Source organism: Cellulomonas gelida (genome assembly GCF_006538725.1).
Lineage (GTDB): Bacteria > Actinomycetota > Actinomycetes > Actinomycetales > Cellulomonadaceae > Cellulomonas > Cellulomonas gelida.
Genome location: NZ_BJLQ01000002.1, coordinates 115344 through 173014, shown reverse-complemented (window position 1 = coordinate 173014; position 57671 = coordinate 115344). Strand labels below are relative to the sequence as shown.

General features: G+C 72.8%; 45 protein-coding genes, 1 tRNA gene and 1 riboswitch (2 of these 47 cut by a window edge). Of the genes, 31 read left to right on the top strand and 15 right to left on the bottom strand.

The annotated features are described in order from the left end of the window. The 5 genes from CGE01nite_RS01075 to CGE01nite_RS01055 form a co-directional block, all read right to left on the bottom strand. Positions 1-1538, bottom strand: the 5' portion of a protein-coding gene (locus CGE01nite_RS01075) for a DUF1565 domain-containing protein (protein WP_048343976.1). It extends 493 nt beyond the left edge of the window; 1538 of the gene's 2031 nt are visible here — the first part of the coding sequence; the start codon lies at positions 1536-1538; the stop codon falls past the left edge of the window. 55 nt (positions 1539-1593) lie between these two features. Next, on the bottom strand, positions 1594-2154 hold the full coding sequence (locus CGE01nite_RS01070) for a DUF624 domain-containing protein (RefSeq protein WP_229747535.1): 561 nt from the start codon (positions 2152-2154) through the stop codon (positions 1594-1596). Positions 2155-2294: 140 nt separating this feature from the next. Beyond that, entirely contained in the window at positions 2295-3257 is a 963-nt protein-coding gene (locus CGE01nite_RS01065) for a carbohydrate ABC transporter permease (RefSeq protein WP_048343975.1), read from the bottom strand. Positions 3258-3266: 9 nt separating this feature from the next. Beyond that, complete coding sequence (locus tag CGE01nite_RS01060) at positions 3267-4304, bottom strand: ABC transporter permease (protein WP_231583904.1); 1038 nt, start codon at positions 4302-4304, stop codon at positions 3267-3269. A 108-nt stretch (positions 4305-4412) separates the two neighbouring features. After that, complete coding sequence (locus CGE01nite_RS01055; RefSeq protein WP_229747534.1) at positions 4413-6080, bottom strand: extracellular solute-binding protein; 1668 nt, start codon at positions 6078-6080, stop codon at positions 4413-4415. A gap of 483 nt (positions 6081-6563) precedes the next feature. On the opposite strand from CGE01nite_RS01055, the gene CGE01nite_RS01050 reads away from it, so the two are divergent. The 3 genes from CGE01nite_RS01050 (at position 6564) to CGE01nite_RS01040 (ending at position 12579) form a co-directional block, all read left to right on the top strand. After that, positions 6564-7559: a LacI family DNA-binding transcriptional regulator gene (locus CGE01nite_RS01050; protein WP_229747548.1), complete on the top strand. Its 996-nt coding sequence runs from the start codon at positions 6564-6566 to the stop codon at positions 7557-7559. Between the two features lie 65 nt (positions 7560-7624). Continuing rightward, a complete protein-coding gene (locus tag CGE01nite_RS01045) occupies positions 7625-9196 on the top strand; it encodes an alpha-N-arabinofuranosidase (RefSeq protein WP_048343973.1) in 1572 nt (523 codons plus the stop codon). After that, positions 9193-12579: a GH39 family glycosyl hydrolase gene (locus tag CGE01nite_RS01040; protein ID WP_141368444.1), complete on the top strand. Its 3387-nt coding sequence runs from the start codon at positions 9193-9195 to the stop codon at positions 12577-12579. The genes CGE01nite_RS01045 and CGE01nite_RS01040 overlap by 4 nt, the downstream gene beginning before the upstream one ends. A gap of 91 nt (positions 12580-12670) precedes the next feature. On the opposite strand, the gene CGE01nite_RS01035 is transcribed toward CGE01nite_RS01040, so the two are convergent. Continuing rightward, a tRNA-Leu gene (locus CGE01nite_RS01035) sits at positions 12671-12753 on the bottom strand. A gap of 169 nt (positions 12754-12922) precedes the next feature. Between CGE01nite_RS01035 and CGE01nite_RS01030 the strand changes: the two genes are divergently transcribed. Beyond that, positions 12923-14131 (top strand): AI-2E family transporter, encoded by a 1209-nt coding sequence (locus CGE01nite_RS01030; protein ID WP_048343972.1) that lies wholly within the window; start codon positions 12923-12925, stop codon positions 14129-14131. 15 nt (positions 14132-14146) lie between these two features. On the opposite strand, the gene CGE01nite_RS01025 is transcribed toward CGE01nite_RS01030, so the two are convergent. Then, complete coding sequence (locus tag CGE01nite_RS01025; protein ID WP_229747533.1) at positions 14147-14902, bottom strand: fructosamine kinase family protein; 756 nt, start codon at positions 14900-14902, stop codon at positions 14147-14149. Positions 14903-15021: 119 nt separating this feature from the next. On the opposite strand from CGE01nite_RS01025, the gene ald reads away from it, so the two are divergent. The 5 genes from ald (at position 15022) to CGE01nite_RS01000 (ending at position 21485) form a co-directional block, all read left to right on the top strand. Next, entirely contained in the window at positions 15022-16143 is a 1122-nt protein-coding gene (gene ald, locus CGE01nite_RS01020) for an alanine dehydrogenase (RefSeq protein WP_141368442.1), read from the top strand. Positions 16144-16205: 62 nt separating this feature from the next. Beyond that, positions 16206-17324 carry a lactate/malate family dehydrogenase gene (locus CGE01nite_RS01015; RefSeq protein WP_141368440.1) on the top strand — a complete coding sequence of 373 codons (1119 nt, stop codon included), beginning with the start codon at positions 16206-16208 and terminating at the stop codon, positions 17322-17324. Beyond that, positions 17321-17800, top strand: a complete 480-nt coding sequence (locus tag CGE01nite_RS01010) for an ACT domain-containing protein (protein WP_048343969.1) — start codon at positions 17321-17323, stop codon at positions 17798-17800. The genes CGE01nite_RS01015 and CGE01nite_RS01010 overlap by 4 nt, the downstream gene beginning before the upstream one ends. Positions 17801-17993: 193 nt before the next feature. Further along, entirely contained in the window at positions 17994-20078 is a 2085-nt protein-coding gene (locus CGE01nite_RS01005; RefSeq protein ID WP_048344002.1) for a M3 family metallopeptidase, read from the top strand. A gap of 72 nt (positions 20079-20150) precedes the next feature. Further along, positions 20151-21485, top strand: coding sequence for a M20/M25/M40 family metallo-hydrolase (locus CGE01nite_RS01000; RefSeq protein ID WP_141368438.1), 1335 nt, complete (start codon positions 20151-20153; stop codon positions 21483-21485). 46 nt (positions 21486-21531) lie between these two features. Here CGE01nite_RS01000 and CGE01nite_RS00995 read toward each other — a convergent pair whose 3' ends face one another. Further along, positions 21532-21765, bottom strand: coding sequence for a DUF5703 family protein (locus tag CGE01nite_RS00995; RefSeq protein WP_048343967.1), 234 nt, complete (start codon positions 21763-21765; stop codon positions 21532-21534). A 153-nt stretch (positions 21766-21918) separates the two neighbouring features. On the opposite strand from CGE01nite_RS00995, the gene CGE01nite_RS00990 reads away from it, so the two are divergent. The 4 genes from CGE01nite_RS00990 (at position 21919) to CGE01nite_RS00970 (ending at position 28755) form a co-directional block, all read left to right on the top strand. After that, complete coding sequence (locus tag CGE01nite_RS00990; RefSeq protein ID WP_048343966.1) at positions 21919-22236, top strand: hypothetical protein; 318 nt, start codon at positions 21919-21921, stop codon at positions 22234-22236. Positions 22237-22428: 192 nt separating this feature from the next. After that, a riboswitch (SAM riboswitch) is annotated at positions 22429-22544 on the top strand. A gap of 214 nt (positions 22545-22758) precedes the next feature. Continuing rightward, on the top strand, positions 22759-24222 hold the full coding sequence (locus CGE01nite_RS00980; RefSeq protein WP_082156486.1) for a dicarboxylate/amino acid:cation symporter: 1464 nt from the start codon (positions 22759-22761) through the stop codon (positions 24220-24222). 64 nt (positions 24223-24286) lie between these two features. Next, complete coding sequence (locus tag CGE01nite_RS00975; protein WP_141368434.1) at positions 24287-25933, top strand: fibronectin type III domain-containing protein; 1647 nt, start codon at positions 24287-24289, stop codon at positions 25931-25933. 56 nt (positions 25934-25989) lie between these two features. Continuing rightward, complete coding sequence (locus tag CGE01nite_RS00970; protein ID WP_141368432.1) at positions 25990-28755, top strand: Ig-like domain-containing protein; 2766 nt, start codon at positions 25990-25992, stop codon at positions 28753-28755. Between the two features lie 63 nt (positions 28756-28818). On the opposite strand, the gene CGE01nite_RS00965 is transcribed toward CGE01nite_RS00970, so the two are convergent. Next, the gene (locus CGE01nite_RS00965; protein ID WP_141368430.1) at positions 28819-29790 is read right to left on the bottom strand and encodes an aldo/keto reductase; all 972 of its coding nucleotides are present in this window, start codon (positions 29788-29790) and stop codon (positions 28819-28821) included. A 94-nt stretch (positions 29791-29884) separates the two neighbouring features. Here CGE01nite_RS00965 and CGE01nite_RS00960 point away from each other — a divergent pair, with 94 nt between their 5' ends. Further along, entirely contained in the window at positions 29885-30769 is an 885-nt protein-coding gene (locus CGE01nite_RS00960) for an undecaprenyl-diphosphate phosphatase (protein ID WP_170210851.1), read from the top strand. Positions 30770-30779: 10 nt separating this feature from the next. Here CGE01nite_RS00960 and CGE01nite_RS00955 read toward each other — a convergent pair whose 3' ends face one another. Then, positions 30780-31964 (bottom strand): magnesium and cobalt transport protein CorA, encoded by a 1185-nt coding sequence (locus tag CGE01nite_RS00955; protein WP_229747532.1) that lies wholly within the window; start codon positions 31962-31964, stop codon positions 30780-30782. 70 nt (positions 31965-32034) lie between these two features. Here CGE01nite_RS00955 and mshC point away from each other — a divergent pair, with 70 nt between their 5' ends. Beyond that, positions 32035-33294, top strand: coding sequence for a cysteine--1-D-myo-inosityl 2-amino-2-deoxy-alpha-D-glucopyranoside ligase (gene mshC, locus CGE01nite_RS00950; protein WP_141368426.1), 1260 nt, complete (start codon positions 32035-32037; stop codon positions 33292-33294). Positions 33295-33339: 45 nt separating this feature from the next. Here mshC and CGE01nite_RS00945 read toward each other — a convergent pair whose 3' ends face one another. Then, positions 33340-34197 carry a PAC2 family protein gene (locus CGE01nite_RS00945; protein WP_141368424.1) on the bottom strand — a complete coding sequence of 286 codons (858 nt, stop codon included), beginning with the start codon at positions 34195-34197 and terminating at the stop codon, positions 33340-33342. Positions 34198-34360: 163 nt separating this feature from the next. After that, positions 34361-34651: a hypothetical protein gene (locus CGE01nite_RS00940; protein ID WP_141368422.1), complete on the bottom strand. Its 291-nt coding sequence runs from the start codon at positions 34649-34651 to the stop codon at positions 34361-34363. A gap of 163 nt (positions 34652-34814) precedes the next feature. Here CGE01nite_RS00940 and CGE01nite_RS00935 point away from each other — a divergent pair, with 163 nt between their 5' ends. After that, a complete protein-coding gene (locus tag CGE01nite_RS00935) occupies positions 34815-35540 on the top strand; it encodes an HAD family hydrolase (protein WP_229747531.1) in 726 nt (241 codons plus the stop codon). Positions 35541-35556: 16 nt separating this feature from the next. On the opposite strand, the gene CGE01nite_RS00930 is transcribed toward CGE01nite_RS00935, so the two are convergent. Next, a complete protein-coding gene (locus CGE01nite_RS00930) occupies positions 35557-36378 on the bottom strand; it encodes a RecB family exonuclease (RefSeq protein ID WP_229747547.1) in 822 nt (273 codons plus the stop codon). Between the two features lie 201 nt (positions 36379-36579). On the opposite strand from CGE01nite_RS00930, the gene CGE01nite_RS00925 reads away from it, so the two are divergent. The 4 genes from CGE01nite_RS00925 to dop all read left to right on the top strand — a co-directional run bounded on the left by CGE01nite_RS00925 (position 36580) and on the right by dop (position 42259). After that, positions 36580-37716, top strand: a complete 1137-nt coding sequence (locus CGE01nite_RS00925) for a site-2 protease family protein (protein WP_048343958.1) — start codon at positions 36580-36582, stop codon at positions 37714-37716. A 46-nt stretch (positions 37717-37762) separates the two neighbouring features. After that, a complete protein-coding gene (locus CGE01nite_RS00920; protein ID WP_141368418.1) occupies positions 37763-38785 on the top strand; it encodes a tRNA (adenine-N1)-methyltransferase in 1023 nt (340 codons plus the stop codon). 136 nt (positions 38786-38921) lie between these two features. Continuing rightward, positions 38922-40556, top strand: coding sequence for a proteasome ATPase (gene arc / locus CGE01nite_RS00915; protein WP_048343956.1), 1635 nt, complete (start codon positions 38922-38924; stop codon positions 40554-40556). A gap of 95 nt (positions 40557-40651) precedes the next feature. Beyond that, on the top strand, positions 40652-42259 hold the full coding sequence (dop, locus tag CGE01nite_RS00910; protein ID WP_141368416.1) for a depupylase/deamidase Dop: 1608 nt from the start codon (positions 40652-40654) through the stop codon (positions 42257-42259). A gap of 6 nt (positions 42260-42265) precedes the next feature. On the opposite strand, the gene CGE01nite_RS00905 is transcribed toward dop, so the two are convergent. Then, a complete protein-coding gene (locus CGE01nite_RS00905; protein ID WP_141368414.1) occupies positions 42266-45976 on the bottom strand; it encodes a zinc ribbon domain-containing protein in 3711 nt (1236 codons plus the stop codon). Positions 45977-46103: 127 nt separating this feature from the next. Between CGE01nite_RS00905 and CGE01nite_RS00900 the strand changes: the two genes are divergently transcribed. The 6 genes from CGE01nite_RS00900 (at position 46104) to hisF (ending at position 50958) form a co-directional block, all read left to right on the top strand. Further along, positions 46104-46292: a ubiquitin-like protein Pup gene (locus CGE01nite_RS00900; RefSeq protein WP_141368412.1), complete on the top strand. Its 189-nt coding sequence runs from the start codon at positions 46104-46106 to the stop codon at positions 46290-46292. Positions 46293-46298: 6 nt separating this feature from the next. Next, positions 46299-47147: a proteasome subunit beta gene (gene prcB, locus CGE01nite_RS00895; protein ID WP_048343027.1), complete on the top strand. Its 849-nt coding sequence runs from the start codon at positions 46299-46301 to the stop codon at positions 47145-47147. Continuing rightward, complete coding sequence (prcA, locus tag CGE01nite_RS00890) at positions 47144-47842, top strand: proteasome subunit alpha (protein ID WP_048343028.1); 699 nt, start codon at positions 47144-47146, stop codon at positions 47840-47842. Before prcB ends, prcA begins: the two co-directional genes overlap by 4 nt. Then, entirely contained in the window at positions 47842-49203 is a 1362-nt protein-coding gene (gene pafA / locus CGE01nite_RS00885) for a Pup--protein ligase (protein WP_048343029.1), read from the top strand. Before prcA ends, pafA begins: the two co-directional genes overlap by 1 nt. A gap of 106 nt (positions 49204-49309) precedes the next feature. Next, a complete protein-coding gene (locus CGE01nite_RS00880; protein WP_229747530.1) occupies positions 49310-50191 on the top strand; it encodes an FKBP-type peptidyl-prolyl cis-trans isomerase in 882 nt (293 codons plus the stop codon). After that, positions 50188-50958: an imidazole glycerol phosphate synthase subunit HisF gene (gene hisF, locus CGE01nite_RS00875; protein WP_048343030.1), complete on the top strand. Its 771-nt coding sequence runs from the start codon at positions 50188-50190 to the stop codon at positions 50956-50958. Before CGE01nite_RS00880 ends, hisF begins: the two co-directional genes overlap by 4 nt. Before the next feature lie 31 nt (positions 50959-50989). On the opposite strand, the gene CGE01nite_RS00870 is transcribed toward hisF, so the two are convergent. Then, positions 50990-51646 carry a TIGR03085 family metal-binding protein gene (locus CGE01nite_RS00870; RefSeq protein ID WP_229747529.1) on the bottom strand — a complete coding sequence of 219 codons (657 nt, stop codon included), beginning with the start codon at positions 51644-51646 and terminating at the stop codon, positions 50990-50992. A gap of 181 nt (positions 51647-51827) precedes the next feature. Here CGE01nite_RS00870 and CGE01nite_RS00865 point away from each other — a divergent pair, with 181 nt between their 5' ends. From CGE01nite_RS00865 to CGE01nite_RS00845, 5 genes are all read left to right on the top strand, one after another. Then, positions 51828-53735, top strand: coding sequence for an ABC transporter ATP-binding protein (locus CGE01nite_RS00865; RefSeq protein ID WP_048343035.1), 1908 nt, complete (start codon positions 51828-51830; stop codon positions 53733-53735). Positions 53736-53845: 110 nt separating this feature from the next. Further along, positions 53846-55639, top strand: a complete 1794-nt coding sequence (locus CGE01nite_RS00860; RefSeq protein WP_048343036.1) for an ABC transporter ATP-binding protein — start codon at positions 53846-53848, stop codon at positions 55637-55639. Between the two features lie 79 nt (positions 55640-55718). Then, entirely contained in the window at positions 55719-56111 is a 393-nt protein-coding gene (gene hisI / locus CGE01nite_RS00855) for a phosphoribosyl-AMP cyclohydrolase (protein ID WP_141368410.1), read from the top strand. After that, on the top strand, positions 56108-57658 hold the full coding sequence (locus CGE01nite_RS00850; protein WP_141368408.1) for an anthranilate synthase component I: 1551 nt from the start codon (positions 56108-56110) through the stop codon (positions 57656-57658). The genes hisI and CGE01nite_RS00850 overlap by 4 nt, the downstream gene beginning before the upstream one ends. Next, positions 57655-57671: the start of a Trp biosynthesis-associated membrane protein gene (locus CGE01nite_RS00845; protein WP_141368406.1), read on the top strand. The gene runs 673 nt beyond the window's last position; the window shows 17 of its 690 coding nt (coding positions 1-17); it begins with the start codon at positions 57655-57657; its stop codon lies off the right edge, out of view. The genes CGE01nite_RS00850 and CGE01nite_RS00845 overlap by 4 nt, the downstream gene beginning before the upstream one ends.

Sequence of the window (57671 nt, the reverse complement as noted above, 5' to 3'; positions counted from 1 at the left end):
CAAAAGCTGGCGAGCGCCGGCTCGGGCTGTGCGTCCGACTCGCTGCGATCGTCGGCGGCGCGGTCGCCGACGAAGACGTTGTTGTAGAACCGGTTGTCGCCGCCGAGGATGTTCGAGACGCCGTAGACGGCCGTGGCGTGCGGGACGTGGTACGGGGTGTACCGCTGGTGCTCCGTGCAGTTCGCGATACGACCCGCGACGTAGTTGTGGACGTACGCGCCGCCGGTGGACATGTCCTTGACCGCCCACGGCGACAGGAAGAGGTTCGAGTCCACGAGGTACGGGCCGTGGCAGACCTCGACCATGAAGTCCTCGGCGGTCGAGGCGTAGAACACGTTGCGCCGCACCAGGGTGCCCTGGGCCTGCCAGTCCAGCCACAGCGCGCGGTGCGTGTGGTGGATCGTGTTCCCGCTGATCACGGTGTCGATGGCGGCGTGCAGCTTGATCCCGGCCACCTCTGCGCCGTGCCACTGTCGCTTCACGTGGATGCGCGAGATGTGGTTGTCGGCGATGGTCGAGAACGCCGCCCCCAGGTGCCCGACGACGCCGGCCTGCTCGCAGTCCCGGATCGTGTTGCGGCGCACGACGTGCGAGCCGACGTGGTCCCGGTGCCACGGGTGCGGCTCGCCGGCGCCCGGCCCGCCCAGCACGAGAGCACGCTGGATCACCTCACGCTCGCGCTGCGTGCCGCCCTTGGCGCCCTCCGGCCCCGCGGCCGCCTCGTTCTGCCCGGTGCTGACCTCCTTGCCGAGCGAGACGCCGACGTTCTTCGAGTCGGTGATCGTGTTGTCCTCGATCACCCAGCCCTTCGACCAGTGGGGGCCGATCAGGCCTTCCTGCAGTGCAGTGGGCGGGGCCCACTGCGTGGCGGCCTTCGTCAGGGTGAACCCACGCACCGTGATGTGGTCGATGCCGGTCGCCGAGGGCCAGAAGACGAAGGTGCGGGCATTGATCTCGACCTGGTGCGCGGCCGGGTCGGCGCCCCCGAAGTTCGCCCAGATCGTCGTGACGTCGTCGCCCACCTCGCAGTACCAGGTCAGCAGCGAGCCTTCCGGGTCGAACGAGTCCGGAGTGACCTCGGGGTGCTCGACGCCGCCGAGCGTCAGCGACTCGTACATCGACCTGCCGTCGAGGTACACCTCGCCCGTGTGCCAGGTGTTGACCCGGTCGAAGAACCAGTCCCCGCCGATGCGCTCGACGTACGGGTTGCGGGTGCCGAACAGGGCGTTCGGCACCTGGGCGACCCAGACGCGGCCGTCGGCGCCGGGGTGGGGGTGCCAGTCGGTGACCACCTCGGCACCGGAGATCGTCACGGGCTCGAAGTGCCCGTCCGGGCCTACTGCCGCCTGGTACGTGATCGGCGCGTCAGCCGTGCCGCCGCGCGGGGGGTTCACCCACTCCCGGTACACGCCTGCGTGCACCGCGACGGTGTCGCCCGGCACGGCGGCCTGCGCGGCCCGGTTGATGGTCCGGAACGGAGCCTCGGCCGAACCGTCAGCGCGGTCGGAGCCGGTGGTGGCGACGTGCAGGATGGTCACGACAACGCCTTTCGTCGATCACTGGGTCGTGCGGTGGTGAGCGCTCCGCGCCGCGTCAGACCTCCGCCTCCTCCGGCTCCGGTCGGACGTATCCCCGGTCCACGAAGAACCGCTCGAGCAGGTAGCACCACCACACGAGGATCAGGCCCGGCACCACGAACACCGCGGGCATGAAGTTCCAGATGGCGACGCCCCCGACCAGCGCGGCGATCCCGAGCAGGAACGTCAGGCTGGGCGTCGTCAGCCCCAAGGTGAGGCCGTTGCGCACCTGGCGCCAGGTGGGGTTGGTGAAACGGGCGACGAGGGGCAGGCACCAGAACACCAGGAGCAGGAGGAAGAGCCCGACGACCAGGAGCGGCACCAGCACCTCGGCCAGCCCGAGAGTCGGCAGGTAGGAGAGCGTGACGATGCCGACGGCCGCGACCAGGACGGCGAGCAGACCGACGACGGTCGCCTGCTTCCAGCTCTGCCGCCAGGCCTTGGTCGCGACAGCCCAGGGGCCCGCGTCCTTGCCCAGGACGTAGCGGCGACAGAGCTCGTACGCGACGACCGTGCCCGCTCCCGCCGTCACGACGAGGCCGACGCTCACCAGCCAGAACAGGCTGATCAGGATCACGGAGCCGAGCGAGTCGAGGATGCGCCACAGCAGCGACGCGGGGTTGAAGCGGAAGATGGTCGTGCCTCTCAGAGTGCGCGGACGTGGTGGGTCGCCAGGACGCGGTCGGCCTCCCGCGGTGCGCGGGAGGCCGACGCCCGTCAGCCCTTCACGGAGCCGATCATGAGACCGGACACGAAGTGCTTCTGCAGGAACGGGTAGACGAGCAGGATGGGGACGGCCGCCACCATCGTGATCGCCGACCGCAGCGCGATCGGTGTGGTGAGCTGCCCGCCGCTTCCCACCGAGGCCGCGTTGGCCGCGGTGTTCGCGGAGTTCGCGCCGGCGTTCATCGAGCTCGCCAGCAGCTTCTGCAGCTCGTACTGCAGGGTGGTCAGCGCCGGGTCGCCCGAGTTGTACAGCAGGGTGTCCAGCCAGGCGTTCCAGCTGCCGACGGCCACGAACAGACCCACCACGGCCAGCACGGGCTTGCACAGCGGCATGATGATCTGCCACCACGTGCGGAACTCGCCCGCGCCGTCGATCCGTGCCGACTCGGTGATCTCGTCGGGGATCGACTTCATGTACGTGCGCAGGATGATGAGGTTGAACGCACTGATGATCGTCGGCACCCAGTAGGCCTGGAAGCTGTTCAGCATCCCCAGGTCCTTGATGAGCAGGTAGTTGGGGATCAGCCCGGCGTCGAAGTACAGCGTCAGCACGAAGATCAGGGTGATCGGGCGGCGGAAGATGAACTCCTTGCGGCTGAGCGCGTAGGCGAGCATCGAGGTGAACAGCAAGTTCGTCGCCACGACCACGACCGTCTTCAGGACGCTCATGACGAACGCCTGATAGATCGAGTCCATGTTGAGCACGACCTCGTAGTTCTTCAGCGAGAAGACCCGTGGCCAGATGCCGATCCCGCCGCGGACGGCGTCCATGCCGTCGTTCAGGGAGATGGCGAGCGTGTTCAGCAGGGGGTAGATCATGAGTGTCGCGAGCAACACCAGGAAGGTCGTGTTGAGCGTGGTGAAGATGATGCGCTCGGTCGTCCACGCGCGACGCGGTGACCCGCTTCGTGACGCGCGCCGCGCCGGAGGCTTCACGACAGTGGTGCTTGACATGACGTCCTCCTAGACCAGGGTCTCTTGGTTGAGGCGCTTGGCCGCCATGTTCGCCGAGCCCACCAAGATGATGGCGACGACGGTCTTGAAGATGCCCGCGACGACGGCGAGGGAGTAGTTGCCGAGCTGGTAGCCGTAGCGCAGGACGAAGACGTCGATGGTCTCGGCCGTCTCGGAGATCAGGCCGTTGCCCAGGAAGTACGGCAGCTCGAAGTTGGTGGACAGGATCCAGCCGCTGTTGATGATGAGCAGCACGACGATCGTGGGCCTGATGCCCGGGAGCGTGATGTTCCACATCTTGCGGTAGCGGCCCGCTCCGTCGACCTCGGCGGCCTCGTACAGGCTCGGGTCGATCGCGGTGATCGCGGCCAGGTAGAGGATCGTGTTCCAGCCCAGCTCCTTCCACAGGCTGGTCCCGGCGACGATGCCCCAGAAGTGGTTCGGCTCGGTCAGGAACAGGATCGGCTCCTGGACGATGCCCAGGGTCATGAGGCCCTGGTTGATGAACCCGCCGGAGGAGGGCAGGGAGAGCGCCACCGACGCCAGGCTCGCCACGATGACCCAGCTGAGGAAGTGGGGCATGTACGTGATGTTCTGCATGATCCGCTTGAACGGGGCGTTCTTGACCTCGTTCAGCAGCAGCGCCAGGACGATGGCCCCCAGGGTCCCGACGACCAGGGTCAGGACGGACTGTCCCAGCGTGTTGACCACGACCCGGCGGAACCGTTCACCGTTGACACCGGTGAACAGGTCGACGAAGTTCTCGAAGCCCACCCACTCCTGGTTCCAGATGTTGCCGCGACCCGGCTTGTAGTCCTGGAAGGCGATCGCCCAGCCGTAGACGGGGACGTACTTGAACAGGATCTGGTACATCAGCAGCGGGACGGCCATGAGGAGCAGCACCCGCTGCGCCTTGATCCTGTCCCACGTGATCTTGCGCTTCGGCTCCTTGGGTGCCCGCGTCCGGGCCTTGCGGCGTTGAGCCCGTGAGCTGCTCGCAGGCTCCGCGGCCGGCTCGGGCCCGGGGGCGGTCATCAGGTTCCTCACCGGTGCGTCCGTCATCTGTCCAACCTCGTCGTCAGAAGCAGTGGGTGGTCCTCGAGAACGTGTCGTGGTGGGGGGCCCGTGCCCCCCACCACGACCGCTTGCGGACTGTCACCAGTTGGCGAGACGCTCCTGGATGCCGGCGTTGATCGCGTCCTCGTACACCTTGACGTCGATCTTCTTGATGGTGTCGACGTAGGCCTTCCAGCTCGCCTCGAAGTCGCCAGGGGCACCGGCGATGATCTTCGGCAGGTTCTGCACGTTGGCGTCGGTCAGCTGCTGGTTGACCTGGTTGGCGTCGTCGGAGAGCGTGATGTTCCACGCCGGGTAGTACTTCGGGTTCTCCGGCTGCGGGTTCATGAACTCGAGCCAGGTCTTCTTGCCGTACTTCTCCATGACGTTACGGTCGTAGTCGGTCAGCGTCGCGAAGAACTCGGCGGGCTGGTCGTCGGGGCTGTAGGCGTTGCCGTCGGAGAACTGGCCGTTGTGCTTGGGCAGGACGTCGAGCAGCGCCTCGAGACGGTTGGACGCCCGCCAGGTGAGGTCGCGGGCGTTGGCCCGCTGCTCCTCCGTGCGCGTGAACAGGCCGTCGTCGCCGATCTGGTAGTCCTCGCCCTCGATGCCCCAGGAGAGCGTCTTCTGCCAGGGCTCGCTGAGCATCAGGTCGAGGAACTTCAGCGCCTTCTCCGGCTGCTTGCTGGAGACGGAGATGCCGAAGCCCTGGTTGGTGTTCATGACGGGGCGGTCGGCGTACCAGGGCTCAGCACCGTCGTAGACGGGCATGAGGGGCACGTAGGTGTACTGGTCCTTGCCGGCGCTGCGCAGCGAGTCGGTCGCGGTCTGGAAGTCCCAGCCCTGGTCGTGCATGCCGAGGACGGCGCCGGTGGCCAGCTTCGCGACGTACTGGTCGAACGTCAGGGTGAAGGACTCGCGGTCCACGAGACCCGCGGCGTACTGCTCGTTGAGGACCTTGTAGAAGTCCTTCGCGATGTCCTTGTCGGCGTAGATCTCCGCGTTGTTGCTGTCGTCGACGATGACGCCACCGTTGTTCGGGGAGCCCGCCAGGAGCGCCGGCGGGTTCGTCATGCCCCACTCACGGCCGGTCGACGCCAGGACCTCGAAGCCCACGGTCGGGGCGCCCTCGGTCTGGGGGTTCTTCGCCTGGTAGTCCGCGATGAGCTGGAAGTAGCGGTCGAGCGTCATGTTGCTGAGGTCCGGCCACCCGGCGTCCTCGAGCACACGCTTCTGGATCCAGAACGCGGGGCCGTAGTAGGTGCCGCCCGTGACCTCGCCGTAGAAGCGGTTGTAGTTCGGGAAGATGTACAGCCCGGGGTCCACCTCCTCACCCGAGTAGCTCATCTTCTTGATGTCGTCCTCGACGTGCGTGGCGAGGTTCGGGTAGTCCCCGGTGGCCAGCATGTCGTCCAGTCGCAGGAGAGCGCCGCCCTCGAGGAGACGCATCTTCAGGTCCGTCGTCCCGACGAGGTCGGGGTACTGGCCGCCCGCGAGCATGACACCGATCTTCTGGTCCACGTTGTCGGGAGTCACGATCTCGTACTCCAGCGTGACACCGAGCTTCTCCTTGAGCAGCTTGGTGATCTTGTTGTCGGCGGCCGGGGCCTGGGAGGCCGTCGTGATCCAGGTCGTGAGGGTCGTCGGGTTGCTGGGGGTCAGCGTTCCCGACTTGTCCGCGAGATCCCCCTCGGGGATCACGGCGGCCGTCGTGGGGCCCTCTTCGGGGCCGTCGTCGGCGGTACATCCGACGAGTCCCACGGACACGCCCACCACCAGGGCAAGAGCTGACAACTTCGTTCGTGAGGTACGCACCGAGGTCTCTCCCTTGAGAACAGTTCCGGTCGACGTTGACTGGAACCCGTGCACATCGGACGCGTTGAGTCGTCGCGTCCTTATCCCGGCGGGATTTTAGCGTTAAAGTAGAGACGCCCCTCGCGAGCCGTCAAGCCCCCGCAAGTCTCGATATGATCACGGCCACTTTCGGGAGCCGCCTGGGGCGGCAGGCGGACCACCTGGGACGCGCTGCGACCTCGGCACTTGCGTCCCGGCGTGCCCGCGGCCAGGCGAGGCGCGTGTCTGTCGAGGGAGGTGCACCGAAAGTATCGCCTGCTGGTTCCGGTGAAGTGGGTCTTGCCGTCTGGCGTTGTATCGATATATTGAGCGCGCTCCGGCGGTGTGGCCGGGGCCCGCAGCCCGACGAGCGCCGGACCGGCACGACGTCGCGGGAAGGAGACCCCCGTGGTGAGGATGGCCGACGTGGCTCGCGCCGCCGGCGTCTCGGTGATGACGGTGTCGAACGTCCTGAACGAGCGCCTTCCCGTCGGCGAGCCGACGCGCGCCCGTGTCATGGCGGCCGTCGAGTCCCTCGGGTACGAGGTCAACCTGACGGCCCGGCACCTGCGGGCCGGACGGACCGACACCGTCGCCTTCGTCGTCCCGAGCTTCCATGACTACTTCGGCGAGCTCGCCGACCAGGTCGCCCCGCTGATCGAGGCGCAGGGACGTCACCTCGTCCTCGAACGGACGAGCGCCAACGCGCAGCAGGAGATGGAGGCGCTGACCGTCGCGCGGCTCCAGATCTACGACGGTGTCCTGCTGTCCATCGCCGGTCTCGACCTGGAGCAGTTGGGGCGGGTGCGCACCGCCAAGCCGATCGTGCTGCTGGGCGAGCGCGACGTCCCCGACCACCTCAACCACGTGCGCCTGGCGAACGAGTCGGGTGCCCGCCTCGCCACGGCGCACATGATCGAGCGTGGATCGCGCCGCATCCTGGCGCTCGGATGCTCGTTCGACGCCGCGCACATGATGACGACGGACCGCCGAGTCGGGTGGGAGCACGCGTGCAGCGAGGCCGGGCTCGCCCCCGACCCGGCCTACGTCGTGCCCGTGAGCGACTACACGGCTCTCGGTGGTCGCGACGCGATGCTCGAGGTCATCGCCTCGGGGCTGCCGTTCGACGGGGTCTTCGCCGTCACCGACATGGTCGCGCTCGGAGCCCTGTCCGCCCTGGCGGACGCCGGGCTCCGTGTGCCCGACGACGTCCAGCTCGCCGGGTTCGACAACCTCGACATGTCGCGCTTCGTCCCTCCGGGCATCACGTCGGTCGACGCCAACCACGAGGGCGTGGCCGAGGCGGCGGTCGGACTGCTGCACCGCCAGATGTCGGGCTGGACCGGCCCTGCCGAGCACGTCGTCGCACCCGTCCGCCTCGTCGTGCGTGGATCCACTCGCGGCGACGCCTAGCCACACCCGAGCGAGCTGCTCGTCGCGTCACCCACGTCGCTACCCGGTCAAAGGAGACCACCCTCGTGAGCACCCCTGTGCCTCCGCCTGCCTCCACGGCAGTCCGCGAGACGACGACCACCACGACAGCGATCATCGATCTCGACCTGCCCGGTGCGACGATCAGCCGGCACGTGTACGGGCACTTCGCGGAGCATCTGGGCCGGTGCATCTACGGCGGGTTCTGGGTCGGAGAGGACTCGCCCGTCCCGCACGTGCGGGGCATCCGGTCCGACGTCGTCGCGGCCCTGCGCGACCTGCGGATCCCGAACCTGCGCTGGCCGGGCGGCTGCTTCGCCGACGACTACCACTGGCGCGACGGGGTCGGCCCGCGCGACCAGCGGCCCAGGATGGTCAACTCGCACTGGGGCGACGTCGTCGAGGACAACGCGTTCGGCACCCACGAGTTCATGGACCTGTGCGAGCTGCTCGGGGCGGACCCGTACGTGTCGGGGAACGTCGGGTCCGGCAGCGTGGCCGAGATGTCGGACTGGGTCGAGTACCTGACCCGGGCGGACGACTCGCCGATGGCGGCGCTGCGCCGCGCGAACGGGCGCGACGAGCCGTGGCGCGTGCCGTTCTGGGGATTGGGGAACGAGGCGTGGGGGTGCGGCGGGAACCTGCGTGCGGAGCAGTTCGCGTCGTTGGCCCGGCACTACGCCACCTACTCGCGCAACCACGGGGGCAACGCCCTGTACCGGGTCGCGGCCGGCGCGAACGAGGCGGACCTGCACTGGACCGAGACCTTGATGCGTTCGTTCGACGACCTGGCGGCAGACCCGGCCGAGCCCGCCCGGCCGTTCCAGGCCGTGTCGCTGCACTACTACACGATGTCGGGCTCGTGGGCGGACAAGGGCGACGCCACCGGGTTCAGCACCGACGAGTGGTACACGACGATGGCCCGGGCCCGCCGCATGGATGAGCTGCTCACTCGCCACTCGACGGTGATGGACCGCTACGACCCCCACCGCAAGGTGGGCCTGGTCGTCGACGAGTGGGGCACCTGGTGGAACGTGGAGCAGGGCACCAACCCGGGCTTCCTGTACCAGCAGAACACGCTGCGCGACGCGCTGGTCGCGTCGGTGCACTTCGACGCGTTCCACCGGCACGCCGAGCGGGTCGTGATGGCGAACGTCGCGCAGACCGTCAACGTGCTGCAGGCCATGGTCCTGACGGATCCCGACACGGGCGCGCTGGTGCTCACCCCGACGTACCACGTGTTCGCGATGAACGTCGGGCACCATGACGCCGCCGCGCTCGCCGTGCACCTGCGGGGCGTGCCGACGCGGACCGCCGACGGGACCGAGCTCCCGCTGGTGTCGGCGTCCGCCTCGGTCAAGGGCGACACCGCGCTGGTCTCGTTGTCGAACCTCGACATCGACGCCGACCGCACGGTCGTGCTCGACCTGCGCGGCCGCGACGTCGTCGGGTACGAGGCGCGCGTGCTGACCGCACCCGTCCTGGACGCGCACAACACGCCGGAGCATCTCGACGCCGTCGCGCCCACCGCGCACCACGGTGTGCGGCCCCACGCGCGCGGGCTCGAGGTCGACCTCCCCGCCCACTCCTACGTCACCGTCAGTCTGGGCCTGCGTTGACGGGACGTGGCGACCGGGCGCTGACCATCGCGAACCCGGTCATCTTCGCGGACGTCCCCGACCCGGACGTCGTCCACGACGGTCGGCACTACTACATGGTCAGCACCACCATGTACTTCGCGCCGAGCGTGCCGATCCTGCGCTCGAGCGACCTGGTGCACTGGTCGATCGTCGGCTACACCGGCCCGATCCTCGACGACACGGACGCGCTTGCTCTGCGGAACGGGGAGAACGCCTACGGGCAGGGCACCTGGGCCGCGAGCATCCGGTACCACGAGGGCACGTTCTACGTCTCGGTCGGCAGCCTGACCACCCAGAAGACGTACGTCTACGCGACGCCGAGCATCGAGCACGGGCCGTGGACGAGGTCGGTCCTCGACGGCTACGCGCACGACCAGTCGCTCCTGTTCGACGACGAGGACGCCTACCTCGTCTACGGCAGCGGAGTGATCGACCTGCGCCGGCTCGGCCGGGACGACTCAGGAACCTTCGTCTGGGACGGCCCGGCGACACGGCTCGTCGAGGACGCCGACGTCGACCAGACCAGCGGGCTGAGCGCCGAGGGTGCGCACGCCTACAAGGTCGGCGACCACTACTACGTCTTCATGATCGAGTGGCCGACGGACGGGCTCCGCCAGCAGGTCGTGTGGCGGTCGACGTCCTTGACGCCACAGTCCCAGGGCGGCAGCTGGGAGGGCAGGGTGGTGCTCAGCCAGGCGGTGTCGGTCGAGGGACGCCAGGGCGACGGCGTCGCTCAGGGGGGCGTCGTGCAGGCGGCTGGCGGGCAGTGGTACGCCATGCTCTTCCAGGACGAGGGGCCGCTCGGGCGCTCACCGCAGCTCGCGCGCGTGACCTGGGACGAGGACGGGTGGCCGGTCTACGCGCTCGACGCCATGACGGTCTCCGCGGGGGCGCCGTCGGCGGGAGCGACCGACCTCCTCGTCTCGGACGACTTCGACAACCAGCCCACGCCGGCCGGCTACTGGAACACGTCCGACTCCGGTGATCTGACGGCGTCGGACGAGAACGCGTGGAACTTCTCGAGCCTCGGGCTGTCGTGGCAGTGGAACCACAACCCGGACAACCGGTTCTGGTCGCTCACCGAGCGGCCCGGCCACCTGCGGCTGACCACGGGCAGCATCGCGTCGGGCATCCTCGACGCCCGCAACACGCTCACCCAGCGCACGTGCGGCCCGACGAGCGCCGCGGCGATCTCGCTGGACGTCTCCGCGATGCGGGACGGCGACGTCGCCGGCCTGTCCGCGTACCAGCAGAAGTACGGGTACGTGGCGGTCGAGATGGCCGAGGGCGCCCGGCGGCTCGTGATGCGCCGTGCCGACCGGCAGGGGCGCGTCGCCTTCACCAGCGCTCCCGTGCCGCTGACGGCCGAGACGGTCCTGCTGCGCGTGGACGTGGACTTCCGGGACGCCGCCGACCGCGCCACGTTCGCCCACTCGCTCGACGGTGCCGCCTGGTCGCCGATCGGCGACGACCTGGCGATGGAGTACAGCCTCGACCACTTCACCGGGTACCGGTTCGCGATCTTCTGCTACGCCACGGCCGAGACCGGCGGGCACGTGGACGTCGACTGGTTCCGGGTCGGCGACGACATCGACGGCCGCGGGCCGTCAGCACACCATCGGGAGGTGCCTGGCGGGGACGGACCCCAGGAGGCACCGCGTGGACCAGAGGAGATCTCCATGCCGCAGGAAGTGCACGCTCTCGACGAGCTGCGAGTGGACGGCGCGACGCCGTCGGACGCACCGCTGAACCACGTGTGGAACCAGTGCGTGGGCGCGGGCCGCGCCAACGAGGCGCTGCGCGCCGACTGGCAGGCCCAGTTCCGTGAGGCCGTGGACGTGCTGGGGGTCCGCTTCGTGCGGTTCCACGGCCTGTTCCACGACGACATGTTCGTCTACCGCGCCACCTACGGCGGCGGCTTCGCCCCGCCGGAGGTGCTGCCCGAGGCGCAGATCACCTTCAGCTACGTGGACATGGTGTTCGACGCGATCCTCGACGCGGGTGCGCGCCCGTTCGTCGAGCTGGGGTTCATGCCCCGGGAGCTGGCCACGCAGACCGAGACGCTGTTCTGGTGGAAGGCGCACTGCAGCCCGCCCACCGACATGGGGGAGTGGGTCCGCCTTGTGAGCGAGACGGTGCGGCACTGGATCGAGCGGTACGGCCTCAACGAGGTGCGGCAGTGGCGGTTCGAGGTGTGGAACGAGCCCAACCTGGTGCCCCACTTCTGGACCGGCACCCGCACCGAGTACTTCGAGCTCTACGAGGCCACGGCGCGCGCGCTCAAGGCGATCGACCCGCAGCTCAAGGTGGGCGGCCCGTCGACGTCCGTGTTCGTGCCCGACGCCCGCTACGCCGGCGAGACCTACGACCGCGCGGCCGAGTTCGCCACCGGCCGGGCGCCCGACCCGGACGCGCTCGACTGGCAGCCGGTCTGGGTCCGCGAGCTCATCGACTACTGCGCTGAGCGGGACCTCCCGGTCGACTTCCTCTCGACCCACCTGTACCCGACGGACTACGCGGCCGACGGCACCGGCAGCGGCTTCACGGCCATCCATCGCCACGTGGACGCCACCGAGCAAGACCTGCGCCTGATGCAGGAGCTCATCGCGGCGAGCCCGTACCCCGACGCCGAGCTGCACATCACCGAGTGGTCCAGCTCGCCGTCGAGCCGGGACCGCACGCACGACACCCTCTTCGCCGCGACGTACATCACGCGCGCGTTCCTGAAGGGCGCCGCGCTCGCGGACTCGATCTCGTACTGGACGTTCACGGACATCTTCGAGGAGGGCGGCGCGGGGCTCGGCCCGTTCCACGGCGGCTTCGGGTTCGTCAACGAGCAGGGCATCCACAAGCCCACGTTCCATGCCGTCGCGATGCTGAACCGCCTGGGCGACCGTGTCGTGCACCAGGACGAGCAGGGCATCATCACCCGGTCGTCCGACGACGGCCGCGTGTCCGCGGTGTTCCTCAACTACCCCGCCGAGATGGGCACGCGCGGCGTCGAGCAGCACGACTCGTACGCCGCGGCGCGCCTGTACAAGCAGATCGGCACGGCCCGGCGGGTCCGCCACACGGTCGCGGGACTCGAGCCGGGGACCGTCTTCCAGGTCGAGCTGCTCGACTGGGAGCACGGCAACGCCGCGGAGGCATGGCACCAGATGGGGGAGCCGCTCAACCTCACGCGCGCCCAGACCGCCGAGCTGAAGGCGATCGCAGACGACCTGCGCCGGTGGACCGTGCCGGTCCCCGAGTCGGGCGTCCTCGAGATCGACATCGACCTGCCGGCCTGGGCCGTCGCCTCCGTCGCCCCGGTGCCCTCCACGGCCGTCGTCGGGGACAAGGCTGCAACGGTGCACGCATGACGCCCGACGCGCGGCACGTCGTGACTGCCGGCAGAGACACGAACGGCCCCGAGCCGAAGCCCGGAGCCGTCATGCTCGCTGTCTCAACGAGTGTCCGGAGGGGGACTTGAACCCCCACGCCCTTACGGGCACTAGCACCTCAAGCTAGCGCGTCTGCCATTCCGCCACCCGGACAGGTGGACCATCGAGGAGCCCGGAGGCGCCCCGTGGTGCGGCAGAAAAGATAGCACGGTGAGTCGGCCGCGCTTGCATCGGCCCGAAGGGGCAGACTCGGGCAGAGACGAGACGGCGGCGGCTCGCAGCAGTGCTCCGGCCGCCGACGAGGCAGCGGAAGGGGTCACGCATGGCGGAGCCCGGCGAGCGTGCCGGAGCGCAGCAGGGCACGCGACCGGCCCGTCGGGTCGCGGGTGTGCGGCGCAACGCACCTGCGGTGGAGTACGACGCGCCGCGCTGGCTCCGCTCGCTCGCGGGGGCGTCGTGGCGCGCGATCGTCGTCGTCATCGCCGTCGGGATGGTGTTCTACGCCACGGCGCAGGTCAAGCTGCTGTTCATCGCGGTGTTCCTCGCGCTGGTGTTCACCGCGGTGCTGCGCCCGCTCGTCGAGCTGCTCGCGCGCTTCCTGCCCAGGTTCGTGGCCACGGGCGTCGCGATCCTCACGGGTGTGCTGTTCTTCGTCGGGCTCCTGACGTACGTGGGCTACTCGGTCGCCAACGAGTGGGAGGACCTGTCCGACCGGTTCAGCGACGGGCTCGGTCAGATCGTCGAGTTCCTGGAGAGCGGCCAGCTGCCGTTCCGCATCACGAGCGAGCAGATCGCCGGGTGGATCAACGACGGGCAGAAGTGGCTGCAGGACCACGCTGGTGACCTTGCCGGTCAGGCCGCGCAGAGTGCCGGGTCGGTCGTCGAGGTGCTCACGTCGCTCGCGCTGGCGATCTTCTGCACCGTCTTCTTCCTGGCGCGCGGGCGCGAGATGTGGACGTGGTTCCTCAACCAGCTGCCCGAGCGCTTCCGGGAGGGCTGGATCCAGGCGGGTGGCGCGGGCTGGTACACGTTCTCCGGCTACACGCGCGGCACCGTGATCATCGCCGTGACCGACGGGATGCTCGCATTCGTCCTGCTGCTGATCCTCGGGGTGCCGCTCGCGGCGCCGCTCGCGGTGCTCGTGTTCATCGGTGCGTTCATCCCGCTCGTCGGCGCGCCCGCCGCCATGGTCATCGCGATGATCGTCGCGCTCGCGGCCAACGGGTTGTGGTCGGCGGTGTTCGTCGGTGTCGGGATCGCGCTCATCGGCCAGTTCGAGGGGCACGTGCTGCAGCCGCTGGTCATGGGCAAGCAGGTCTCGATCCACCCCGTCGTCGTGGCGCTCGCGGTCGCCGGCGGGACGCTCACCGCGGGCATCCTCGGAGCGGTCGTGAGCGTGCCGCTCGTCGCGGTGGCGTGGGCGATCTTCTCGCGGCTGCGCACGCTGGACCCGCCCATGACGGTCGACGAGGCGGACGACGGCATGGGGCCTCAGGGCGCTCGGGTCCGCGACGAGGACGCCCCCGTCTGAGCCCCGCTCGGCTGCTCAGGTGTGCAGCGACGCGAGGAGCCTGCCCAGCTGCGCGACGTAGTGACCGCCGAAGAGCACCGCGTGCACGCCCACGGGGTACAGCTGGTGCAGCGCGACGCGGCGGCGCCAGCCCTCGCGCAGGGGCCGCTCGTCGTCGTAGGCCGCCAGGACCTCGTCCAGGTGAGGGAGGCCGAACAGCGCCAGCATCGCCAGGTCCGTCTCGCGGTGCCCGCCGTGCGCCGCGGGGTCGATCAGCGTCGCGCCCACGCGCGTCCACACGACGTTGCCGGCCCACAGGTCCCCGTGCAGGCGAGCGGGCGGCTCGTCGTCGTCCCACGCGCCCTGCTCGGCGCGGTCGGCGACGCGCGCGAGCCTGTCGAGCACGCTCGTCGGTGCGATCCCGAGGAGCAGCGCCGCCAGCGGTCGCAGCCGCCGCACGGCGAGGAACTCGCCCCAGCGCTCGTGCCGCCCGGCGGGCATCGTCAGCGGTGCGTCGAGCGGCCCGAACCACCCGTCGCCGTCCCAGCCCGCGGGTGGCGAGCCGAACGCGGGCGCGCCCGCCGCGTGGGTGCGTGCCAGCAAACGACCGAACGCCGCGGCCGCGTCGCGACTCGGCGGGACGGCGACGAGCCGCTCGAGGTCCAGGTGGTCCTCGGCGACGTCCAGGACGCGCACGACGGGAGTCCCCGCGGCCGCCCGCAGCCACTCGAGACCCGCGGCCTCGCACGCGAAGAAGCCGCTCGGGGCGCCGGGTCTGCTCTTGCGGAACACCCCGTGATCCTCTCGCGCGACGCTCGCCGACGAAGGATGCTGGGACCGGCAGCGCCGCGACCCGGCGCGCCGCACCCGCACGCCGGGCACACCCCCGCCCACGCACCCAGGGAGCCGAGATGATCGTCGCAGTCCCGCAGGAGACCAAGAACCGCGAGTACCGCGTGGCGCTCACGCCCGCGGGCGCCCACCAGCTCGTGACCGACGGGCATCGGGTCCTCGTCCAGACCGGGGCCGGCTCGGGATCGGCGATCGGCGACGACGAGTACCGCGCCGCGGGCGCGGAGATCGTGGCGGACGCCGCGACCGCCTGGGGCGAGGCCGACCTCGTCTGCAAGGTCAAGGAGCCGACTCCCGCCGAGTTCGGCCACCTGCGCGACGACCTCGTGCTGTTCACCTACCTGCACCTGGCCGCCGACCGCCCCGCGACCGACGCCCTGCTCGCTGCGGGGACCACCGCGATCGCGTACGAGACCGTCCAGCTCACCGACGGCTCGCTCCCGCTGCTCGCGCCCATGAGCGAGGTCGCCGGCCGGCTCGCGACGCAGGTGGGCGCGTACCACCTCATGCGCAACGAGGGTGGGGCCGGGCTGCTGCTGGGTGGCGTCCCGGGCGTGGACCCGGCGCGGGTCGTCGTGCTCGGCGCCGGGACGGTCGGGCGGCACGCCGCGCAGATCGCGGTGGGGATGCGGGCCGACGTCACCGTGCTCGACGTGTCGATGGCGCGCCTGCGGGAGATCGACGACGCGAGCGGTGGCCGCATCCGCACGCTCGCGTCGAACCGGTGGACGCTCGAGCGCGAGGTCGCCGAGGCGGATCTGGTGATCGGCGCAGTGCTCGTCCCCGGCGCGCGGGCGCCGCGCCTGGTCTCCGACGAGCTCGTCGCGCGCATGAGGCCCGGCTCGGTGCTCGTCGACGTGGCCGTCGACCAGGGTGGGTGCTTCGAGTCGACCCGCCCCACGACGCACGACGACCCGACGTTCCTCGTCGAGGGCTGCGTCTTCTACTGCGTGGCGAACATGCCGGGCGCGGTCCCGGTCACCTCGACGCGCGCCCTGACGAACGTCACGCTGCCCTACGTGCACGCGCTGGCCTCACGCGGCTGGCGCGCGGCGGCCGCCGACGACCCCGCGCTCGCGAACGGCCTGACCGTGCACGGCGGGCGGCTCGTCAACTCCGCCGTCGCCGCGGCGCACGGCTACCCGTCCGTCTCGGTGGCCGAGGCGCTCGCGGCCGGCTGACGCGGCGGCCGACCGCCGATCCCCGTCACGCGCCCGCAACGAACGCCGCCTACTCTCGCCGGATGGACGTGGCGGTGCTGGGAGCGACGGGAGACGTGGGCCGGCAGGTCTGCACGCAGCTGGTCGAGCGGCGCGTGCTGCCGGCGACCTCCCGCCTGCAGCTCGTCGGGCGCGCCGACGGGCGTTCGTCGCGCGCCACCTACGGGCTCGCGGCGGACCTCGTCGACGCGTACGACGAGCACGCCCCGCTGCTCGACGTCGCGCTCGACCCCGCGGACGTCGTGGCCGACGTCGTGGTCGTCGCGGCCGGACGCACCGCGGGCACCGAGCCGGGCGTGCCCGTCGACCGTCGCGCGCTCGCGGCCGACAACGCGCGCGTGTTCGCGACGTACGCCGAGGCGCTGGCCCGGCACGGCTCCGGCCGCGAGGTCGTCGTCGTGGTGTCCAACCCGGTGGAGCTCGGCGTCGCGGTGTTCGCCGAGGCGCTCGGGCGGCACCGCGTGATCGGGATGGGCGCGTGGCTCGACACGCTGCGGTTCCGCCGCGAGGTCGCCGCGTCGATCGGCGTGCGACGGCACCGCGTCGGCGGGTTCGCCGTCGGGCAGCACGGCGACGACCTTGTGCCGCTGTGGTCGACCGTGCGCATCGCGGGGCTCGACGTCGCCGAGCGTCGCGCGGAGGTGGCACGCGTGCGCGGCGCGCGCACGCTCGCGACGTACGACGAGGAGATCGCCGCCGCGAAGCGTGCGCTCGCGACCGCCGCGGTCGACGACCTCGCGGGCGCGTTCCGCCTCGTCGACTCCTGGCCCCCGGACGTCCGCGTGGCCGCACGACCGTGGATGACGCAGCAGAGCGGCGCCAAGACCGCCGCGGGCACGGCCAGCGCGACGATCGACCTGATCGACACCGTGCTCGACGGTCGCGACACCGTCGTCGCGGGCCAGGTCGCGCTCGACCGCGAGGTGGAGCTCGCCGGGAAGCCTGTCGAAGGCGTCCTGGGTGTGCCGGTCGTGCTCGGGCCGGAGGGGTGGACGCAGGTGCTGCTCCCGGCGCTCGCGGACGACGAGGAGCGTCGGCTCGCCGCGGTCGCCGACCGCGTCAGCCGGTCGATCGAGCCGTGGCTCACCGCCACGGCGGGCGACGGCACCGCCCTCGTCCCGGTTGAAGGAGGGGGCGCATGAGCATCCAGGACGAGGGGTTCGACGAGCGCTGGGTCGTGTTCGTGCGCGGGGCGAACCGGCCGGGGACGGTCGCCGCGCTCACGGCCGTCTTCGCGACGCGCGGGGTGAGCTTCGACGCGCTCGCGACGAGCGACGCCGGGCCGGACGAGGGTCTGGTGACGGTCACGTTCCGCACGACCGGGCGGCGTCAGCGCGAGATCGTGCGCGCGGCCGAGCGTCTCGCGGCGGTGTCGGGCGTCGTGGTGCGACGAGCTGAGGACCTCGGCGTGCGCGCGGCCGCGGTGATGCACCTGCCGGGCGACGTCGCGTTCCGCCCGCCGCCGCACGCGGCTGTGAGCTGGTCGGGGGAGTCGGCGCTCGGGCAGCCCGTGCTCGTCGAGGGGCCGCTCGTCGACGTCGAGCACGTCGTCGCCGCGGCGCGGGAGGCCGGAGCGCGCACCACCGCGATCGTCATCCAGCCGCCGCCGACGGCCTGACGCGAGCCCCTCCTCCCCGAGCGTGCCGAACGAGGGGGATCCGGCCCGAGACGTCACGACGTCGGGGACTCGCGAGGTCGTCGGCGCTGTGCTCTCGACGGGTCTCCGGCTGACCGCGGGCGCCGAGGAGCGCGGTGGGCGCGCGCGACCCGTGCTCCTGCGGTCCGTGCCTCGGGTGGGCGATGATGCCCGCATGAAGCGCGCGCCCCTGGATGCCGAGAACCCGTTCGCCGCCCCGTCGTCGCTCCCGTACGGGCTGCCCGACTACCGCAGGATCCGCACCGAGCACTACGAGCCCGCGATCGACTACGGCATGGCCGAGCACCGCGCGCAGGTCGAGGTGATCGCGACCGACCCGAGCGAGCCGACCGTCGAGAACACGCTCGTCGCCCTGGAGCGCTCCGGCCGGACCCTGCAGCGCGTGCTCGTGGCGTTCTTCAACCAGTCCAGCGCCGACTCGACACCCGAGCTCGACGCGCTCGAGGAGTCGGTCGCACCGCGCCTGGCCGCGCACCTGGACGCCATCCACCTCGACGCGCGCCTGTTCGCCCGCCTCGAGGCGCTGGACGCGCAGGTCGCGTCGGGCGCGCTGACGCTCGAGCCCGACACCGCATGGTTGCTCGAGCGCACCCGCACCACGTTCGTGCGCGCCGGGGTCCGCCTCGACGAGACCGCGCAGGACCGCCTGCGCGAGCTCAACGCGCAGATCACCACGCTGGCGACGGTCTTCGGCCGTGAGGTGCTCGCCGCGACCAACGCCGCCGCGGTTCTCGTGACCGACGAGGCCGAGCTCGACGGGATGCCGCAGGACGCGCGCTCGGCGGCGGCCCGGTCCGCGACCGAGCGCGGCCACGACGGCGGCTGGCTCCTCGAGCTGCAGCTGCCGACGGGTCAGCCGCAGCTCGTCACGCTGCGCGACCGTCGCCTGCGCGAGCGGCTGCACCGCGCGTCGGTGGGCCGCGGCCTGGGCGGCGAGCACGACACGCGGCCGACCCTGCTGCAGCTGGCCCGCCTGCGCGCCGAGCGCGCCCAGCTCCTGGGCTACCCGCACCATGCCGCCTACGTGGCGCAGGACGCGACGGCCAAGTCGGCGGAGGCGGTCGCGGACATCCTGGGTCGGCTCGCTCCGGCGGCGGTCGCGAACGCGCGCGCCGAGGCCGTCGAGCTCACCGTCGCGCTGCAGCAGGACGAGCCCGGCGCGACGCTCGAGGCGTGGGACTGGGCGTACTACGCCGAGCGCGTGCGCTCGCAGGCCCGCTCGCTCGACGAGACGGCCCTGCGGCCGTACCTCGAGCTCGACCGGGTGCTGCACGAGGGCGTGTTCCGCGCCGCGACCGCGCTGTACGGGCTGACGTTCGCGGAGCGCACCGACCTCGTCGGCTACCACCCCGACGTGCGCGTCTTCGAGGTCTTCGACACCGACGGCTCGGGTCTCGGCCTGTTCCTCGCGGACTACTGGACGCGCGAGTCGAAGCGCGGCGGCGCGTGGATGAACAACCTCGTCGACCAGTCGACGCTGCTCGACGAGCCGCCGGTCGTGGTCAACAACCTCAACATCCCGAAGCCGCCCGACGGCCAGCCCACGCTCCTGACGTGGGACCAGGTCACGACGATGTTCCACGAGTTCGGTCACGCGCTGCACGGCCTCCTCTCGGCCGTGCGCTACCCGTCGCAGTCGGGCACCGAGGTGCCGCGCGACTTCGTCGAGTACCCCTCGCAGGTCAACGAGATCTGGGCATGGGAGCCGCAGGTGCTGCAGGCGTTCGCGGTGCACCACGAGACGGGGGAGCCGATGCCCGCGGCGTGGGTCGAGACGCTCCTGGCGGGCCGCCAGGACGGCGAGGGCTTCCGCACCACGGAGTACCTCGCGGCGGCGCTGCTCGACCAGGCCTGGTACCGCCTGTCGCCCGACGAGGTGCCCACGGACCCCGACGACGTCGAGGCGTTCGAGGCCGCGGCGCTCGAGGGTGCGGGGGTGGCGTTCGCGCCCGTGCCGCCGCGCTACCGCAGCGCGTACTTCAACCACGTGTTCTCGAGCGGCTACTCGGCGGGCTACTACTCCTACATCTGGTCCGAGGTGCTCGACGCGGACACGGTCGAGTGGTTCCGCGAGAACGGTGGCCTGCGCCGGGAGAACGGTGACGCGTTCCGTGCCAAGCTGCTGGGCCGGGGCGGCTCGATCGACCCGCTCCAGGCGTTCCGCGACCTGCGCGGCCGTGACCCGCAGATCGAGCCGCTGCTGGTGCGTCGCGGCCTGACGGCGGCCGCCACGGTCTAGCGGCGGAGTCGTCGTGCGCGGGCGGCCCCGCTGCCGTCGGGGGCCGTCCGCGCGCGCGGGTACGGTGGGCGCGTGCCGACGACCGAGCCCCGCAACCCCCAGCCGACCGCCGCCGACGAGGTCGTGGACATCTGCCGCGACCTCATCCGGTTCGACACCTCGAACTACGGGGACGGCTCCGGGCCGGGGGAGCGCGCGGCCGCTGAGTACACGGCGACGCTGCTGAGCGACGTCGGGCTCGAGCCCGACGTGTTCGAGAGCGCGCCGGGGCGCACGAGCCTCGCGGTGCGGATCGAGGGCGCGGACCGCAGCCGGCCGGCGCTCGTCGTGCACGGTCACCTCGACGTGGTGCCCGCGCAGGCCGACGACTGGACGGTGGACCCGTTCGCGGGCCACGTCGACGGCGACCTGCTGTGGGGCCGCGGCGCGGTCGACATGAAGGACATGGACGCGATGATCCTGTCGGTCGTGCGGCAGATGGCGCGCGAGGGCCGCAAGCCGGCGCGCGACGTCGTGCTGGCGATGTTCGCCGACGAGGAGGCCGGCGGCACGTACGGCGCGCACTGGGCGGTCGACCACAAGCCCGAGATCTTCGAGGGCGCGAGCGAGGCGATCAGCGAGGTCGGCGGCTTCTCGGTCACGGTCGCCGGGCGACGTGCGTACCTCGTGCAGACGGCCGAGAAGGGCCTGGCCTGGCTGAGGCTCGTCGCCGAGGGGCGCGCGGGCCACGGCAGCCAGGTCACGCCCGACAACGCCGTGACGCACCTGGCGGAGGCAGTCGCGCGGATCGGTCGCCACACGTGGCCGCTCGAGCTCACGCCCACGGTCCGTGCGCTGCTGGAAGGCGTCGCGGACCTCACCGGGTTGCCGTTCGACCCGTACGACGAGCAGGGCATCGACGCGCTGGTCGCCGCGCTCGGCCCCGCGAGCAGGTTCGTCGGCGCGACCCTGCGGCACACGTCGAACCCGACGCAGCTCACCGCGGGCTACAAGGCGAACGTCGTGCCCGGACGCGCGGAGGCCGCCGTGGACGGTCGCTTCCTGCCGGGCCGCGAGGACGAGTTCCGCGCGACGATCGAGCGGCTCGCCGGCCCGCACGTGCGCATCGAGGACATCCACCGCGACGTGGCGCTCGAGGCGCCGACGACGGGCTCGCTGGTCGACGCGATGACCGACGCCCTGCTCGCCGAGGACCCCGGGGCCGCCGTGCTGCCGTACATGCTCTCGGGCGGGACGGACAACAAGTCGCTCTCGCAGCTGGGGATCACGGGCTACGGGTTCGCGCCCCTGCGCCTGCCCCCGGACCTCGACTTCGCGGGCATGTTCCACGGCGTCGACGAGCGCGTGTCGATCGACGCCCTGAAGTTCGGCACGCGCGTCCTGGACCGGCTCCTGTCGACCTGCTGACGGGCTGTGCCCCGCTGGGGCGTCGTCGTCGCAGGCGGGGCGGCGGTCAGTCGAGCGTGCTGCGGACCCGCAGGATCTTGCGCCGCAGCCAGACGCGTCGCTCGCCACCCACGTAGAGCACCGACCGGGCGAGCTCCCAGCGCCCGTACTCGGCGTGCTCGACGAGCATGCGCTGGACGTCGTTGCGGCTGGTCGTCCGGGGGAGGACCAGGACCCGGTACTCGTACTGCCCACCCTGCGCGACCCAGTCCCGGCGTCGCTGACGCGTCTCGACGGTCATCCGCCACCCTCCCGTTGCCGACTCGCGTGGCGCCCATTGTGCACCGCGTCGCGGGGTGCCGTGCGTACGCCGAGAGGCGGGTCGCACGCTGCGGGGGTGTGGTGGCGGCCCTCGGTCCTGCCGGGCACCGCGTCGCGGCGGTACCGTTCGGACATGACCGTCGACCCCCGTGCCGCGCTGGACCGATTCGTCGCAGCGCTCGAGGCGCACTACAACGCTGTCGTCGCGCGCCAGGGCGAGGACGACCCCGCGGTCGACGACGCGTACGACGTCCTGGCTGACGCCTTCGAGGTGTACGACGACGCCCTCGGGACTGTCCACGGTGAGGCCACGCCGTTCTACCTCGCCGAGGAGGACGACGAGGACGACGACTTCGACGACGACGTCGAGGGTGGCGACGACGAGTCCGAGGACGCCGAGGGCGACTGGGCGGGCGACGACGAGTACGACGAGGTCGAACCCGCGCGCTGACCCCGCGGCGCCGCACGTCAAGGGTGCGAGCGGGAGGTCCCCGCGGTGCGGCCGAACGGGTGACAAGCGTCTCGGAGTGCGGACCACCGGGTCCCGGTTGTTGACACCGCGCTCCCGTCGTCACTAGAAAGAGCCTGCAAGGAAAAAGCGACCGGTATAGTCGGCATAAGCCGATCCGGTCGTGGAAGACCAGGTCACGAGCGTCTCCGACAAGCCCCGGCTGGGAGACCGGCAACCCTCCGTCCGTGGTGGGGTGCCCCGGGTGAGGACCAGGCCGTCGTGCGCGTGCACGACGGCAAGCACGGGCGCCGCGGGATCGGCGCCTGCCGACGACGAGGAGCACGGGCGTGAGGTGTGCGAACGAGCACCGACTCCGTCGATGTTCCTGCGCTGCCTTCTGACGCACGTCGTCACCTCGGCGCGCGAGGCCTCGTCCCGCGCGCCGCACGCCCTTCCCCCTCCCTGAGCACTCCCTGACCGCCCCCGGTCGTGGGAGCTGCCCTCGCACGATCGGAGCACCCCGTGAACGTCTGGGACGCCGCAGCGCTCGCCGTCACCGTCGGCCTGTTCGCCGGCCTGTTCGCCCTCGCACGCAAGCGCGTGAACTTCAGCGTGCTGACGTTCGTCGGGCTGTTCCTCGGCGTCGCTGTCGGCGTGGTGTTCCGCGACCACGTCGAGTACGTCCAGCCACTCGGCCGGGTCTACGTCAACCTGCTGCTGACCATCGTGGCCCCGCTCGTGATCGTCTCGATCCTGTCGAGCATCACGTCGCTGGGCTCGACGTCGCAGCTGCGGACCATCGGCGGACGGTCGGTCTACTGGCTGCTCAGCCTCAACCTCGTCGCGATCTTCCTCGCACTCGGCACGGCGCTGCTGGTCGGGCTCGGCAAGGGCGCGCACCTGGGCACGCAGGACGTGGACACCCGGTCGCTCGACTCGGTCCAGCAGCCGTTCACGTCGGTGTTCATCGGCTTCTTCCCGACGAACATCGTCAAGGACGTGTCCGAGAACAACATCATCCCGATCATCCTCGTGAGCATCCTCGTGGCGGTCTCGTGCTCGCTGGTGGCCGACAAGAACCCGCAGAAGGTCGCCCCGTTCAAGGCGTTCGTCGAGGCGTCACGCGAGATCATCTACCGCGCGGTCGGCTTCGTCATCAGCCTCACGCCCTACGCGGTGCTCGCCCTCACGGCGTCGTTCACGTCGACCGTCTCGGCGGACACGAGTCAGCTCTGGCCGCTGTTCACGCTGCTCGTCGTCGCGTTCGTCGTCTGCTTCGCCCACACCTACCTCGTGAACGGCGTGTTCCTGCGGGTGTCCGCGAACGTGAGCCCCGTCGCGTTCTTCCGCCGGATCTTCCCCGCGCAGCTCACCGCGTTCACGACGCAGAGCAGCGCCGGGACGCTGCCGCTCACCACGAGCCTGCTCCGGGAGCGCGTCGGCGTGCCCGCCGAGATCGCGGGTTTCACGGCGCCGCTCGGCACGACGATCGGGATGCCGGGCTGCGCCGGGATCTGGCCGGTGCTCCTGGCCGTGTACAGCGTCAACGCACTCGGCATCCCGTACGGGCTCGGTGACTACGCGGTGCTGGTGCTGCTCGGCCTCGTCGTCTCGATCGGCACCGCGGGGGTGCCCGGGACCGCGACGGTCACCGCGACGACCGTGCTGGCCGCTGCGGGGCTCCCGCTCGAGGTCATCATCCTGACGCTGCCGATCAGCGCGCTCGCCGACATGGCGCGGACCACGAACAACGTGACCTCGGCCGCGGTCGCCGCGACCATCGTCGCGCGCAAGGAGGGCCGCCTGGACGACGCGATCTTCCGCTCCTCCGTGGACCGGTCCGTCGACCTCGGGGAGCCCGTGACGCCGGAACGCTCGAACCCGGCGTCCCCGGCGACGACCGACGACGACGCCCTCTGGGGCGGCGTGCCCGTCGGCGCGTGCGCGATCGAGCCCAGCCCGCGCGTTCCCGTCGGCTCCCGCTGACCCGCCCGCACCCGTCCTCGCCCCCCGTGCCCCCGCACCCCCTTCCCGTAGAAAGCGCCCCCTCGTGAACCCTCTTCTCCAGCTCGGCCGCCGGAGCCTGCCCCTGGTCGCGGCGCTCGTCGTCGGCGTGATCGCCCTCGGCCTGCCGGTCCTGCAGGCGACCCGCGCGAGCGCGGCCACCGTCGAGTGGGTCGATGGCGGCGACGACCAGCACTGCCTCCAGGACGACAAGGGCGCCGCGCTCGTCAACCTCGCCGAGGACAAGTGGTGCCAGCCGATCCCGACGTGCCACGAGTACGACGGGAACAACCCCAAGTACAAGGGGCGCATCGTGCAGAGCAGCGCCAGCACCGGGATCTGGCAGGGCGCGGCCGACGAGGTGCTCTACGCGGACAACCTTCCGTCCGACTACAACCTGACGCCGACCCCGACGAAGTCGCCCACGCCGAAGCCGTCGGCGAGCCCGACACCGACCAAGGCGCCGACGCCCGGCACGACTCCCACGCCGCGTGCGACCCCGGCGCCCGGCAGGACGCCTGTGCCCGGCACGACGCCCTCCCCGGGCGCGACCAGGCCCCCGACGAGCACGCCCGGTCCCGGTGCCACGACAGCGCCGGGCGTCCCGGCTCCTGCGGCGCCCGTGTCCGACGACCTCGGGATCGATCCCGAGGAGGCCGTCGTGCCCGGAGCGCCCTCCGCACCCGGCACCCCGACCCTCACGGTCGACGGCACGACGATCGTCGTGACGTGGGAGCCGTCGGTCGACGTGGACCTCGACAGCGTGACGGGCTACGTCGTCCTGCTCAGCGGGGGCAACCGCGCCGAGGTCGACGCGGCGACCACCACCTACGAGTTCCTGGACCTGCCGGACGGCAGCTACCGCGCCGCGGTCCGCGCGGTGAACGACGTCGGTGAGTCCGTGGCCTCCACCCCGTCGGAGCCGGTGACGGTCGGCACGCCGCCCGCGTCGGTCGTCGGCACGCTGACCTGGACGGGGGAGGTCGTCCCCGGTGCGACCGTCGCGCTGACCGGAGCGGGTTACGCCGCGGGCGTCGACCTCGACGTCGAGCTGCACTCCGACCCGGTCCGGCTCACGACCGTCACGACCGACGAGCAGGGCGCGTTCGCCACCGACGTGGTCGTTCCGGACGACGCCCCGCAGGGTGCTCACCACTTCGTCGTCGCGTACCAGGGGACGGTCGTCTCCGAGAGCCCTGTCACCGTCGCGGCCGCGTCGCCGGTCGGGGCGGCGCAGGACGCGGAGGCGACGTCGGCCGAGACGGTGCCGCCGCTGACCGGCCTCGTGATCCTCGGCGCACTGGCCGTCGCGGGAGTCCTGCTCCTGGCGTCCCACTACGCGCGCGGCGGTTCCCGTCGCGCGTCGTCTGCCGCCGCGGCGGACGAGCCTGCCGGCCCGGCTCCGGTGCCCGGCGCCCTGCCACCGCTGCAGCTCGGCAACCCGCTGCTGACGGCCTTCGCGCCGGCGTCGGTCGCTGCACCGGCGGCCGCACCCACCGCGGCTCTCGCCACCGTGCCCGCGGCGGCGCCCGTCAGGACCCCCGTCGCAGCGGCCCCCACCTCGTCCCCCGTCGCGGCCTATCCCGGGGTGCACGTCGCTCCCGAGGCGGGCCAGCTCAGCGTCACCTGGCAGTTCGCACCACCCGCACGAGTGGACGGGCCGTCGACCCCCGCGGCCCAGCCCGTCCGCTGACCCGCTCTCCCTGACCTGACCCCCCGCCTCCGGGCGGGAGAAAGAGACGACTCCCCATGTCCAGCTCCTCCTTGCGACGCAGCATCGCCGGGATCGTGGTCGCCGCACTGGCGACCGCGCCCGCGGTCGCTCTCGCCCCCGGCGCGAGCGCCGCGGCCACCGCTGCGGCGCCCGCCATCGCTTCCAGCGTCGACTTCGACTACTTCGCCGACGTCTTCCCGGCGCTCGCTCCTGCGCGTGGCCAGCACGTCTTCGAGTCCATCTCGATCGAGCGCCTGAAGTACCTGCTGCGCTTCAAGTCCGGCCGCTACGCGGTGCTCATCGGTGACCCGAAGGACGCCAGCACGCAGGCCGAGATCGCGCACATCAACGCCGCGGCGACGAGCATCGGCGTGCCGAAGATCTACGTCTTCAACCCGCGCATCGACGGCGACGCGCTCAACATCTTCGACTGGGACGAGCTCGCGACCCGGCTGACCGGTGCCGGCCTGACGTACTGGCAGAACGAGGGCGCGACCGCCACCACGGGTGGCCCGCTGATCGACCTCATCAACGGCACCGACCCGACCCCGGAGTTCGTCCGGACGGACGGCAAGGTCACGGGTCCCTACCTGGTGGTGCTCGACAAGGACCGCCGGGACGGCAGCGGCAACGACGACCGGGTGGTCGCCTCGCTCGCGGACACCAAGACCGCTGCGGACCTCGACACGCCCGCCGAGCAGCTCGCGTACGAGGACGCCGTCAAGGAGACGCTGCTCGCCGCGGGCGGGACGGCCGGTCACCCCGACCTCAGCGTGAGCACGCAGTTCGAGTTCTACAAGGACGAGACGAACCGCCGCCACAGCGCGACGTACACGGACGCCACCAAGTACGGCGGTGAGATCCTGAGCGACGCCGACGCCACCGACGGCTGGCGCGTCCAGCAGCTCACGTACCCCGAGACGATCCACCTGCTGAGCGACCCGCGGTACGCGGACAGCGACGTCCCGCTGCTGTTCGGCGGCACGTGGTGCCACAACACGCGTGCGGTGATCAAGGACCTCAACGCCGACGCGCAGGCCAGCGGCGTCAAGACCATCTACAACCTGGACTTCTCGCTCTTCTCGGTGAGCAACTCGGGCTCGGCGTACGACCACATCCGCACGAGCGGGGTGCCGGCGGTCACCGACGGCAAGACCCTCGCCCCGGGGTACCTCTACGGCGACCTGTTCTCCACGTACCTGCACAACGCGTCCGCGGAGTACGCGGCTGCGGGCGAGCCCGGCGCGAGCCCGAACTGGTACTACCCGGGTGGCGACACCGGCACGACGATCCAGTCGGCCCGCCGCCTGCAGGTGCCCGCGCTGCTCGTCCGTCACGGGAACCACCAGGACGCGCTCGGCAAGCCGGCCCCGGTCGTCGACCAGGCCATCCGCGTCAACGACAACGGCACGTACACCGAGTACATGACCGAGTACTGGTACGTCGCGGGACGCAGCCTGCCCAACACGCCGGAGACCACGCTCAACGGCACCCTCGCGGCCGGCGGCGACCGGCTGGCGAACGCGCGGGACTTCGCCTCCGAGGCCGTCGCCGCGTACGCGGACGTCCTCGGCTCGCTCGGCTCGACCCGCTACACGAGCAGCACGAGCGTGACGGTCGACGGCGTCGCCTCCACCGACCTGGTGCCCGGGACGACCCCCACGCTGGGCGTCCAGGTCAGCGCGGCCGGCTACGCGCCGTTCGTGACGAACAACACGAGCGGCGCCAACGTCGCGCCCAGCACCGGCACGGGGCGGCCCGCGGGCTCGGTCGTCGTGCTCGACCAGGCCGGTGAGCCGGTCGGTGCGCCCGTCGCGCTCAAGCGCGACGGCTCTGCCTCGGTCACCCTTCCGACGATCGCGTCGGACCAGATCGGCGACGTGTGGACGGTCCGCTACCTCGGCCGGGGCTACTCGATCGCGGGTTCGAGCACCGAGCTGCGGATCGGCAAGCCCTCGGCCGTCAGCCTGACCGGGGCGGCCTCGACGCGGTACGGCACGGCCGTGACGTACACCGCGACGGTGACCGACGGCGCGACAGGCACGGTCTCGCTGGAGGGCCTTCCGGGCGGCGTGATCGGCGCACCGGTCGTCGCCGGCACGGCGACGCTGACCGTCCCCGCCTCGCTGGCCTCCGGCGCGTACACGGTGCGAGCGACCTACAGCGGCGACAGCGTGTACGCGTCGTCGGTCTCGGCGCCGCGCGCCCTGACGGTCACGAAGCTGACGGCCAAGGCCTCGATCACGGCGGTGACGAGCAGCGCGTACGGCAAGGCCGTCAAGGTCACGGTCAAGGTCACCGACTCCGCGGGGAAGTCCGCCGCCGGCAAGGTCACGCTCGCCGGCGCGGGGTCGACGCGGTCCGCGACGCTCTCGTCCGGCCAGGTGGTCTTCACGTTGCCGGCCTCGCTCGCGGTGCGGTCGTACTCGCTCAAGGCGACCTACGCGGGCAGCGCCAACGTGGCCGGAGCGACGGCGACCCGCACCCTGACGATCACGAAGGGCAAGGTCTCCCGGGTCGCCGCGAAGGTGACGACGAAGCCGACCTCGAAGGCCAAGGGCAAGGCGACCGTGACGGTCACGACCCCCGCAGGTCTCGTCCAGGCGACCGGCAAGGTCACCCTCACGGTCTCGAAGGGCGGCCGCTCGACGAGCACGACCGCGACTCTCGTCGGGGGCAAGGCCACGCTCACGCTGCCGAAGCTGGCGAAGGGCACGTGGAAGCTCTCGGTGAAGTACCTCGGCTCGACCACGTACGCCGCGGCCAGCGGCGCCACGGCGAGCCTGGTGGTCACGAAGTAGCAGCGAACCCGCGTCGCCGGTGGTGCTCGTCCCCGCGGGGCGGGCGCCACCGGCGTCGTCGGGCTAGAAGCGCTCGGGGTAGCCGAGCGCGGGTGCCGAGACGTCGTCGAGCGCCTGCACGAGCTCGTCGGGCAGCTCGAGGTCGAGCGACGCGAGCGCGCCGCGGAGCTGGCTCGCCGTGCGCGCGCCGACGATCGTGCTGGCCACCACCTCACGTCGGGCGAGCCACGCCAGCGCGACCTCGAGCGGCTGACGCTGCAGGCCGCCCGCCGCCATGACGACGGCGTCGACGACCGCGGAAGCGGATGCGGTGAGGTACGGCTGGACGAAGCCGGCCAGGTGCGGCGAGGCCGCGCGCGAGTCGGCGGGCACCGTGCGCCGGTACTTGCCGGTGAGCACGCCGCGGCCGAGTGGAGACCAGGCCAGCACGCCCGCGCCGACGGCGCGCGCCGCAGGCACGACCTCGCGCTCGATCCCGCGCTGCAGCAGCGAGTACTCCATCTCGACGGCGGTCAGGCCCACGCGGTCACGCACGTCGTCGAGCAGGCCGGCCAGCAGCGCGACCTGCCAGCCGGCGTGGTTCGCGACGCCCACGTACCGGGCACGCCCGGACACGACCGCCTGCCGCAGTGCCGAGGCGGTCTCCTCGAGCGGCGTGCGGGGGTCGGGGGACTGCACGAGGAACAGGTCGACGTGGTCGGTGCCGAGGCGGGCGAGCGACGCGTCCAACGACGCGAGCAGACCGCCGCGCGACGCGTCCACGACCGGGCCCGCCGCGGTCCTGCGCACACCCGCCTTGGTGCACAGCACCAGCTCGTCGCGGCCGACCACCGTCCCGACGAGCGAACCGAGCAGCTCCTCCGCACCCCCCTCGGCGTAGGACGCGGACGTGTCGACCAGCGAGCCGCCCGCGGCGACGAGCTCGCGCAGCTGCTCGGCGGCCTCGTGCTCGTCGGTGTCGCGGCTCCAGGTCATGGTGCCCAGCCCGATGCGCGAGACGCGCAGGCCCGTGCGGCCGACGTGACGATGCTCCATGGGGCGTCACCCTAGTAGGACGACCCAGCAGGTCGGCCTCGCGTCGAGGCGGTTCCGCGAGCTCGGCGGGATATCGTGACCGCCCGTGGCAGACATCAGCGGGTTCGACGCGATCATCCTCGGCCTGGTGCAGGGACTTACCGAGTTCCTGCCCGTCTCGTCGAGCGCCCACCTGCGCATCGTGGGCGACCTGCTCGGGGGAGACCCGGGGGCCGCGTTCACCGCGATCACGCAGCTGGGCACGGAGACCGCGGTGCTGCTGTACTTCCGGCGCGACCTCGCGCGCATCCTCACGGCGTGGTGGCAGGCGCTCCGGGGGCGGTACGGCACCGACCTGCGCTCGCGCCTCGGCGCACCCGTGGGTCAGCGTGCGGACCACGACGCGCTCATGGCGTGGTTCATCGCGCTCGGCACGGTCCCGATCGTGGTGCTCGGAGTCCTGCTCCAGGACGAGATCGAGAAGACGTTCCGCAATCTGTGGCTCGTCGTCGTGACGCTGGCGGGCTTCGCCCTGGTGCTCGGCTGGGCGGACAAGATCAGCCGGCGCTCCAAGCCTCTCGAGCAGCTCAGCCCGCGGGACGCCGTGCAGTTCGGGTTCTGGCAGGCGCTCGCGCTCATCCCCGGCGTGTCCCGCTCGGGCGGCACCATCACGGGCGGTCTGCTCATGGGCTACACCCGCGAGGCCGCGGCGCGGTACTCGTTCCTGCTCGCGATCCCCGCGGTCTTCGGCTCCGGCCTGTTCCAGCTCGTCAAGTCCGTCGACGACTTCGGCAAGGCCGGCACGCCCGGCTTCGGTGTCACGATGCTCGCCACGGTGGTCGCGTTCTTCGTCGGCTACCTCGTGATCATCGCGTTCCTGAAGATCGTCTCGACGTTCAGCTACAAGCCTTTCGTCTGGTACCGGCTGGGGCTCGCGGCGCTCGTCGTCGTCCTGCTCCTGACGGGAGCGGTTGACGCGACCCCCGCGGTGACCTCCTGACCCCCGCCGTTCACAGCCAGCCGGAACGGCGGAACGCGCGGAACAGCAGCGTGCACGCGCCTGCCATCACGACGAGCACCAGGGGATAGCCGAAGCGCCAGCCCAGCTCCGGCATGTGCTGGAAGTTCATGCCGTAGATCCCGGCGATCAGGGTCGGCACGGTGATCATGGCCGCCCACGCCGAGATCTTGCGCATGTCCTCGTTCTGCCGGACGGACACGTTGCTCAGGTAGACCGAGAGCATCGCGTCGAGCAGCTCGTCGTGCGAGTCGAGGTGCGCGTCGATCCGGTCCGAGCGCTCCCGCACGCGCCGCAGCCACACCGCCGTGGTGGCGTCGGCACGTCGGTGCAGCAGGCCCGGGCCGTGCACGTCCTGGGTCTCGGCCTCCAGCTCCGGCAGCGCGCTCGTCATCGGGCCGAGCGCACGGCGCGCCTCGGCGATCTCCCGCTTCAGCCGGTAGATCGCGCCCAGCGCGTCCTGGCCGGGGACCCCGTTGCCGGTCTGCTTCGTGCCGGTCGCCCTGTCGCCCGATGCGCGCTCGCCGGTGGGACCAGGCCCGGGCTCGACGACGAGCTGCTCGAGCTCGGCGACCGCGTCGCCGAGGCCGGCCTCGACGTCGGAGGCCCGGTTGACCAGGGTCAGCAGGATCGCGGCCAGGACCTGCCGGACCCCGGTGTCCGGCACGGGAAGGCCGTCGCACAGCTTCTCGGCTGCGCGCTGCAGGACGCCGGCGTCGCCGCGCTCGCACGTGAGGATGAGGCGGTCCGTGACGAGGCACGTCAACACACCCGTGACCACGTCCCGCGTCGACTCCACGTACGACGCCGTGGGCACCGAGAGCAGGATCTCGCCGTCGTTCGACCGGTTCACGCGGCCCCGCAGGTGCCGCCACGAGTCGTCGTGAGACTCCGGCGACAGCGGGTGGGCGTCGAGCATCCGCAGCGCCTGGGCGCTCACGCCGTACGCCTGCGCGAGGTCGCGCAACGCCTCACCGTGGCCGACGACGACCCAGACCGCGCCCGTGGCAGGCACGGCGTCGACGGCGTGCCACCCCTCGTCGTGCTCCGTGTAGACGGTGTCGCTGTGCCCGCTGCTCCCCGGCACCCCGCCGTGGGGCCCGGTGCCGGCGTGGCCGGTGTCGGTAGGGCCGGTGTCGGTGTGGCTGGGTTCGTTGCCTGCGTGCTCGTCGCTCACGGCCCGATTGTGACGCTCGTACCGCGAGCGCGCTGCACGGCGGGCCGCGCCGCGCCGTTAGGCTGCGCTGGTGCTCACCTGGCCGGCCCCCGCGATCCCCGAGCTCCCCGGCCGTGGCGGCCCCGTCCGCGTGCGTGACTCGTCCACCGGAGAGCTCGTCGTCGCGGCACCCGGCGACGACGCGTCCCTGTACGTCTGCGGCATCACGCCCTACGACGCGACGCACATCGGGCACGCCGCGACCTACGTCGCGTTCGACGTGCTCGGGCGCGCCTGGCGCGACGAGGGCAAGCGCGTGCACTACGCGTCCAACGTGACCGACGTCGACGACCCGCTGCTCGAGCGCGCGACCGCGACGGGCGTCGACTGGCGTGAGCTCGCCGCGCAGCAGATCGCGCTCTACAGCGAGGACATGACGGCGCTCGGCGTCATCCCGCCGGACGCGTGGGCCGGCGTCGTCGAGTCGATCACGCCGATCGTCGCGGCAGTCGAGAAGCTGGTCGCGGACGGCGCCGCCTACCGCGTGCCCGTGCCGGACGGGCCCGGCGAGGACGTGTACGCCGACCTGTCGCGCGACAGCGCGTTCGGTGCGGTCGCCCACCTCGACCCCGCGACGATGCTCGCGCTGTTCACCGAGCGCGGCGGGGACCCCGACCGGCCCGGCAAGCGCTCGCTCCTGGACCCGCTGCTGTGGCGCGCCGAGCGCCCCGGCGAGCCGTCGTGGGACGGCGGGTCACTCGGCCGCGGCCGTCCCGGGTGGCACATCGAGTGCGCCGTGATCGCGGGCGAGGCCCTCGGCGGCTCGTTCGACGTGGAGGCCGGCGGCTCGGACCTGCTGTTCCCGCACCACGAGATGAGCACGTCCCACCTGCGCGTGCTCAGCGGTGGCACGGGCGGGCGGATCCACGTGCACGCCGGGATGGTCGCGCTCGGCGGCGAGAAGATGAGCAAGTCGCTGGGCAACCTGGTGCTCGTCTCACGCCTGCGCGCGCAGGGCGTGGACCCGATGGCCATCCGGCTGGCGATCATGGCCCACCGGTACCGCGACGACTGGGAGTGGACCGATGCGGTGCTCGCCCGTGGCGTCGAGCGCGTCGAGACGTGGCGCCGGGCGATGTCGGGCAACGGCGGCGCCGACGCGGCTCCGGTGCTCGCGGCCGTGCGCGCGGCTGTCGCGGACGACCTCGACACGCCGACCGCGCTGGCCGTCGTCGACGACTGGGCGGCCCGGACCGTCGCGGAGTCGCAGCGCGGTGGCGCCGGCTTCGTCGAGGGCGCGCCCGGTGTCGTGGCGCGCACGGTCGACGCGCTCCTCGGCGTCCGGCTCTGAGCCTGCGCTGACCCCGGTCTCGGAGACGCCGGTCAGGGCTGCCGGTCAGGGGCTCCCGGTGCCCTTGTCCCGTCGACGCAGGTAGCGCTCGAACTCCTGCGCGATCGCCTCGCCCGACGCCTCGGGCAGGTCGGCCGTGTCCTTGGCCTCCTCGAGCTGCCGGACGTACTCGCCGATCTCGCCGTCCTCGCCCGCGAGCTCGTCGACGCCCTGCTGCCACGCCGCTGCCTCGTCGGGCAGGTCGCCCACCGGGATCGCCTCGCCCAGGATCTCCTCCAGGCGGTGCAGGAGCGCGAGCGTCGCCTTGGGCGACGGCGGGTGCGCGACGTAGTGCGGCACGGCCGCCCACAGCGACATCGCCGCGAGCCCGCGCGCGCCGGCCTCGTGCTGCAGCACCCCGACGATCCCGGTCGGGCCCTCGTACGAGCTCGGCTCGATGCCGAGCGCCCGGCGCAGCGCGGGGTCCTCGGACGTCGCCGTGATCGGGATCGCACGGCTGTGCGGTACGTCGGCGAGCAGCGCGCCCACGGTCACCACCGTCTCGACCTCGAGCGTCGCGGCGATGTCCAGCAGCTCGTGGCTGTACCGGCGCCACCGCATCGACGGCTCGATGCCGTGCACCAGCACGACGCGCCGCCCGGAACGCGGGGCGACCGCAACCGCGACCGCCGTCGTCGGCCACGTGATCTCGCGCTCGCCGTCCGCGCCCACGCTCACGTGCGGGCGGTTGACCTGGAAGTCGTGGTACTCCTCCGGGTCGAGCTCGTCGACGTGCTCGGCGCCCCACACGTCGTGCAGGTGCTCGAGCGCGTGCGTGGCGGCGGCGCCTGCATCGTTCCAACCCTCGAAGGCGGCGAGGAGGATCGTGCGGCCGGCGGGCAGCTCCGAAGTGGGTCCAGTCACACGTCCAGGGTAGGACGCGCCCGCGTCGACGGGCGTGGGAGAGGGCCCAGCGTCACCCTGTGGCGCTGCTCACCTGCGGAGACGCCCTCCGGTGCCCGGGCCGGGGTGGCCCGCTGGCGGTGGCGGCGAGGAGGGGCTGCACGAGTCTCGACCCCGGGCGGGATCAGTGGCGCCGCCCGCCCGCGATCACGGGCCCCGAGAACATCGCGATCCCCAGCACGAACCCGAAGTCGTACCAGTTGCCGTTGTTGTCGACCTCGTAGATCGACACCGTGTCGGTGAACAGCGACACGACGAACGTGACGGGCAGGATCACGCCGTGCCACAGCCCCGCCCAGAAGTTCGCGCCGCCCGCGCTCTGCTCGGTGTTCACCCCCGCAGCGCACGCGCCCAGCAGCAGGAGCATCCCTACCACGACGACCAGCCCGGTCACCCCACGACGTGCAGCGGACATTGCCCCACCCTCAGCCTCGGTGCCACCAGTCAACCGCGCGCCCGGCTCGCCGTCGAGGGCGATCGTCGTTCTCGTGCGATCGACGGCAGCGGATAGGGTCGGCATCAGACGCGAACCCCACGGTGCGCCCGACACGCGCCGGCCCCCGGACACCGGAGACGAGTTGGCCACGCCACGCACGACCCCACCTGCCGGCTCGACCCAGATCGTCGCTGAGAGCCCCCTCCCGGCCGCCGTGCTGTGGGACATGGACGGCACCCTCATCGACACCGAGCCGTTGTGGATGGCTGCGGAGATCGAGCTCACGTCCCGGTTCGGGGTCCCGTGGACCGCGCAGGACGCCACCGAGCTCGTGGGCTCGGCGATGGTGCACTCGGCGGGCGTGCTGCAGGCGCGGGGCGTCGACCTGCCGGTCGCGACGATCGTCGACGAGCTGACCGCGTCGGTCGCGCGCGGCGTCACGCGTCGTGTGCCGTGGCAGCCCGGTGCGCGGGACGCGCTGCGGGCATTGAGGGCCGCCCGGGTGCCGCTCGCGCTCGTGACCTCGTCGTACCGCCCGCTCGCGGACCCGTTCGCCGTCGCCGCGGGCGTGTTCGACGTGGTCGTCGCCGGGGACGACGTCACGCGCGCCAAGCCCGACCCCGAGCCCTACCAGCTCGCGGCCCGCGCGCTCGGCGTCCCGGTGGAGCAGTGCGTCGCCGTCGAGGACTCGCGCTCGGGGATCGCCTCGGCACTCGCCTCAGGCGCGCGCACGCTCGCGGTCGAGGGTGTCCAGCACGTCGCGGACCGACCGGGCCTCAGCCGCATCCGGTCGCTGCGCGACCTCACGCTCGACGTGCTGCGCGACCTCGCGGCGGGCGTCGTGCTCGAGGTCCCGCCGACCCGCTGACCTCCGGAGGTTCGCGTCAGGCGCCGGTCGCCGTGCCGGGACGCACGCCCGTCGCGCGCTCGACAGCGTCCGGGTCGGCGATCGGGGGAGTGCCGCCGTACTCCGGGCAGTGCTCGCGGAACGAGCACCAGTCGCACAGCTTCGAGCGGCGCGTCCGCCAGTCACCGGCGCGGGCGGCGTCCTGGATGCCGGTCCAGATCGAGCGGATCCGGGCCTCGAAGGTCTCCATCTCCGGCTCGGTCGGCTCGTGCTGGAGCAGCGTGCCGTCGCCGAGGTACTCGAGCTGCAGCCGCTTGGGCAGGACGCCGCGCGTGCGCCACAGCACGTACGCGTAGAAGCGCATCTGGAACAGCGCGGTGCTCTCGTAGCCGGCGCGCGGCGAGCGTCCGGTCTTGTAGTCGACCACGCGGATCCAGCCGTTGGGCGCGATGTCGACACGGTCGACGATGCCGCGCAGCTGCGGGCCGTCCTCGAGCTCGGTGACCACGTAGAGCTCGCGCTCGGCGGGTTCGAGACGGGTCGGGTCCTCGAGCGTGAAGTAGGTCGCGAGCAGTGAGCGCGCCGATCCGAGCCAGTCGGTGAGCGCACCGTCGTCGGCGAACAGCTCGGTGACGCGCGGGTCCTCCTCGCGCAGCACCGCCCACTGCTCGGGCAGCAGCGCGTGCGCGGCCTCGAGCGTGCGCTCGACGGCCGGGAGGCCGAACAGGTGCTCGAGGACGGCGTGCACGAGCGTGCCCCGCGCGGCCGCGCTGCTCGGGGGCTCGGGGAGCCGGTCGATCGTGCGGAAGCGGAACAGCAGCGGGCACTGCAGGAAGTCGCCCGCGCGCGACGGCGACAGCCCTGGACGGGTGGCCGGACGATCGTCCCGGCCCGCGGCGGGCGCAGTGGCGTCGAGGGTGGCGTCGAGTGTGGCGTCGACGGGAGCGTCGACGAGAGGGGCGGGGGCGGACGTCACGCGGCCGAGCCTATGCGCGCGCACCCACAGGCCCGGGCACGCCGCCGGGCGGGTCGTCATGGCCGCGCCGCCTAGGCTGGCGGCGTGAGCACCCCCGCGCCCCCTCGTCGGACGTCCTCGGGCTGGGTCGTCGGCCACGTCGCCGGAGCACCCGTGATCCTCGCGCCGAGCTGGCTGGTCGCGGTCGCGGTGCTCACGGCACTGTCGGTGCCCGCCGCACGTGCGCTCACAGGCCTCGAGGGGTCGGCGGTCTGGGTCGTCGCGCTCGCTTTCGTCGTGCTGCTGTTCGCCTCGGTCTTCCTGCACGAGGTCGCGCACGGCCTCGTGGCGCGGGCGCGGGGCCAGCAGCCGCACGAGTTCGTCCTGACGCTGTGGGGCGGGCACACCGCGTTCGGCGGGGCCGCGCCGACGCCCGCGACCAACGCGATCGTCGCGATCGTCGGGCCCGCGGTGAACCTGCTGCTCGGTGCGCTGTTCTGGGGCGCGCTCGCGCTCGACGTCGTGCCGCGCGGCACGGTGCTGTGGGCGCTGCTGTGGTCCGGCGCGGTCACCAACGGGTTCGTCGGTGTGTTCAACCTGCTGCCCGGCCTCCCGCTCGACGGCGGACGCGTGCTCGAGGCGGCCGTCTGGGCGGCCACCAAGAGCCGGTACACGGGCACGGTCGCCGCGGGCTGGGTCGGCCGCGTCGTGGCCGCGGGCGTGGTCGTCTGGGCGCTGCTGGGGCCGCTGAGCGGCGGGGCGTCGTCGGTCGTCGACGTCATGTGGGCCGTGCTCATCGGCGTGTTCCTGTGGTCGGGCGCGTCGGCGGCCATCCGCTCCGCGCGATCGCAGCGCAACGTCGAGGGCGTGACGCTCGACTCGGTCGGGCACCGTGCGGTGACCGTGGGGCACGGTGACTCGCTCGCGCACGCAGGTGCCGTCGCTGCCGCGGCGGGGGTGCAGGACGTCGTGCTGCTGTCGCCCGACGGGCGCCCCGCCGCGTACGTGGACCGTGCCGCGGCGGCGAGCGTGCCCGCCCAGGTCGCCGGCTCGACGCCCGTGACCGCCGTGAGCGTGCCGCTGCCCGTCGGCGCGACCGTCGACGGCACGCTCGTCGGCCACGCGCTGCTGAACGACCTCGCCCGCGCGACGAGGCTCTCGCCCGTCGTCGTCGCGCTCGTCGACGGCCGCGTCGCAGGCCTCGTCCGCGCCTCCGACGTGATCGCCGCCATCCGCGCCTGACGTCCGCGGCGTGCTCGGGCACCCCCGGCACCTAGACTCGACCGCCGTGACGACCACCCCCGGACCCCACCCGACCGCCACCGGTGCCGACCAGCGCCGCGGCCCCTTCCGCGTGGGCGACCGCGTGCAGCTGACCGACCCCCGCGGGCGGCTGCACACCGTCACGCTCGCGACCGGCGGCACGTTCCACACGCACCGCGGCTACTTCCGGCACGAGGAGCTGATCGGAGCGCCCGAGGGCACGGTCGTGGTGAGCAGCGGGAACGTCGAGTACCTCGCGCTGCGGCCCCTGCTCGCCGATCACGTGCTGTCCATGCCCCGCGGCGCGGCGGTGGTCTACCCCAAGGACGCCGGGCAGATCGTGACGATGGCCGACATCTACCCCGGCGCCGTGGTCGTCGAGGCGGGCGTCGGCTCAGGAGCGCTGACCATGTCGCTCCTGCGTGCGGTCGGCGACGCGGGCTCGCTGCACTCGATCGAGCGCCGCGAGGACTTCGCGGACATCGCGCGCGGCAACGTCGAGGGCTTCTTCGGCGGCCCGCACCCCGCCTGGCAGCTCTCGGTCGGCGACCTCGCCGACGTGCTGCCCACGGTCGCCGCACCGGGTTCGGTCGACCGCGTGGTGCTCGACATGCTCGCGCCCTGGGAGAACCTCGAGGTGGTCGCGGACGCGCTCGCGCCCGGCGGGGTCCTGATCTGCTACGTCGCGACGACGACGCAGCTGTCGCGCCTCGGCGAGGACGTGCGCAGCGACGGCCGGTACACCGAGCCGATGGCGTGGGAGTCGATGGTGCGCGGCTGGCACCTCGAGGGCCTGTCCGTGCGTCCTGAGCACCGCATGATCGGCCACACGGGCTTCCTGCTGACCACGCGCCGGCTCGCGGACGGCGTCGAGGCGCCGCTGCGCAAGCGCCGTCCCGCCAAGGGCGCCTACCCGGTCGCACCCGACGGCGCACCGGCCGAAGACGCCGACCTGTGGACGCCCGAGTCGCTCGGCGAGCGCGAGACCTCGCCGAAGAAGGTCCGTCGCGCTCAGCGCGACGCGCACCCCGAGCGCCCGACCCCCTGACGCCGGTGACAGTTGGGTCACGGCATGCGGACACCGCGGCATTCATCCTGCCCCTGGACCAGACTGGTGGTTAGGGTGGCGACCCCACGGTGACCCACCTGGCGAGCCGAGGACCGACGCGAAGGAGGCCGACGCGATGACCGAACCGGCACCGACGGGACGAGACCTGCAGCGCGAGCTCGCGCTCCTCGCAGCGAAGAACGAGCGACTGTCCGACGCGCTGCTCGCGGCGCGCGAGCAGATCATCGAGCTCAAGCGCCAGGTGGACGACCTCGCCAAGCCGCCGGGCACCTACGCGGTGTTCCTCGGTGCGCGCTCCGACGGTTCGGTGGACGTCATCTCGGCGGGCCGCAAGATGCACGTGGGCGCGAGCCCGGCGGTCGACCTGACGCGGCTGCGCCCCGGCCAGGAGGTCATGCTCAACGAGGCGCTCACGGTCGTCGAGGCCGGCGGGTACGAGAACGTCGGCGAGATCGTCACCGTCAAGGAGCTGCTCGGGCGTGGGCGCGCGCTCGTCGTGGGTCGCGGCGACGAGGAGCGCGTCGTGCGCTTCGCGGGGCAGGTGACGGACGCGGGCGTCCGCGTGGGCGACGCGCTGACGATCGACTCGCGCAGCGGCTTCGTGTTCGAGGTCATCCCGCGCGCCGAGGTCGAGGAGCTCGTGCTCGAAGAGGTCCCGGACATCGACTACGAGGACATCGGCGGGCTGGGTCCGCAGATCGAGGCCATCAAGGACGCGGTCGAGCTGCCGTTCCTGCACCCCGAGCTGTTCCGTGAGCACGGGCTGCGCCCGCCCAAGGGCGTGCTCCTGTACGGGCCTCCCGGGTGCGGCAAGACGCTCATCGCCAAGGCCGTCGCGCACTCGCTTGCCGCGACCGCGGCGCAGGCGCGTGGCGAGGAGGTGGCCGAGGCCAAGAGCTACTTCCTCAACGTCAAGGGGCCCGAGCTCCTCAACAAGTACGTCGGCGAGACCGAGCGGCACATCCGGCTGATCTTCGCCCGGGCTCGGGAGAAGGCGTCGCAGGGGCACCCGGTCGTCGTGTTCTTCGACGAGATGGAGTCGCTGTTCCGCACGCGCGGCACGGGCGTGTCGTCGGACGTCGAGACGACGATCGTGCCGCAGCTGCTCGCGGAGATCGACGGTGTCGAGCGCCTCGAGAACGTCATCGTGATCGGCGCCTCGAACCGTGAGGACATGATCGACCCCGCGATCCTGCGGCCCGGCCGGCTCGACGTGAAGATCAAGATCGAGCGGCCCGACGCCGAGGGCGCGCGGGAGATCTTCTCGAAGTACCTCACGGCGGACCTGCCGATCCACCCGGACGACCTGCAGGAGCACGACGGGTCCACGTCCGCGGCGGTCGAGGCGATGGTCGCGCGCGTCGTCGAGCGGATGTACAACGAGACCGACGAGAACCGGTTCCTCGAGGTGACCTACGCGTCGGGCGACAAGGAGGTCCTGTACTTCAAGGACTTCAACTCCGGCGCGATGATCCAGAACGTCGTGGACCGCGCGAAGAAGCAGGCGATCAAGGACCTGCTGGCCACGGGCCAGCGCGGGATCCGGGTCGAGCACCTCCTCACGGCGTGCGTCGACGAGTTCAAGGAGAACGAGGACCTGCCCAACACGACGAACCCCGACGACTGGGCGCGCATCTCCGGCAAGAAGGGGGAGCGCATCGTGTTCATCCGCACGATCGTCCAGGGCAAGAAGGGCACCGACGGGTCCCGCACCATCGAGACCGTCACGAGCACGGGTCAGTACCTCTAGCACCCTGGGGACCCCAGCATCCGCGGACGAGGGCGGGTGGGACCGCACAGCGGACCCGCCCGCCCTCGCGCGCACCCGGTCACTAGGGTGGCCGGGTGACTGTGCGCCGCGTGATGGGGATCGAGACCGAGTACGGCGTGCTCCAGCCGGGACGGCCCATGGCCAACCCCATGCTGCTGTCGAGCCACGTGGTGGCCGTGCACGCCGCCGCACGCGAGGGCGGCCGCACCAAGGCCCGCTGGGACTACGACGACGAGGACCCGCTGCAGGACGCGCGCGGCTTCCACCTGCAGCGCGCGTCAGCCCACCCGTCGCTGCTCACCGACGACCCGACACGCCCCGCGCCGTCCGGCGACGGCCCGCAGGAGCTCGAGCGGCCCGACGTCGAGGAGTACGAGGACCCGGGGGCGGCGAACGTCATCCTGAGCAACGGCGCGCGGCTGTACGTCGACCACGCGCACCCCGAGTACTCGTCGCCCGAGGTCACCAACCCGCGCGACGCCGTGGTGTGGGACCGCGCGGGGGAGCAGGTCATGCTCGCGTCCGTGCGAGCGCTCGCCTCGGTCCCGGCGCTCCCCGACGTCGCGCTCTACAAGAACAACGTCGACGGCAAGGGCGCCACGTACGGCACCCATGAGAACTACCTCGTCGAGCGGGCGGTCCCGTTCTCCGACCTCGCCGCGCGGCTCATCCCGTTCTTCGTCACGCGCCAGGTCTTCACCGGCGCCGGACGCGTCGGGCTGGGGCAGCGCGGTGAGCGCGCCGGGTTCCAGCTCTCGCAGCGCGCCGACTACGTCGAGGCCGAGATCGGCCTGGAGACGACGCTGCGCCGCCCGATCGTCAACACGCGCGACGAGCCGCACGCCGACCCGACGCGGTGGCGGCGGCTGCACGTGATCGTCGGGGACGCGACGATGCTCGAGGTCGCGACGTACCTGCGCCTGGGCACCGCCTCGCTCGTGCTGTGGCTCATCGAGCGAGCGGTGGCCGAGGGCGGGTCCGGCGGCGCGCTCGCGATCGTCGACCGGCTCGCACTGCGCGACCCGGTGTCGGCCGTGCACCACATCAGCCACGACACGACGCTCACCGCGACCGTCGAGCTCGTCGACGGGCGTCGGCTCACGGCGCTCGAGGTGCAGCGCGAGTACCTGACGGCGGTGCGCACGGCGCTCGCGCACGTCGGCGCCCCGCTGGACGCCCCGACGCAGGACGTGCTCGACCGGTGGGCGTCGCTGCTCGACCGGCTGGCGACGGACCCGGCCGACTGCGCGCGCGAGGTCGAGTGGCTCGCCAAGCTGCGGCTGCTCGACGGCATGCGCCGGCGTGAGGACCTGCCGTGGGACCACCCCCGGCTGGCTGCGGTGGACCTGCAGTGGTCCGACGTCCGGCCCGAGCGTGGCCTGTACCACCGGCTCGCCGCGGCGGGCGCGGTCGAGCTCCTCGTGACGCCGCAGGAGGTCGAGCGCGCGGTCGCGCACCCGCCGGTCGACACGCGCGCCTACTTCCGCGGCGAGGCCGTCGCGCGGTACGGCGACCAGGTCTCGGCAGCCTCGTGGGACTCCGTGGTGTTCGACGTGCCCGGGGCCTCGACGCTGCAGCGGGTGCCGATGCGTGACCCGCTGCGCGGCACCCAGGCGCACGTGGGCGCGCTCCTGGACGCGAGCCCCGACGCCGCGTCGCTGCTCGCGGCCCTGGGCGGCTGACGGTCCTCAGCGCATCCGCGAGACGAACCGCGTGGCCTCGCGGGCGTCCCGCAGCCGCTTCTCGTACGTCACGCCGACGACGGTCAGCACGGCGCCGCCGACGAAGAGCAGCGGCCACCAGCCGATGTTCGCCACGACCGACGTGGCGGCTGCGCCGAGCTGCAGGAGCACCTCGGCGGCGAGCACGACCGCACCGACGACGAACGGTGACTGCCACCGGCGCACGGCTCCGAGCAGCACGGCGGCCGTGCCGCCGATCAGCACGACGACCCAGCGCCAGGGGTCGGGGTCGACCTGCAGACCGACGAGTGCGGGCGCGAGCACCAGCAGGCCGGGCGTGCCGAGCGTCGGCCACGAGCCCGCGGTGGGAGTCCGCACGAGCCACGCGGTGCCGACGACCCCGGCCGCCGCCCCGGTGACGGCGAGCACGGCGTCCGGGGGCAGCGGACCGCCCGCGAGCGCTCCGGTGGCTCCGGCCAGCGCCAGCGCGGTGAGACCGGGCGCGGTGACGGCGAGAGCGCCGCGCCGCACGCCGACGAGCGCGAGCGCCGTCCCGGCGAGCCCGACCGCGACGAGTCGCAGCACGCCGGTGGCCGTGTCGTCGCCGAGCTGGGCGGCCGCCGTCGCGACCGTGGGCACCGCGGCAGCGAGCACCGTGCACCACGCGCCGACCAGGACGACCGGGCGTGGGCCGCCCGAGCGGCGTGCCGCAAGCGTGGCCAGCCCGAGGACGAGCGCCGCCGGGAGCGACCACGCCTCGACCGCCGTGGGCGGCTCGTCGAGCAGCGCGACGACCGCGCGCCGCAACGGCCCGGCAACGGCGAGCACGGCCGCGCACGCGGCGAGCACGCGCCCCGCCCCGGCAGTGGCCGGGCGGGTCGAGCCGGCCAGGCGCAGCGCTCCGAGCGCGAGCCCGACGACGGCCACCGTGAGCAGGACCGTGCGGTCGAGCACGAGCGCGGACCCGGCACTCCCGAGCACGGCCGGGTCGTCGACCAGCGAGGGAGGCAGCCCGACGAGCAGGACTCCCGCGGCGAGCAGCGGCAGTCCTGTCGACTGCAGCCCTGTCGACTGCAGCCCTGTCGACTGCAGTCCTGTCGACTGCAGTCCTGGTGGGGCCCCGCCCGGGGCCTCGCTCGTCGTGCGGGCGTCGCGTCGCACGCGGCGCACCCCGATCACGCCGAGCACGAGCCCGAGCGGCGCGGTGTAGGCCTCGGGCGTGCCCACGTCCCGCACGGCCAGTCCGCTCCACGACGCGAGCACGGCGAACCCGAGAGCCCACCACCCCACCGCCCGGCGGTCCGGCGCGAGCCCGACGACGCCCGCGGTCACCGCGGCGAGGGCGAGCTGCAGCGTGACGACGCCCGACGGTGCATCGACGAGCGCCGCCGCGAGCGCGACAGCCGCGACACCCGCGCCGCTGACCTCGAGAAGCTCCCGGAACCCGGGCATCGCGCGTGCGACGAGCACCGTCGCGCAGCCCAGCACCGCGGCACCCACGAGCACCGCCGACAGCGCCGGCTGCCCGGTCACCGCGCGGCTCGTCGCGAGCGCGAGCGCCAGCAGCGGCGCGACGACGGCAGCGGCCGGCTGGCGCACGCGCATGCCCACCCGGTGCCGGCCGAGTGCGGCGAGGCCCAGCGCCTGCGCCGCAGCAGCGAGCGGGAGCAGCGCGACCGCCGGCTGCGTCCCGGGCTCGGCGCCTGCCTCGACCAGCGTCACGAGCCACGTCACGGCCTGCACGCACGCCGCGACGGCGAGCGCCGTGAACCGCTCGGCACGCTCGCCCGCCCGGAGCAGGACGAGCACGACCACGCCCGTGCCGACGAGCGCCGCTGCCAGGCACGCAGCGTCTGCCGGTGAGGCGCCGACGATCCGCGCCGTCGTCGCGAGGGCGAAGGTCAGGGGCACGACGGCGAGGCCCGCCGCGGGCGCGCGCCAGCGGCCCCCACGCGCCACCACGAGCGTGACGAGCGTGGCGGTCACGAGAGCGGCCACGAGCGCGAGGGCCCAGGTGGTCGGCGCACCGGACGCGCCGCCGTCGAGCCCGGCGACGACCGCCGCCGCGGCAGCGGCGACCGCGAGCGCCCGGGTGTGCGTCCGCCACGGGGCGCGCAGCGGCGCGCCGACGGCGACGAGCGCCAGGGCGGTGAGCGCGAGGGTCGTGCTGGGCACGCTGCGCGCGAGGATCGCGACGCCCGCCAGCGTGCTCGCGCACGTCAGCGCGACCGCGACCTGACGCATGGAGGGCGCGAGCCGGAGGCCGAGCGCTGTGGCCAGCACGATGCTCGCGACGGTGGTCACCGCGGCGGGCCCGGCGGCGGCGCCGGGCGTCCCGTCCGGGACGAGCACCGCCAGGATGCCCTCGGCCGTGAAGACCGCGACCTCCGGCACCGCGAGGAACGCTGCCGTTCCCGCGGCGACGAGCGCAGCGGTCGTCGCCCGGCCGCCGCGCTCGCGCGGAACCGTGACGGGGCGGGCCGGGCTGGCGGCCAGGACGACCGCCGTGGCGAGCAGGACGGCCGCGGGGGCGGACCACGGCGCGAACGAGTCGGCGAGCGGCGGAACGGTGATCGCCGTGAGGAGCGCGGCGAGCAGCCCCGACGCGGCGGCCCAGACGCGAGCAGCGGGCCCGCGCGCGAGCAGTGACTGCGCGGCGAGGGCGGCGACGAGCACGGCACCGAGCACCGCGAGTGCGACGGTGTGCCGCGGCGCGGTCCGGGTGAGCTCGACCACCAGGACCAGGGCAGCCACCGTGGCCGCGGCCCCGGCGAACGCGGCGAGCACGCGCCGCTCGGCCACGCGGGTGCGCACCGCGGGCAGGTGCCGCAGCGTGGCCAGCCCGAGGGACAGCAGCAGCGCGGTGACCGTGAGCCAGGCGTGCTCGGCCGCGGCGGCCAGCGGGAGCGGTGCGGCCGGGACGAGCACGGCCGCGGCCGTCGAGCCGGCACGCAGCCCGGTGCGCAGCCCGTAGAGCGCGAGCAGCGCCCCGCACAGCAGCAGCCCCATGCCACCGACGAGCCATCCGGGTGCCGACGCGAACACCCCGGTCGCCCAGAGCGCCCACACGTCGAGCGTGAGCAGGGCGGACCCGAGCGCAGCGACCGCCTCGGCCGACTGGACGAGACCTCGTCGGCGCAGCAGGACCGCCAGCGCGAGCACCGCCGCGGTGCCGACGACGACGAGCCCGGCGCGCACGGGCAGCGTCAGCAGCTCCCACGTGAAGACCAGGAAGACCAGGCTGGCGAGGCCGAGCAGCGCGGCGCCGAGCGTGACGAGCACCGTCTGCACGCGCCACGGCGGGCGCACCGGCCGTGGCTCGACAGGACGCCACGGCCCGGGCACCTGAGGCCCGGCGGGGTGGGGCGCACCGGACACTCCGGACGCCGGGGGCGGGGGCACCGGCGCGCCCGGCAGTGCGGGCGCGGGCCGGGACAGGACGTCGGACGACGACGCGGGACGCGCCAGCGGGCCTGCCGACGCCGGCGGGCCGAACGCGGGCCGCTGGCCGGACCGCACGCTCGTGAGCACCTCGGCGTGGTGCGCGAGCGCCTCGGCGGCCGCACGCGACGCCTCCCACACGCGCGCCCCGGCATCCCCGGCGAGGTCGAGCCCGCAGCCCGGGCACCGCGGCGACGCGAGGCGCGTGCCGCACGCGGGGCAGCGGTGCGGGTCGAGCAGGAGCTGGCGTGCGTGCTCGAGCGGCGTCGGGACCATGGCGGGCATCCTGGCAGGCCGGACGCGTGCCCGCGGCGTCTCGCGGGGTATGTCACCCTCCGCGTCCGGCACTCGGATGGGCCTAGGGTGGAGCGAAGGTGCACCAGCGACGCCAGGAGGTCCGCACATGGCAGGTCAGGAACGCGTCAACCCGCGCCGCGACGACGAGGAGCCCGTCGACGCCCCCGAGCCCGTCGCGCCGTCGGTCCAGTCCCGTGACGCCGAGGTCGACGCGCTGCTCGACGAGATCGACGACGTGCTCGAGCAGAACGCCGAGCAGTTCGTCCGGGGTTTCGTGCAGAAGGGCGGTCAGTGATCGCCCATGTCGCACCCTGACCCGCTTGCCACGGGCCGGCTGCCGGCCGCCTTCCTGACCCCGGGCTCGTCGTCGTTCGTCGACTTCCTCACCTCGCACGCGCCCGGCCTGCTGCCGGGCAACCGCCCGCTGGCGGGCATGGACTCGGCCGTCGCGCCCCACGGGACGACGATCGTCGCCGTCGTGTGCGCGGGCGGCCTCGTCATGGCGGGGGACCGGCGCGCCACGATGGGCTCGATGATCGCGAGCCGGGAGATCGAGAAGGTCTTCCCGGCCGACGAGTACTCGGCCGTGGGCATCGCCGGCACCGCCGGGCTCGCCGTCGAGCTCGTGCGGCTGTTCCAGCTCGAGCTCGAGCACTACGAGAAGATCGAGGGCAGCCTGCTGTCGCTCGACGGCAAGGCGAACCGGCTGTCGACCATGATCCGCGGCAACCTCGGGCTCGCGCTGCAAGGGCTGGCCGTCGTGCCGCTGTTCGGCGGGTTCGACCTCGACCGCGGCATCGGGCGCATCTTCTCCTACGACGTGACGGGCGGGCGGTACGAGGAGCACGAGCACCACGCCGTCGGCTCGGGCTCGGTGTTCGCGCGCGGTTCGCTCAAGAAGCTCTGGAAGCGCGGGCTCTCACCTGACGAGGCGGTACGCGTCGCGGTCGAGGCCCTCGTCGACGCCGCGGACGACGACTCGGCGACCGGCGGCCCGGACACGACCCGGCGCATCTGGCCCGTCGTCGCGACCGTCACGCGGTCCGGGTACCTGCGGGTGCCGGACGAGACGCTCGAGGGCGTCGTCGAGACCGTCGTCGCCGACCGCCGTGCGCAGCACGGTCACGCCCGTGGAGGTGAGCGCGCATGAGCATGCCGTTCTACGTCTCGCCCGAGCAGCTGATGAAGGACCGCGCGGACTACGCGCGCAAGGGCATCGCGCGTGGCCGCAGCGTGGTCGTCGTGCAGTACGACGAGGGGATCGCGTTCGCGACCGAGAACGCCTCGCGCGCGCTGCACAAGGTCTCGGAGATCTACGACCGCATCGCGTTCGCGGCCGTCGGCAAGTACAACGAGTTCGAGAACCTGCGCGTGGCCGGGGTGCGGTACGCCGACCTGCGTGGCTACTCCTACGACCGTGAGGACGTCACGGCGCGTGCGCTGGCGAACGCCTACGCGCAGACGCTGGGCACGGTGTTCACCACCGAGTCGAAGCCGCTCGAGGTCGAGCTCGTCGTCGCCGAGGTGGGCCGCACCGCGGACACCGACCAGATCTACCGCCTCACGTACGACGGCTCGGTGGCCGACGAGCACGGCTGGGTCGTCATGGGCGGCCAGGCCGAGCGGCTCGCGGGCCTCGTCGAGGGCGAGTGGCAGCCGGGTCTGAGCCTGCCGCAGGTGCTCCAGCTCGCCGTGCGCGCGCTGGGCTCGGCACCCGAGGAGGGTGGTGAGCAGCGCACGCTGCCGGCCGCGCAGCTCGAGGTCGCCGTGCTGGACCGGACCCGTCCGCGCCGCGCGTTCCGCCGTCTGGCGGGGCCGCTGCTGGAGGACCTGCTGGAGGGCTGATGGACAAGCGGATCTTCGGTCTGGAGACCGAGTACGGCGTCACGTGCGCCGCCACCGACGGGCGCGGTCTGTCGGCCGACGAGGTGGCGCGGTACCTGTTCCGCAAGGTCGTCGCGTGGGGGCGCTCGTCGAACGTCTTCCTGCGCAACGGCTCGCGGCTGTACCTCGACGTCGGCTCGCACCCCGAGTACGCGACGGCCGAGTGCGACGACGTGCGGCAGCTCGTCACGCACGACCGCGCGGGGGAGCGGATCCTCGAAGGGCTCGTCGCCGACGCGCAGCAGCGGCTCGAGCACGAGGGCCTGCCCGGCACCATCCACCTCTTCAAGAACAACACCGACTCAGCCGGCAACTCCTACGGCTGCCACGAGAACTACCTCGTGCGGCGGCAGGGTGACTTCGGACGGCTGTCGGACGTGCTCGTGCCGTTCCTCATCACGCGGCAGGTCCTCACGGGCGCGGGAAAGGTGCTGTCGACACCGCGCGGCGCGGTCTACTGCCTGTCGCAGCGCGCCGACCACATCTGGGAGGCGGTCTCGAGCGCGACGACCAGGTCGCGGCCGATCATCAACACGCGCGACGAGCCGCACGCCGACGCCGAGCACTTCCGTCGCCTGCACGTGATCGTCGGCGACTCCTCGATGTCGGAGTCCACGACCATGCTCAAGGTCGGCGCGACCGACCTGCTGCTGCGGCTGGTCGAGGCCGGCATCCCGATGCGGGACCTGTCGCTCGAGAACCCGATCCGCGCGATCCGGGACATCAGCCACGACATGACCGGGCTGGCGCCCATCACCCTCGCGAACGGACGCACGGCCACGGCCGTCGACCTGCAGGAGGAGTACCTGGCGCGGGTCAGCGACTTCGTGGCCCAGCGCGGCGGCGGCTCGCCGCAGGACAAGCAGGTGCTCGAGCTGTGGGAGCGGGGCCTGCACGCGCTGCGCACGGGCGACCTGTCCCTCGTGGAGCGCGAGCTCGACTGGGTCATCAAGTACCGGCTGATCGAGCGGTACCGCGCCAAGCACGACCTGCCGCTGTCGGACGTCCGCGTGCAGCGGCTCGACCTCGCGTACCACGACATCTCGCGCACCGAGGGCCTGTACAACCTGCTCGCGGCCAAGGGCCTCGTGGAGCGGCTGACCACGGACCTCGAGGTGTTCGAGGCGACATCGGTGCCGCCGCAGACGACGCGCGCCAAGCTGCGCGGCGACTTCGTCCGCGCCGCTCAGGAGGCCCGCCGCGACTACACGGTGGACTGGGTGCACCTCAAGCTCAACGACCAGGCGCAGCGCACGGTCCTGTGCAAGGACCCGTTCCGCAGCGTCGACGACCGGGTGGAGCGGCTCATCGAGTCCATGTGACGCCCCGCTCCCGGGGTGCGCAGGCAGGGGACGTAGAGTGTCGGTCCGCCGGGGTCGGACCCGGGGCCGCTGGACTGCGGCCGGACGACGAGACGAAGGACCTGGGGTGCGAGGACTGCGACGTGCGCGGGGCGGGGCCGTCGCCCTGGTCGTCGGGCTGCTGGCCCTCGCGGCCTGCTCCACGCCCGACGAGGTCCCCGTGGAGATCACCGTCACCGGTGATGCCGGGGCAGCCCCGACGCTCGTGTACGTCGCGCCGCTGACGGTCGAGAAGGAGTTCCGCGAGGCCATCTGGGCCGGGACGGGGCCAGAGCTGGTCGACGGCGCGCCGGTGCTCATCGACTACTGGCTCGAGAACGCCGACGACGCCAGCCTCGTGCGCGAGAGCTACTCGAGCAGCCCCACGTCGCAGCTCCTCACGGAGGCCGACCTGGGCCTCGACCTGTACGAGACGCTGAGCGACCAGCGCGTCGGCGCGCGGCTCCTGCAGGTCGTCCCGGGCTCCGAGCACGGTGACCCATACCCGACCGCGACCGTGATCGACGTGCTCCCGACGCGTGCCCAGGGGACGCCGGTCACACCGGGCGAGGGCTTCCCGACCGTCACCGAGGCGAAGGACGGCTCTCCCCAGCTGACCCCGCTCGAGACCGAGCCGCCCGCCACCCTGCGCGTGCAGCCGCTGCTGCGCGGCACGGGGCGCCAGGTGGTCGCGACGGACACCGTGACCGTGCAGCTCACGGGATGGTCGTGGACGGGTGGCGAGCAGTTCGACACCACGTGGGCCTCCGGCCTGCCGCTGTCGTTCTCGCTGCAAGACGTGCCCGCCTGGCAGGAGGGGCTCGTCGACCAGCCCGTCGGGAGCCGCGTGATGCTCGTGGTGCCGCCGTCGTACGCGCTCGGCGTGACGCAGAGCGAGGAGCTCGCCGGGCAGACCGTCGTGTTCGTCGTGGACATCCTCAACGCCCGGACCCCCGGAGGGACCTCGTGAGCCTCGCCCTGCGCGTCATCCCGTGCCTCGACGTCGACGCGGGCCGCGTCGTCAAGGGTGTGAACTTCGAGAACCTGCGCGACGCGGGCGACCCGGTCGAGCTCGCGCACCGGTACGACACGGAGGGCGCCGACGAGCTGACGTTCCTCGACGTGTCGGCGTCGTCCGGTAACCGCGAGACGACGTTCGACGTGGTGCGCCGCACGGCCGAGGAGGTGTTCGTCCCGCTCACCGTGGGGGGCGGCGTGCGCTCGGCCGACGACGTGGACAAGCTCCTGCGCGCGGGCGCGGACAAGGTCGGCGTCAACACGGCGGCGATCGCGCGGCCCGAGCTCATCGCGGAGATCGCCGACCGGTTCGGCTCGCAGGTGCTCGTGCTGTCGGTCGACGCGCGGCGCGTGACGGGCGACGTGCGGACCGACTCGGGCTACGAGGTCACGACGCACGGCGGTCGTCGTGGCACGGGCATCGACGCGGTGCAGTGGGCCGTCCGGGCGGCCGAGCTGGGCGCCGGGGAGGTGCTCCTCAACTCGATGGACGCCGACGGGACGACGGCAGGCTTCGACCTCGAGATGCTGCGTGACGTCCGTGCCGAGGTCGCGGTCCCGCTCATCGCGAGCGGAGGCGCGGGAACGCCGGAGCACTTCGTCGAGGCGGCCCGTGCGGGTGCTGATGCGGTCCTGGCCGCGAGCGTGTTCCACTTCGGCACGCTGACGATCGGCGAGGTGAAGGCGGCGTTGCGCGACGCGGGGATCACCGTCCGCTGACGCAGGGCGGGCCGCTGACGACGCCGCAGCGTCAGGGGAGCGGGAAGCGTGCCGCGAGCAGCGCGACGTCGACGGGCGCGCCCTGGGCGACGACGGTGGACGCCGCGCCCCGGCCCGACAGCCACAGCACGAGCTCTCCCGCGTCACCCCGCACGACGACGGTGCCGTGCTCGCCCTTCGGACCCTTGACGCGGGCCCGCGGACCGTCGGCGTTCACCAGCACGAGGCCGACGGGCACCTTGTGCGTGCGAGCCCGCGCGAACCGGCGGACGTCCTTCCACAGCGCGTCGGCCAGCGCGGGGTCGAGCTCGCGCGGCGGCACCGGGCCGGCGCCTCGTCGGACGTCCTCGCCGTGCACGTAGAACTCGACGAGGTTCGCGGCGTCGCCCGCCACGGACATCGGGTGCCAGCGCGACGGACCGGCAGCGACCCGGTCGACGAGGGCCGCGTAGCCCTCGGGTGTGGTCGCGGTCTGCGCGAGCTCGTCGATCGCGCGCTCGGCGGCGCCGGCGAGCGCGGGGACCGCGATACCGGCCCCGACGCGCAGCGAGCTCTCGCGCAGCACGACGTGCGCCGCGAGGTGCCGCGCCTGCCAGCCCTCGCAGAGCGTCGGTGCGTCGGGGGTCGCGGCGCGCAGGGCGTCCGTGAGGTCGGCGCGGAGGGTCTCGTGCCACGTCATGGACGCCATGGTCCCACTCCTCGGTCGTCCTCGCGGCCCTTCGCGCAGAGGGCCGCCACGGGAGGTGTCGGAGGTGCGTGAGACGATGAGCGCTGCTCACCTCCCCGTCGGAAGGCTCGTCGTCATGCCCTCGCCCCGGTCGTCGTCGCCGTCCTCGGCGCCCCCCGACCGGGACCGGCCGACGGCTCCGATGCGGCTGACGGGGTCGACCCCGCGCCGGGCCACGACCCTGATCTGGCGCGGCATGCGCGCGCACCCGTGGACCTATGCCGCGGCGGTGGGCACGTCCGCCGTGTTCGGTGTCGCGACGGTGGCGGTCAGCCGGGTGCTCGGCTGGGTGACCGACGACGTCGTCGTCCCGGCGCTGGCCGGGGACGAGGGCGCACAGGGACGCATCTGGTGGGCCGGCGGGGCGATCGTGCTCGTCGCCGTGACCCTCGCGCTGAGCGTGGCCGGGCGCCGCGTGTTCGCGGGGATGGGGTACGCGCTGGTCCAGGAGGACCACCGGCTCAAGGTCACGCGCCAGTACCTGCGGCTGCCGATGTCCTGGCACCGCAAGCACCCGACCGGGCAGCTGCTGTCCAACGCGGGTGCCGACGTCGAGGCGTCGACGTCGGTGTTCAACCCGCTGCCGTTCGCGCTCGGCGTCGTGGTGATGCTCGCGGTGGCGACGGTCGCGCTGGTGCGCACGGACCTGTGGCTCGCGCTCGCCGCGCTCGTCGTCGTCCCGCTCGCGATCGCCGCCAACGCCTGGTTCCAGCGCCGCATGTCGCCCGCGATCACGCACGCGCAGCAGCTGCGGGCCGAGGTCGCCGACGTCGCGCACGAGAGCTTCGAGGCCGCGCTGCTCGTGACGTCGCTCGGCACGCAGGCGCGCGAGGAAGCACGGTTCGCGGACCGCGCGGGCCGGCTCGCGGACGCCAACGTGCGCGTCGGCGTCGTCCGGGCGTTCTTCGACCCGGTGATCGACCTGCTGCCGCAGGTGGGCACGCTCGCCGTCCTCGTGGTCGGGACGTGGCGGGTCTCGACGGGGAACATCGACACCGGTGACGTCGTCGCGGCCGCGTATCTGCTGACGCTGCTCGCGGTGCCCGTGCGCGCCTTCGGCTGGGTGCTGGGCGAGATCCCGCGTGCGCTGGTCGGCTACGACCGCATCGCGCGGGTCGTCGACAGCACCGGAGCGCTCCCCGCGGGCTCGACGCGCTGGTCGTCCACGTCGACCGGCGCGAGCGTGCGGTTCGACCACGCGACGCGCACCGTCGAGACCGCGCAGGGTCCGCTGACCCTCGTGGACGACGTCGACCTCGACCTCGCGGCGGGCCGCGTCGTGGCCGTCGTCGGACCCACGGGCGCCGGGAAGACGAGCCTCGTCACGCTCGTCTCGCGGTTGGCCGACCCGGACCGCGGCGCCGTCCTGGTCGACGGCGTGGACCTGCGCGAGCTCGACCCGCACGACCTGGCGCAGCACGTGGCACTCGTCGCGCAGCACGCGTTCGTGTTCGAGGACACCGTCCGCGGCAACGTGACCCTGGCCGACCCGGACGACCCGGCGGCTCCGTCGGACGACGAGGTGTGGCACGCGCTGCGGGTCGCGCGGGTCGACGACGTCGTCCGTGCGCTGCCGGACGGGCTCGACGCACACCTCGGGGAGCGCGGCGCGAACCTGTCCGGCGGGCAGCGGCAGCGGCTCGCGCTCGCGCGTGCGCTCGTGCGGCGACCGAGCGTCCTGGTGCTCGACGACGCGACCTCGGCAGTCGACCCGCGCGTCGAGCAGGAGATCCTGCGCGGCCTGCGTGGGTCGGCGGGGGAGCCGGGGCCCACGGTCCTGCTCGTCGCCTACCGCATGTCGTCGGTGCTGCTCGCCGACGAGGTGGTGCACCTGGACGGAGGTCGCGTCGTCGACCGCGGGACCCACGCCGAGCTGCTCGCGCGCGACCAGGGGTACCGCGACCTCGCGACCGCGTACGAGCGGGAGAGCGAGCGACGTGCGGGCCGCGACTGGGACGAGGAGGACGTCGACGACGAGACCGGCGACGACGAGACCGGCGACGACGGGTATGCCGCGGACGAGACGGACGAGACGGTGGACGCACGATGACGGGCTCGCGCAAGGAGTCGACAGCGACGTCGTCCCGCTCCACGCCGGCCGAGGCGACTGAGAGCACGCCCGGGTCAGGATCCGAGGGCACGAGCTCGAGCGGTCACTCGATGGGCTCGGCGAGCTCGCTGGGGGTGCTCGCGACCCTGCGCCGCGGCATCGAGATCTCGCCTCGTCTCGTGGAGGGGCTCGGGCTCACGATCGTGCTCGCGACGCTCGCCGCGGTCGGGCGCGTGCTGGTCCCGATCGCGGTGCAGCAGACGGTCGACACGGGGATCCTCGCCGCGGGCGGGCCGGACGTCGGCCGGGTGGCGGTGCTCGCCACGATCGCCCTGGCGGGCCTCGTGCTCGGCGCGCTGTGCTCGGCGGCCGTCAACATCCGCCTGTTCCGTTCGAGCGAGGCCGGCTTGCTGCAGCTGCGCACGCGCGCGTTCCGGCACGTGCACGACCTGTCGGTCCTCACGCGCGGCACCGAGCGCCGCGGCAGCCTGGTCTCGCGCGTCACGTCGGACGTCGACACCATCTCGCTGTTCGTGCAGTGGGGCGGGATCATGCTGCTGGTCTCAGTGCTGCAGATCCTCGTGGCGACCGCGCTCATGGCCGTCTACTCGTGGCAGCTCACCCTCATCGTCTGGCTCGGGTTCGTGCCGCTGGTCGTCGCGCTGCAGCCGCTGCAGAAGCGCGTCAACGCCCGGTACTCCCGGGTGCGCGAGCGGTACGGCGCCATGCTCGGTGCTGTCTCCGAGTCGGTCGTGGGCGCTGAGACGATCCGCGCGTACGGCGTCGCGGACCGCACGCAGCGCTCGACCGACGCCGCGATCGGCGCGACCCGCCGTGCGATGGTCCGTGCGCAGAACCTGGTCGCCACCGTCTTCTCGTCGGGCGTGCTCACCGCGAACCTGGTGCTCGCGGTGGTCGTCGTCGCGGGGACGTACCTCGGGGTCGCGGGGGACCTGACCGCGGGTCGCCTGCTGGCGTTCCTGTTCCTGGTCCAGCTCTTCACCGGTCCCGTGCAGATGGCGACCGAGATCCTCAACGAGCTGCAGAACGCGGTCGCGGGCTGGCGCCGGGTGCTCGGCGTGCTCGAGACGCCTGTGGAGCTCGTCGACCCGGGCGAGCGGGGGACGCCGAGCCCCCGCGCGCCCGCGCACGTCGAGCTGCGGGGGGTCGGGTTCGCCTACCCCGACGGGCCGCCGGTCCTGCGCGACGTGGATGTGGTCGTCCCCGCGGGCTCGTCGGTCGCGGTGGTGGGGGCGACGGGCTCCGGCAAGACGACGATCGCGCGCCTCGTCGCGCGGCTCGTGGACCCGACGCACGGCCGGATCCTGCTCGACGGCACCGACCTGCGCGACATCCGGCACGACCAGCTGCGCCGTCGCGTCGTGCTCGTGCCGCAGGAGGGATTCCTCTTCGACGGGACGCTCGCGCAGAACATCGCGTACGGACTGCGCGACGACGAGGACGCGTCCTGGACGCCGCCGCACGACGACCCGCGCGTGCGCGAGGCGGTCGACGCGCTCGGCCTGGGCCCGTGGGTCGACGAGCTCGTCGCCGGGCTGGACACGCCCGTCGGCCAGCGCGGCGAGTCGCTCTCCGCCGGTGAGCGACAGCTCGTCGCGCTCGCGCGCGCCTACCTCGCCGACGCCGACCTGCTGCTGCTCGACGAGGCGACGTCCGCGGTCGACCCCGCGACCGAGGTGCGCCTCGCTCGGGCGCTGGCGAGCCTGACCGAGGGTCGCACCACGATCACGATCGCCCACCGGCTCTCGACCGCCGAGGCCGCCGACGCGGTCGTCGTGGTCGACGCGGGCCGTGTCGTCGAGCAGGGCCACCACGACGACCTCGTCGCGGCCGACGGCCTGTACGCCACGATGCACGGCGCCTGGGTCTCCCAGACACGCTGAGCGGCACGGCGGCGAGCGCCGGTCCCGGTGCGCGCGGACACCCCGTGGTCGGTCGCGCCGGGCGTGGCAGGATTCTCGGGTGCCCACCCTGGATCCCGCAGTCGCCTCGCGCCTCAAGCGTGACGAGGCAGGCCTCGTCGCCGCGATCGTGCAGCAGCACGACACGCGCGAGGTGCTCATGCTCGGCTGGATGGACGACGAGGCGCTGCGCCGCACGCTGTCGTCCGGTCGCGTGACCTTCTGGTCCCGCTCGCGTCAGGAGTACTGGCGCAAGGGCGACACGTCGGGTCACGTCCAGCACGTCAAGGCCGTGAGCATCGACTGCGACGGCGACGCGCTGCTGGTCGAGGTCGACCAGGTGGGGGCGGCGTGCCACACGGGCGCCCGCACATGCTTCGAGGCGGGCGGCCCGCTGCCGGTCACGTCCGGCGAGACGACGGGGTCCGAGGAGACGACGGGGGACGCGCGATGACCGCCGACACCTCCGCGCAGGTGCCCTGGGGTGGCACGTGGCCCACGCTCGAGGGCTTCCGCGAGCTCGCGCGCGACCGTCGGGTCGTGCCCGTGGTGCGGCGGCTGCTGGCCGACGACGTGACGCCCGTGGGCCTGTACCGCACGCTCGGCGCGGGCCGGCCGGGCACGTTCATCCTCGAGTCCGCCGAGGCGGACGGGACCTGGGCGCGTTGGTCCTTCGTCGGGGTGCGCTCGCGCGCGACGCTGACGGTGCGCGACGGCGAGGCCGCATGGACGGGCGACGTGCCGGTCGGCATCCCGACGAGCGGCGACGTGCTCGACGTGCTCAACGAGACGCTCGACGTGCTGCGTACCCCCGTCCTACCCGGGCTCCCGCCGCTGACCAGCGGGCTCGTCGGCGCGCTGGGCTGGGACATCGTGCACCACTGGGAGCCGACGCTGCCGAAGAAGGCGCCCGACGAGCTCGAGGTCCCCGAGCTGACGCTGCTGCTCGCCACCGACCTCGCGGTGGTCGACCACCAGGACGGCTCCGTCTGGCTCGTGGCGAACGCGATCAACTTCGACGACACCGACGAGCGGGTCGACGACGCGCACGCGGACGCCGTCGCCCGCCTGGACGCGATGCAGGCCTCGCTCCTGCACCCCGCGCCCTCGGGGATCGCCGTGCTCGCGGACGTGCCCGAGCCCGAGCTGCGGTTCCGGTCGACGCGCGAGGAGTTCGACCACGCAGTGCGCTTCGGCAAGGACGCGATCCGCGACGGCGAGGTGTTCCAGGTCGTCATGTCGCAGCGACTCGACCTCGACTGCCCGGCCGAGCCGCTCGACGTCTACCGGGTGCTGCGCACGATCAACCCGAGCCCGTACATGTACTACCTGCAGCTGCAGGACGCCGACGGGCGCGACTTCGCGGTCGTCGGGTCGAGCCCCGAGACGCTCGTGAAGGTCGACGAGGGGCACGTCACGACGTACCCCATCGCGGGTTCGCGTCCCCGCGGCGCGACGCCCGAGGAGGACCGCGAGCTCGCCGACGAGGTCCTCGCCGACCTCAAGGAGCGCGCCGAGCACATCATGCTCGTCGACCTGTCGCGCAACGACCTCGTCAAGGTCTGCGACCCGACGAGCGTCGAGGTCGTGGAGTTCATGGCCGTCCGACGGTTCTCGCACATCATGCACATCACGTCGACCGTCGTCGGACGGCTGCGCGCGGGAGCCACCGCGCTCCAGACCCTCATGGCGACGTTCCCCGCCGGGACGCTGTCGGGCGCCCCCAAGCAGCGGGCCATCGCGCTCATCGACGAGGTCGAGCCCGCGCGCCGGGGGATCTACGGCGGCACGGTCGGGTACTTCGACTTCGCCGGGAACATGGACATGGCGATCGCGATCCGCACGGCGCTCATCCGCGACGGTCGTGCCTCGGTGCAGGCCGGCGGCGGGATCGTGGCCGACTCCGTGCCCGACCTGGAGTACGCCGAGTCGCGCAACAAGGCGCAGGCCGCGGTGCGCGCCATCCAGGTCGCGTCCCGCCTGCGCCGCGCCGACGCGTGACGACGACGAGCCC

Excerpts from the sequence above, each read along its gene's own strand:
- CGE01nite_RS01065 (WP_048343975.1), bottom strand. The coding sequence starts at position 3,257 with ATGTCAAGCACCACTGTCGTGAAGCCTCCGGCGCGGCGCGCGTCACGA.
- prcB (WP_048343027.1), top strand. The coding sequence starts at position 46,299 with ATGTCGCACCCTGACCCGCTTGCCACGGGCCGGCTGCCGGCCGCCTTC.
- CGE01nite_RS00860 (WP_048343036.1), top strand. The coding sequence starts at position 53,846 with ATGGGCTCGGCGAGCTCGCTGGGGGTGCTCGCGACCCTGCGCCGCGGC.
- CGE01nite_RS01010 (WP_048343969.1), top strand. The coding sequence starts at position 17,321 with ATGAGCATCCAGGACGAGGGGTTCGACGAGCGCTGGGTCGTGTTCGTG.
- CGE01nite_RS01050 (WP_229747548.1), top strand. The coding sequence starts at position 6,564 with ATGGCCGACGTGGCTCGCGCCGCCGGCGTCTCGGTGATGACGGTGTCG.
- ald (WP_141368442.1), top strand. The coding sequence starts at position 15,022 with ATGATCGTCGCAGTCCCGCAGGAGACCAAGAACCGCGAGTACCGCGTG.
- CGE01nite_RS00905 (WP_141368414.1), bottom strand. The coding sequence starts at position 45,976 with ATGGTCCCGACGCCGCTCGAGCACGCACGCCAGCTCCTGCTCGACCCG.
- CGE01nite_RS00965 (WP_141368430.1), bottom strand. The coding sequence starts at position 29,790 with ATGGAGCATCGTCACGTCGGCCGCACGGGCCTGCGCGTCTCGCGCATC.
- CGE01nite_RS00995 (WP_048343967.1), bottom strand. The coding sequence starts at position 21,765 with ATGACCGTCGAGACGCGTCAGCGACGCCGGGACTGGGTCGCGCAGGGT.
- prcA (WP_048343028.1), top strand. The coding sequence starts at position 47,144 with ATGAGCATGCCGTTCTACGTCTCGCCCGAGCAGCTGATGAAGGACCGC.
- CGE01nite_RS00900 (WP_141368412.1), top strand. The coding sequence starts at position 46,104 with ATGGCAGGTCAGGAACGCGTCAACCCGCGCCGCGACGACGAGGAGCCC.
- CGE01nite_RS00990 (WP_048343966.1), top strand. The coding sequence starts at position 21,919 with ATGACCGTCGACCCCCGTGCCGCGCTGGACCGATTCGTCGCAGCGCTC.
- CGE01nite_RS01015 (WP_141368440.1), top strand. The coding sequence starts at position 16,206 with ATGGACGTGGCGGTGCTGGGAGCGACGGGAGACGTGGGCCGGCAGGTC.
- pafA (WP_048343029.1), top strand. The coding sequence starts at position 47,842 with ATGGACAAGCGGATCTTCGGTCTGGAGACCGAGTACGGCGTCACGTGC.
- CGE01nite_RS00865 (WP_048343035.1), top strand. The coding sequence starts at position 51,828 with ATGCGGCTGACGGGGTCGACCCCGCGCCGGGCCACGACCCTGATCTGG.
- arc (WP_048343956.1), top strand. The coding sequence starts at position 38,922 with ATGACCGAACCGGCACCGACGGGACGAGACCTGCAGCGCGAGCTCGCG.
- CGE01nite_RS00970 (WP_141368432.1), top strand. The coding sequence starts at position 25,990 with ATGTCCAGCTCCTCCTTGCGACGCAGCATCGCCGGGATCGTGGTCGCC.
- CGE01nite_RS00870 (WP_229747529.1), bottom strand. The coding sequence starts at position 51,646 with ATGGCGTCCATGACGTGGCACGAGACCCTCCGCGCCGACCTCACGGAC.
- CGE01nite_RS01005 (WP_048344002.1), top strand. The coding sequence starts at position 17,994 with ATGAAGCGCGCGCCCCTGGATGCCGAGAACCCGTTCGCCGCCCCGTCG.
- CGE01nite_RS01030 (WP_048343972.1), top strand. The coding sequence starts at position 12,923 with ATGGCGGAGCCCGGCGAGCGTGCCGGAGCGCAGCAGGGCACGCGACCG.
- CGE01nite_RS00940 (WP_141368422.1), bottom strand. The coding sequence starts at position 34,651 with ATGTCCGCTGCACGTCGTGGGGTGACCGGGCTGGTCGTCGTGGTAGGG.
- CGE01nite_RS00850 (WP_141368408.1), top strand. The coding sequence starts at position 56,108 with ATGACCGCCGACACCTCCGCGCAGGTGCCCTGGGGTGGCACGTGGCCC.